The sequence below is a fragment of the Psychroserpens ponticola genome (assembly GCF_023556315.2).
Taxonomy (GTDB): domain Bacteria; phylum Bacteroidota; class Bacteroidia; order Flavobacteriales; family Flavobacteriaceae; genus Psychroserpens; species Psychroserpens ponticola.
Genome location: NZ_CP116221.1, coordinates 2795142 through 2852812, shown reverse-complemented (window position 1 = coordinate 2852812; position 57671 = coordinate 2795142). Strand labels below are relative to the sequence as shown.

At 32.1% G+C, this 57671-nt stretch carries 53 protein-coding genes (1 of these 53 only partly in view); 38 read left to right on the top strand and 15 right to left on the bottom strand.

Annotated features, from left to right (window positions below):
- The 3 genes from MUN68_RS12705 to MUN68_RS12695 form a co-directional block, all read left to right on the top strand.
- Positions 1-1115: the 3' portion of a DEAD/DEAH box helicase gene (locus MUN68_RS12705; RefSeq protein WP_249995922.1), read on the top strand. The gene continues 163 nt to the left of window position 1, outside the view; the window shows 1115 of its 1278 coding nt (coding positions 164-1278); its start codon lies off the left edge, out of view; it ends in the stop codon at positions 1113-1115.
- Positions 1116-1325: a DUF6500 family protein gene (locus tag MUN68_RS12700; protein WP_249995920.1), complete on the top strand. Its 210-nt coding sequence runs from the start codon at positions 1116-1118 to the stop codon at positions 1323-1325. It abuts the gene before it with no gap.
- An 86-nt stretch (positions 1326-1411) separates the two neighbouring features.
- Positions 1412-1633 (top strand): VF530 family protein, encoded by a 222-nt coding sequence (locus MUN68_RS12695; RefSeq protein WP_249995919.1) that lies wholly within the window; start codon positions 1412-1414, stop codon positions 1631-1633.
- On the opposite strand, the gene MUN68_RS12690 is transcribed toward MUN68_RS12695, so the two are convergent.
- The 12 genes from MUN68_RS12690 to MUN68_RS12635 all read right to left on the bottom strand — a co-directional run bounded on the left by MUN68_RS12690 (position 1634) and on the right by MUN68_RS12635 (position 11793).
- Entirely contained in the window at positions 1634-2548 is a 915-nt protein-coding gene (locus tag MUN68_RS12690; RefSeq protein WP_249995918.1) for a YitT family protein, read from the bottom strand.
- Between the two features lie 7 nt (positions 2549-2555).
- Positions 2556-3008, bottom strand: a complete 453-nt coding sequence (locus tag MUN68_RS12685) for a tRNA (cytidine(34)-2'-O)-methyltransferase (RefSeq protein WP_249995916.1) — start codon at positions 3006-3008, stop codon at positions 2556-2558.
- Between the two features lie 78 nt (positions 3009-3086).
- Complete coding sequence (locus MUN68_RS12680) at positions 3087-3497, bottom strand: DUF805 domain-containing protein (RefSeq protein ID WP_249995915.1); 411 nt, start codon at positions 3495-3497, stop codon at positions 3087-3089.
- Positions 3498-3546: 49 nt separating this feature from the next.
- On the bottom strand, positions 3547-4311 hold the full coding sequence (trpA, locus tag MUN68_RS12675) for a tryptophan synthase subunit alpha (RefSeq protein WP_249995914.1): 765 nt from the start codon (positions 4309-4311) through the stop codon (positions 3547-3549).
- Between the two features lie 145 nt (positions 4312-4456).
- Positions 4457-5638 (bottom strand): tryptophan synthase subunit beta, encoded by a 1182-nt coding sequence (gene trpB / locus MUN68_RS12670; RefSeq protein ID WP_249995913.1) that lies wholly within the window; start codon positions 5636-5638, stop codon positions 4457-4459.
- Positions 5628-6263 (bottom strand): phosphoribosylanthranilate isomerase, encoded by a 636-nt coding sequence (locus tag MUN68_RS12665; protein WP_249995912.1) that lies wholly within the window; start codon positions 6261-6263, stop codon positions 5628-5630. Before MUN68_RS12665 ends, trpB begins: the two co-directional genes overlap by 11 nt.
- Positions 6260-7045: an indole-3-glycerol phosphate synthase TrpC gene (gene trpC / locus MUN68_RS12660; protein WP_249995910.1), complete on the bottom strand. Its 786-nt coding sequence runs from the start codon at positions 7043-7045 to the stop codon at positions 6260-6262. Before trpC ends, MUN68_RS12665 begins: the two co-directional genes overlap by 4 nt.
- A gap of 155 nt (positions 7046-7200) precedes the next feature.
- Positions 7201-8193 (bottom strand): anthranilate phosphoribosyltransferase, encoded by a 993-nt coding sequence (gene trpD / locus MUN68_RS12655; protein ID WP_249995908.1) that lies wholly within the window; start codon positions 8191-8193, stop codon positions 7201-7203.
- 159 nt (positions 8194-8352) lie between these two features.
- Positions 8353-8916: an anthranilate synthase component II gene (locus tag MUN68_RS12650; protein WP_249995906.1), complete on the bottom strand. Its 564-nt coding sequence runs from the start codon at positions 8914-8916 to the stop codon at positions 8353-8355.
- Positions 8917-9096: 180 nt separating this feature from the next.
- Positions 9097-10497, bottom strand: coding sequence for an anthranilate synthase component I family protein (locus MUN68_RS12645; protein WP_249995905.1), 1401 nt, complete (start codon positions 10495-10497; stop codon positions 9097-9099).
- 262 nt (positions 10498-10759) lie between these two features.
- On the bottom strand, positions 10760-11332 hold the full coding sequence (locus MUN68_RS12640) for a YceI family protein (protein ID WP_249995904.1): 573 nt from the start codon (positions 11330-11332) through the stop codon (positions 10760-10762).
- Complete coding sequence (locus MUN68_RS12635) at positions 11329-11793, bottom strand: MarR family winged helix-turn-helix transcriptional regulator (protein ID WP_249995903.1); 465 nt, start codon at positions 11791-11793, stop codon at positions 11329-11331. The genes MUN68_RS12640 and MUN68_RS12635 overlap by 4 nt, the downstream gene beginning before the upstream one ends.
- A gap of 102 nt (positions 11794-11895) precedes the next feature.
- On the opposite strand from MUN68_RS12635, the gene MUN68_RS12630 reads away from it, so the two are divergent.
- The 5 genes from MUN68_RS12630 (at position 11896) to MUN68_RS12610 (ending at position 16435) form a co-directional block, all read left to right on the top strand.
- On the top strand, positions 11896-12414 hold the full coding sequence (locus MUN68_RS12630; RefSeq protein WP_249995902.1) for a TlpA family protein disulfide reductase: 519 nt from the start codon (positions 11896-11898) through the stop codon (positions 12412-12414).
- Positions 12415-12423: 9 nt separating this feature from the next.
- Positions 12424-13038: a thioredoxin family protein gene (locus MUN68_RS12625; protein ID WP_249995901.1), complete on the top strand. Its 615-nt coding sequence runs from the start codon at positions 12424-12426 to the stop codon at positions 13036-13038.
- A 122-nt stretch (positions 13039-13160) separates the two neighbouring features.
- A complete protein-coding gene (locus MUN68_RS12620) occupies positions 13161-13475 on the top strand; it encodes a rhodanese-like domain-containing protein (RefSeq protein WP_249995900.1) in 315 nt (104 codons plus the stop codon).
- A gap of 11 nt (positions 13476-13486) precedes the next feature.
- Entirely contained in the window at positions 13487-13885 is a 399-nt protein-coding gene (locus MUN68_RS12615) for a rhodanese-like domain-containing protein (RefSeq protein WP_249995899.1), read from the top strand.
- A 147-nt stretch (positions 13886-14032) separates the two neighbouring features.
- Positions 14033-16435 (top strand): protein-disulfide reductase DsbD family protein, encoded by a 2403-nt coding sequence (locus MUN68_RS12610; RefSeq protein WP_249995898.1) that lies wholly within the window; start codon positions 14033-14035, stop codon positions 16433-16435.
- On the opposite strand, the gene MUN68_RS12605 is transcribed toward MUN68_RS12610, so the two are convergent.
- Positions 16436-17164, bottom strand: a complete 729-nt coding sequence (locus MUN68_RS12605; RefSeq protein ID WP_249995897.1) for a nitroreductase family protein — start codon at positions 17162-17164, stop codon at positions 16436-16438. It abuts the gene before it with no gap.
- Between the two features lie 129 nt (positions 17165-17293).
- Between MUN68_RS12605 and MUN68_RS12600 the strand changes: the two genes are divergently transcribed.
- The 18 genes from MUN68_RS12600 (at position 17294) to MUN68_RS12515 (ending at position 44234) form a co-directional block, all read left to right on the top strand.
- Entirely contained in the window at positions 17294-19603 is a 2310-nt protein-coding gene (locus MUN68_RS12600) for a transglycosylase domain-containing protein (protein ID WP_249995896.1), read from the top strand.
- A gap of 230 nt (positions 19604-19833) precedes the next feature.
- Complete coding sequence (locus tag MUN68_RS12595) at positions 19834-20748, top strand: polysaccharide lyase family 7 protein (RefSeq protein WP_249995895.1); 915 nt, start codon at positions 19834-19836, stop codon at positions 20746-20748.
- Positions 20749-20773: 25 nt separating this feature from the next.
- Complete coding sequence (locus MUN68_RS12590; RefSeq protein ID WP_249995894.1) at positions 20774-21778, top strand: T9SS type A sorting domain-containing protein; 1005 nt, start codon at positions 20774-20776, stop codon at positions 21776-21778.
- Between the two features lie 93 nt (positions 21779-21871).
- Positions 21872-24199 (top strand): chondroitinase-B domain-containing protein, encoded by a 2328-nt coding sequence (locus tag MUN68_RS12585; RefSeq protein ID WP_249995892.1) that lies wholly within the window; start codon positions 21872-21874, stop codon positions 24197-24199.
- On the top strand, positions 24199-25143 hold the full coding sequence (locus tag MUN68_RS12580; RefSeq protein ID WP_249995891.1) for a hypothetical protein: 945 nt from the start codon (positions 24199-24201) through the stop codon (positions 25141-25143). Before MUN68_RS12585 ends, MUN68_RS12580 begins: the two co-directional genes overlap by 1 nt.
- 13 nt (positions 25144-25156) lie before the next feature.
- Positions 25157-26209 (top strand): polysaccharide lyase family 7 protein, encoded by a 1053-nt coding sequence (locus tag MUN68_RS12575; protein ID WP_249995890.1) that lies wholly within the window; start codon positions 25157-25159, stop codon positions 26207-26209.
- Between the two features lie 11 nt (positions 26210-26220).
- Positions 26221-28104 carry an NADP-dependent phosphogluconate dehydrogenase gene (gene gndA / locus MUN68_RS12570; RefSeq protein ID WP_249995889.1) on the top strand — a complete coding sequence of 628 codons (1884 nt, stop codon included), beginning with the start codon at positions 26221-26223 and terminating at the stop codon, positions 28102-28104.
- Positions 28105-28142: 38 nt separating this feature from the next.
- On the top strand, positions 28143-29417 hold the full coding sequence (locus MUN68_RS12565; RefSeq protein ID WP_249995888.1) for an Nramp family divalent metal transporter: 1275 nt from the start codon (positions 28143-28145) through the stop codon (positions 29415-29417).
- Positions 29418-29530: 113 nt separating this feature from the next.
- A complete protein-coding gene (locus MUN68_RS12560) occupies positions 29531-31876 on the top strand; it encodes a chondroitinase-B domain-containing protein (RefSeq protein ID WP_249995887.1) in 2346 nt (781 codons plus the stop codon).
- Positions 31877-31878: 2 nt separating this feature from the next.
- Entirely contained in the window at positions 31879-34158 is a 2280-nt protein-coding gene (locus MUN68_RS12555) for an alginate lyase family protein (RefSeq protein WP_249995886.1), read from the top strand.
- Between the two features lie 21 nt (positions 34159-34179).
- Positions 34180-34557, top strand: a complete 378-nt coding sequence (locus MUN68_RS12550; protein ID WP_249995885.1) for a cupin domain-containing protein — start codon at positions 34180-34182, stop codon at positions 34555-34557.
- A 369-nt stretch (positions 34558-34926) separates the two neighbouring features.
- Positions 34927-38004, top strand: coding sequence for a SusC/RagA family TonB-linked outer membrane protein (locus MUN68_RS12545; protein ID WP_249995884.1), 3078 nt, complete (start codon positions 34927-34929; stop codon positions 38002-38004).
- A gap of 27 nt (positions 38005-38031) precedes the next feature.
- A complete protein-coding gene (locus MUN68_RS12540) occupies positions 38032-39465 on the top strand; it encodes a RagB/SusD family nutrient uptake outer membrane protein (RefSeq protein WP_249995883.1) in 1434 nt (477 codons plus the stop codon).
- Between the two features lie 15 nt (positions 39466-39480).
- Positions 39481-40371 carry a PKD domain-containing protein gene (locus MUN68_RS12535; RefSeq protein WP_249995882.1) on the top strand — a complete coding sequence of 297 codons (891 nt, stop codon included), beginning with the start codon at positions 39481-39483 and terminating at the stop codon, positions 40369-40371.
- Between the two features lie 10 nt (positions 40372-40381).
- Positions 40382-41281, top strand: coding sequence for a polysaccharide lyase family 7 protein (locus MUN68_RS12530; RefSeq protein ID WP_394357623.1), 900 nt, complete (start codon positions 40382-40384; stop codon positions 41279-41281).
- Between the two features lie 169 nt (positions 41282-41450).
- A complete protein-coding gene (locus tag MUN68_RS12525) occupies positions 41451-42152 on the top strand; it encodes a FadR/GntR family transcriptional regulator (protein WP_249995881.1) in 702 nt (233 codons plus the stop codon).
- Positions 42153-42174: 22 nt separating this feature from the next.
- Positions 42175-43446: an MFS transporter gene (locus MUN68_RS12520; protein ID WP_249995880.1), complete on the top strand. Its 1272-nt coding sequence runs from the start codon at positions 42175-42177 to the stop codon at positions 43444-43446.
- A gap of 23 nt (positions 43447-43469) precedes the next feature.
- Positions 43470-44234: an SDR family NAD(P)-dependent oxidoreductase gene (locus tag MUN68_RS12515; protein WP_249995879.1), complete on the top strand. Its 765-nt coding sequence runs from the start codon at positions 43470-43472 to the stop codon at positions 44232-44234.
- A gap of 97 nt (positions 44235-44331) precedes the next feature.
- Here the strand turns inward: MUN68_RS12515 and MUN68_RS12510 are convergent, their stop codons facing one another.
- Positions 44332-45348, bottom strand: coding sequence for a LacI family DNA-binding transcriptional regulator (locus tag MUN68_RS12510; RefSeq protein ID WP_249995878.1), 1017 nt, complete (start codon positions 45346-45348; stop codon positions 44332-44334).
- Positions 45349-45496: 148 nt separating this feature from the next.
- On the opposite strand from MUN68_RS12510, the gene MUN68_RS12505 reads away from it, so the two are divergent.
- Genes MUN68_RS12505 through MUN68_RS12490 form a run of 4 tightly spaced genes read left to right on the top strand, consistent with a single transcriptional unit; the run spans position 45497 to position 48630 of the window.
- Entirely contained in the window at positions 45497-46543 is a 1047-nt protein-coding gene (locus MUN68_RS12505; protein ID WP_249995877.1) for a sugar kinase, read from the top strand.
- Positions 46544-46547: 4 nt separating this feature from the next.
- The gene (locus MUN68_RS12500) at positions 46548-47216 is read left to right on the top strand and encodes a bifunctional 4-hydroxy-2-oxoglutarate aldolase/2-dehydro-3-deoxy-phosphogluconate aldolase (protein ID WP_249995876.1); all 669 of its coding nucleotides are present in this window, start codon (positions 46548-46550) and stop codon (positions 47214-47216) included.
- A complete protein-coding gene (locus MUN68_RS12495; RefSeq protein WP_249995875.1) occupies positions 47213-47743 on the top strand; it encodes a LacI family DNA-binding transcriptional regulator in 531 nt (176 codons plus the stop codon). The genes MUN68_RS12500 and MUN68_RS12495 overlap by 4 nt, the downstream gene beginning before the upstream one ends.
- Before the next feature lie 17 nt (positions 47744-47760).
- Positions 47761-48630, top strand: a complete 870-nt coding sequence (locus tag MUN68_RS12490) for a DMT family transporter (protein WP_272792373.1) — start codon at positions 47761-47763, stop codon at positions 48628-48630.
- 58 nt (positions 48631-48688) lie between these two features.
- Here MUN68_RS12490 and MUN68_RS12485 read toward each other — a convergent pair whose 3' ends face one another.
- On the bottom strand, positions 48689-49033 hold the full coding sequence (locus MUN68_RS12485) for a winged helix-turn-helix transcriptional regulator (RefSeq protein WP_249995874.1): 345 nt from the start codon (positions 49031-49033) through the stop codon (positions 48689-48691).
- Positions 49034-49272: 239 nt separating this feature from the next.
- On the opposite strand from MUN68_RS12485, the gene nfsB reads away from it, so the two are divergent.
- The 8 genes from nfsB to MUN68_RS12445 all read left to right on the top strand — a co-directional run bounded on the left by nfsB (position 49273) and on the right by MUN68_RS12445 (position 57614).
- Positions 49273-49932, top strand: coding sequence for an oxygen-insensitive NAD(P)H nitroreductase (gene nfsB / locus MUN68_RS12480; RefSeq protein WP_249995873.1), 660 nt, complete (start codon positions 49273-49275; stop codon positions 49930-49932).
- A gap of 21 nt (positions 49933-49953) precedes the next feature.
- Positions 49954-50961, top strand: a complete 1008-nt coding sequence (locus tag MUN68_RS12475) for a zinc-binding alcohol dehydrogenase family protein (protein WP_249995872.1) — start codon at positions 49954-49956, stop codon at positions 50959-50961.
- A 21-nt stretch (positions 50962-50982) separates the two neighbouring features.
- The gene (locus tag MUN68_RS12470) at positions 50983-51813 is read left to right on the top strand and encodes a DUF4437 domain-containing protein (protein ID WP_249995871.1); all 831 of its coding nucleotides are present in this window, start codon (positions 50983-50985) and stop codon (positions 51811-51813) included.
- Between the two features lie 2 nt (positions 51814-51815).
- Positions 51816-52922 (top strand): major royal jelly family protein, encoded by a 1107-nt coding sequence (locus MUN68_RS12465; RefSeq protein ID WP_249995870.1) that lies wholly within the window; start codon positions 51816-51818, stop codon positions 52920-52922.
- A 155-nt stretch (positions 52923-53077) separates the two neighbouring features.
- Positions 53078-54631, top strand: a complete 1554-nt coding sequence (locus tag MUN68_RS12460; protein WP_249995869.1) for a DEAD/DEAH box helicase — start codon at positions 53078-53080, stop codon at positions 54629-54631.
- Between the two features lie 173 nt (positions 54632-54804).
- A complete protein-coding gene (locus tag MUN68_RS12455) occupies positions 54805-55668 on the top strand; it encodes a helix-turn-helix domain-containing protein (RefSeq protein WP_249995868.1) in 864 nt (287 codons plus the stop codon).
- A gap of 124 nt (positions 55669-55792) precedes the next feature.
- Positions 55793-56638 (top strand): enoyl-CoA hydratase/isomerase family protein, encoded by an 846-nt coding sequence (locus MUN68_RS12450; RefSeq protein ID WP_249995867.1) that lies wholly within the window; start codon positions 55793-55795, stop codon positions 56636-56638.
- Positions 56639-56651: 13 nt separating this feature from the next.
- The gene (locus tag MUN68_RS12445; RefSeq protein WP_249995866.1) at positions 56652-57614 is read left to right on the top strand and encodes a 2OG-Fe(II) oxygenase family protein; all 963 of its coding nucleotides are present in this window, start codon (positions 56652-56654) and stop codon (positions 57612-57614) included.
- Positions 57615-57671: the final 57 nt, after the last annotated feature.

Sequence of the window (57671 nt, the reverse complement as noted above, 5' to 3'; positions counted from 1 at the left end):
TTACACTGCCACTTCTGCATTATTTATCTGAAAACCCAAAAGCAAAATTCAGACCAATTCGTGCTTTAATTTTAACACCAACACGAGAGCTTGCTGCACAAGTTCACCAAAGTGTTAAAGACTATAGTGAGTTTTTAAATATCAGTAGTATGGTAATTTTTGGAGGCGTGAATCAAAAGCCTCAAGTTGCTAGATTACGTCAAGGTGTAGATGTTTTAATTGCAACTCCTGGCCGTTTATTAGATTTGCATAATCAAAATTTACTATCTATTAAACGTGTGGAAGTCTTTGTGCTTGATGAAGCAGATCGAATGCTAGATATGGGGTTTTTAAGAGATATAGAACGTGTCATGAAATTAATGCCTGAGAAACGTCAGAATTTGATGTTTTCGGCTACATTTTCTAAAGATATACGAAAGCTTGCTAATGGTATCTTAAATAATCCAATTCAAGTAGAAGCGACTCCAGAAAATACTACAGTAGAAGCGATTTCTCAAAAAGTTTATCGTGTCGCTAAAGGAAAGAAAACGGGTTTAATTATTAAACTTATTTCTGATGGAAATTGGAAACAAGTTTTAGTGTTTACAAGAACAAAACATGGTGCCAATAAGCTGTGTAAAAAAATGATAAGCTCTGGTATTACTGCTGCAGCAATTCATGGAAATAAAAGTCAAGGTGCAAGAACTAAAGCGTTAGCTGGATTTAAAAATGGTAGTGTAAAAGTGCTAGTTGCTACAGATATTGCCGCTCGTGGTTTAGATATTCCTCTTTTACCTCATGTTGTGAATTTTGAATTGCCTAATATTTCTGAAGATTATGTTCATCGTATTGGAAGAACAGGAAGAGCAGGAGCCAATGGTCAAGCACTTTCTTTAGTAAGTGCAGATGAAACGACATATTTACGTGATATTGAAAAGTTAATCGGACAGAAAATCGATGTAGAAATTGTAGAAGGTTTTGAACCTGATCCTAATGCATCAACAGTGCCAATTAAACCTGGACAAAATAGACAACAACGTAATTCTCGAAATTCTGGGTCTAAAAATTCTAGCGGAAATAGAAATAATAGAAACAAGAGTAATAACTCTAGACGACGTAACGATAGACGAAACTAAATGACGACTGGTTTAAAGCATAAGATTTTAGAAGTTTGCGATAAAAAAATTGCTCAAAAAGGTCACACTGTTGGTGTGTCGTTTTATGCTTTTTTCAAAAATAAAAACGATAATCCCGAATTGTTAATGGAAGCTGCGACCTGGTGGATTAAAACGCACAAATTAGACCATTTTGAAAAAGCAGTTAAGATTAAAAAACTAGTTGAATAATATATGTCACCTCGAGCGCAGTCGAGAGGTCTTTTTAATCAGAATAAATTTAATTAGGTCTTGACTACGCTCGACCAGACAGCAATATGACACAGCCGAACAACCCTTTACATGGCATAAAGTTAGAGCAAATTGTGACTGACTTACAAGCTCATTATGGTTGGGAATATATGGGTCACCAAATTAATATTCGTTGTTTTAATCAGGATCCTTCTGTGAAATCAAGTTTAAAGTTTTTAAGACGAACACCTTGGGCGAGAACTAAAGTTGAGGAGATGTACTTGAATTTTTTGAAAAACAATACATAACTACTCATTTTGTTCAGCAAGAAAATTTGCTAATTTTTTTCCTTTTTTTCTATCTAAATAGCGACGTAAAACTCCACCCTTCACATTGTTTACATCAAATTCAACGATAAAGGCATTTTCATCGATTTCGGCAACAATACGATACAGTTTTTTTATATCAATACGATTAATAATGGTATGAATAATATCAAAGTCTTCAAATTTACCTCTGCTACCAAACCCTTTTTTTCCTTTATAAATAGTCATGCCAGCTCCTAACTCTTTTAGGATAGCAGGTTTAATGATTTTATATTCATTTGACACGATGGTAACACCAATAAAATCTTCAAAACCTTCAATAATTAAATCTGTGACTTTGGCAGTTACGATGTATGTTAGAATTGAATAAAGCGCAATCTCAACAGATATTAGAAAGGCAGTAATCGAAAATAATACCACATTAAATATCAAAATTACTTTACCAATACTAATTCCGAAGCGGTCATTAAAAAAGACGCCTAAAATTTCAGAACCGTCAAGTACAGAACCATTTCTAATAGCGATTCCAATTCCTGATCCTAAAAACAAACCTCCAAAGATTGAAATGAGGAGTTTGTCGTCTGTTATAGTTTCAAAATTTTCAAAATGAATAAACAATGCTAAACCTAAAATGCTAACTATAGATTTTAAAATAATTCGTTTTGAAACCGTATAATAACCTAGAATTAAAAACGGAATACTAAAAACAATTAAGAGGTATGATAAGTTAATATCTACAAATGTTTTAATTAACAACGCAACTCCAGTCACTCCTCCATCTAGAAATCCGTTGGGTAATAAAAAAGCCTTTAAACCAATACTTGCTAATACGATGCCTAAAAATATTTGAGCATATTCTGAAAGTGATTTGTATATTTTAGTTCGTCTTGAAAGCATAAATTAATTATTGTATTTGTTTTAAACCTTCATATATAACAATACTTACAGCATTAGCAAGATTTAAACTTCTAATATAATCGCTGTACATTGGTATTTTATATAAATGTTCTTTTTGTTTTTGAATTAAATCTTTTGGTAAACCAACAGATTCTTTTCCGAATATAAGAAACAAATTATCTTCAAAAGGAATTTCCCAATGTAACTTATTAGCATGACTTGAAAAGAATGCAAATTTTTTATTCAGCTGTATTTTGAAAAATTCTTCAATAGATTCATAAATTGTGACATCTAAATGTTGCCAATAATCTAATCCAGCTCGTTTAAGTCTACTATCGCTAATTTCAAATCCAAAGGGTTTTACAAGGTGTAATTTTGAGCCTGAAGCTAAAGCCAATCGACCAATATTACCAGTGTTGTTTGGGATTTCTGGTTCAAATAAAACGATGTTAAGAGGCATTTTTTACTATTTTATTAATTTTAATATAAAAAAAACCTACTCATAACTGAATAGGTTTGTGTTATTTATTTTTGAAATTTATTCAATTTCTTTTCTCCCAATTTCGTTAATTTCTTCTGTATTAGGTTTTTTTGGGTCAGGACCGTAAGCATTTGGGCCGACGTCACCTTCAGTAGCAAGTAATATTAAAAGCCAAATACCACCTATAAAAGGAATAAGAGATACTAAGTAATACCAACCACTTTTTCCTGTATCATGTAGTCGTCTTACAGCAACAGCCAAACTAGGAATAATTACACCTAAAATATAAATAATATATAAGCCCATAAAAATTGGAGCTTCTAAAAAGCTTGATAAAAATCCTGATATCATAGCTACTGCTATAATAAAAATGAAGTTAAACAATACAAACATCCAATATTCTTGACGTCTTGCTCTTCCTGTGAAATTTGCGTAATTATCTCTTACGACTTTTAAATACCATTCCATAAATTTTGATTTGTTGGTTAGTGTTATTAATAAGTTACTAAGATAGATTTTAATATTTAATTGAATTAACGAAATCTTTAATTTTATGTATTGGGTTATTTAACAGATGCTTAATAAATGCACTACCAATAATAGCTCCTTTTGCAAATTGAGTCGCTTGTGTGAATGTTTCATTATTTGAAATACCAAAACCAACAATTTGTGGATTTTTAAGATTCATATCAGCAATTCGTTTAAAGTAGGCTGTTTGTTCGTTTCCAAAACCAGAACTGCTTCCTGTTACACTTGCACTACTAACCATATATATAAACCCTTCTGAAATAGAATCAATAAAATTAATACGTTCATTTGAGGTTTGAGGCGTTATTAAAAATACGTTTATTAAACCATATTTTTCAAAAGTAGCTTTGTATTGTTCATTGTAAACATCTACAGGTAAATCTGGAATTATGAGTCCGTCAATACCAATGTCCTGACATTTTTTACAAAATGCTTCAACACCATATTGAAGCATCGGATTAAAATAACCCATAATAATCAATGGAATAGAAACCGTGTTTCTGATGTCTTTTAATTGATTAAATAGAATTTCAGTCGTCATTCCATTTTTAAGCGCTTGTGTTGAACTTGCTTGTATGGTTGGTCCATCTGCTAAAGGATCACTAAATGGAAGTCCGATTTCTATCATATCTACACCACTTTTTTCAAGGTTTTGAATGATGGAAACTGAATCGTTTAAATTAGGATATCCTGCTGAAAAATATATGGATAGAAGTTTTTTGTCTTTTTTTAGTTTTTGGTTTATTCTGTTCATTATTTTTTTATTTCTAGTGAGATGCTGAAACAAGTTTTGCATGACGAAATTTAGTTCAGTTTTGCGTTAAGGATTGAAAGGTTTGTTTGAGCTCATCTTTGATAGCGAGCCTAGAAAGCCTGACCCTTGTGGTAACGCCATAATTTTACAATTTAAAATAATCGATATAATTCTGTAAATCTTTATCACCTCGTCCAGATAGGTTGATGACTACAATATCATCTGCATTGAATTTTTTCTGCTCCAAAATAGCTAAAGCATGTGAGCTTTCAATAGCTGGAATTATACCTTCTAACTGACTTAACTCCAATCCTGATTTCATGGCTTCATCATCTGTAATAGACAAGAATTCAGCACGACCAGATGTATACAAATGCGCATGCATTGGTCCGACACCAGGATAATCTAAACCAGCAGAAATAGAATAAGGCTCGGTAATTTGTCCGTCGTTAGTTTGCATCAACAATGTTTTGCTTCCATGAATAATCCCTTCACGACCTAAAACCGAAGTTGCAGCACTTTCACCAGAATGAATGCCTTTTCCAGCAGCTTCAACAGCAATGAGTTTTACGTCAGTATCGTCTAAATAATGATAAAAAGCACCAGCCGCATTGCTTCCACCACCAACACAAGCAACCACATAATCTGGTTTAGTTGTGCCTTCTTTCTCGTTGAGTTGCCATTGGATTTCTTCGGAAACGATGGCTTGAAAACGCGCTACCATATCTGGATAAGGATGAGGACCAACAACACTACCAATAATATAATGTGTGTTGACAGGATTATTAATCCAGTCACGAATGGCTTCATTTGTAGCATCTTTTAAAGTGCGACTACCTGAAAGCGCTGGTCTAACTTCAGCACCTAACATTTTCATGCGTGCCACATTAGGAGCTTGACGAGCAATATCAATTTCTCCCATATACACAATGCATTTTAATCCCATCAATGCGCAAACTGTTGCTGTAGCGACACCATGTTGTCCTGCTCCAGTTTCGGCAATAATTCTAGTTTTTCCTAAGCGTTGCGCCATTAGAATTTGACCGATTGTATTATTGATTTTATGTGCACCAGTATGATTTAAATCTTCCCGTTTAAGATAGATTTTTGTCTTGTATTTATTGCTTAATCGTTTGGCAAAATAGAGTGGAGAAGGACGACCAACATAATCTTTTAGTAATTGGTCAAACTCCTTTTTGAAAGAAGGCTCAGCCATTACCTTAAGATAGTTTTGTCGTAACTCTTCCACGTTAGGATAGAGCATTTCTGGAATATATGCGCCTCCAAATTCACCATAGTAGCCTTTGTCGTCAATGTTATACGTCATAGTTGTTTGCTATAAGTTGATCTTTAAATGCTTTTAATTTGTCTGTGTTTTTTAAGCCTAAGTTGGTTTCGAATTTACTATTTAAATCTAATGCGTGGCAAAAAATCGCTTCAGGCCTTTTTAGAAATGATAATAAATTATCTAATTCATGTGGTCCAATGCCACCACTTAAAAAAAATGGTTTTATTGAAGAGTATTTTTTTAAAACACTCCAATCAAAAGTGAAACCATTTCCTCCTGGTTGTTTCCCTTTTGTATCGAATAAATAGTAATCACAAACATCTTCGTAAGGTTCTAAACTATTAAAGTTGAAGGTGTTTTTTATAGAAAATACTTTTATTACTGTACAATTTGAATCTTGTAGTTGTTTACATAGTTCTGGAGATTCATTACCATGTAATTGTACACCTTGTAAATTGTGTTTGTTGACAATACCTGTGATGTAATCAAAAGTTGCATCGACGAATACTCCAATTTTTTTAATATTCTTAGGTAATTCTGGAATAACACTTTTAAAATAACGTGGCGAATTTTTGTAAAAAATGAAACCCATATAATCTGGATTTAATTTTGCAACATTTAAAATGTTGTTTTCATTTTTCATTCCGCAAATTTTCAGTTTCATGATTGTAAGTCTTTAATAAATTGAATTGCGCTTTCTCCAGGATTATCAGTTTTCATGAAATTCTCTCCAATTAAGAATCCTTTATAACCATAAGGTTGTAGTATTTTAATAGCTTCAATACTAGAAATACCACTTTCTGAAACTTTTACGAAATCGCTTGGAATCAATTCACTTAATTGCTTACTTGTGTCTAAACTAACTTCAAAAGTTTTGAGATTTCTATTGTTAACACCTAGCATATCAATACTAGGCATGATTGATTTATGAAGTTCTTTTTCGTTATGAATTTCAAGTAAAACCTCCAATTGTAATTGTTTTGCTAATTCTGAAAATTGTTTGATTTCAGCTTTTGTTAAAATTGCCGCAATTAATAATATGACATCAGCTCCATAAGCTTTGGCTTCTAGAATTTGATAGTCATCAATAATAAATTCTTTACGAAGTAAAGGTAAACTACAACTAGAACGAGCAGTTAGAAGGTCGTCTAAACTGCCTCCAAAATATTTTCCATCTGTTAGAACAGACATGCCGCAAACTTCTGCGTTTTCATAACCTCTCGCAACATCAAATACATTTAAATTGTGATTTATGACTTGTTTTGAAGGCGAACGCCGTTTGTGCTCAGCTATAATTCCTGTATGACTATGTCGCAACTTTTTAGCTAATGAAATAGTGTCACGTTCAAACAAAACAGATTGTTCCAATTGTTTAATTGGAATGAGTTGCTTTCGAAGATTAACCTCGATACGTTTGTCTGTAGTTATTTTATCTAAAATATTCATTTTTATGTTATTCGTCAGTTTGAGTGATTTCGATTTTTTATCGAAATTGTATCGAGAACTATCATTACTTATCGATATGATTTTTTAAATTTCGTTTAAGTGTTTTCAATCAAAATGTATTTTAATATCAAAAATCACTCTAAGTGACGTTAATATTATTTACTCAACTCTATTAATCGCTCTAAACTTGCTTTAGCTCTTCCGCTTCCTAGGCTATCTTGTGCTAAATGAAATCCTTCCTGATGAGAAATCCCTTTTACAGTCGCTATTGCTAATCCAGCATTGGCACAAACGACATTGTTTTGAGCATCTGTACCTTTACAATTGATAATGTTTTTAAAAATTTTGGCCGCAGCTTTTACAGTTGCTCCTCCAAAAATTTCTGATTGTTGTATTTGATTTAGGTTTAGATCAGATGGACTTAACATCGTTTCAGACCTATTAGAAATAATTTTAGTATTTCCAGTTAATGAAATTTCATCATAACCATCAAGCGCATGAACAATGCTATAATTTTTATCTGTATTTTGATATAAATACCCATATATACGTTGTAATTCTAGATTGAATACACCAACCATTTGGTTTTTTGGGAATGAAGGGTTAACCATTGGGCCAAGCATGTTGAAAAAAGTTTTAACTCCTAATTCTTTTCTAATAGGAGCTACGTTTTTCATAGCTGGATGAAATAATGGTGCATGTAAAACACAAATTCCGGCTTTATCGATTGAATATTTTAAGAAATCTGATTTGTTTGAAAAATGAATTCCTAAAGCTTCCATAACATTTGACGATCCTGAAGCAGATGACACACCGTAATTTCCATGTTTTGCTACTTTAACTCCAGCGCCTGCAGTAATAAAAGATGCTAATGTTGAAATATTGAAAGTGTCTTTTCCGTCACCACCTGTTCCGCATAAATCAATAGCATTAAAATCTGATAAATCTATAGGAATACAAAGTTCTAATAAAGCATCACGAAAGCCTTGTAATTCTTCTAATGTTATACTTCTCATCATGAAAATAGTTAAGAAAGATGCAATCTGACTTTGGTTGAATTTTCCATCAGATATATCAACCAATACTCGTTTGGCCTCTTCGCTTGAGATGGTTTCATGATTTATTAATCTGTTAAGTATTTGTTTCATATTTGTGTATTTCGTCAGTTCGAGTGATTTCTATTTTTATCGAAATTGTATCGAGAACTATTCATGACTTCTCGATACAATTTTTTTAAATTTCGTTTAGGTATTTTCAATCAAAATATATTTTAATTTAATAATCTCAAAACCACTCGAAGTGACGTTTTAACTCTTAATCCAGTTTTCTAAAATTTGTTTTCCATTTGGTGTCAAAACCGATTCTGGATGGTATTGCACACCTTTTACATCGTAAAATTTATGTCTTATTGACATTATTTGTCCGTTATTATCAACAGAAGTAGCTTCTAGTACTTCAGGTAAATTTGCATCTACAACCCATGAATGATAACGACCAACTTCGATTGATTTATCCATATTCTGGAATAATGTTTCATCATCAACAGTTATTTGAACTGGAGTTGCAACACCATGATAGACTTCATCTAGGTTTATAAGTGAGCCTCCAAAAACTTCACCAATAGCTTGTTGACCTAAACAAACACCTAAGATGCTTTTAGTAGGAGCATAGGCTTTAATGATGGCTTTTAAAAGACCAGCTTCATCTGGAATACCAGGTCCAGGAGAGAGTACGATTTTTTGAAACGCATCAACTTCCTCAAGCGTTAGTTTGTCATTTCGTTTTACAGTGACTTGACAATTTAAATCCTCTAAATAATGGACTAGATTGTAAGTAAAACTATCGTAGTTGTCTATTACTAATACTTTCATATTTCTGTCATTCCTGCTATGGCAAGAATTTTTTTTTAGTTATTTTAATTTATATTGGATTCCGTATCAAGTACGGAATGACAATTGTATCGCGATTTGCGTTAAGGATTGAGGCATTTGTTGGAGCTCCTCAAAGAGAGCGACTGCCGAAAGCCTGACCCTTGTGGTAACGCCATTCCTTTAAATGTCTTCAGCTATTTCAATCGCTTTTGTTAATGCACCTAATTTATTATAGACTTCTTGTAATTCATTTTCTGGATTGGATTTTGAAACCAAACCAGCTCCAGCTTGCCAATGCAGTTTATGATCTTTACTCATAAAAGTTCGTATCATTATAGCATGGTTATAATTGCCATCGAAATCCATAAAACCAATAGCTCCACCATAAAAAGCTCTACTTGTTTTTTCATATTTTTCGATTAATTGCATGGCTTTATGTTTTGGTGCACCACTTAGTGTTCCTGCAGGAAATGTGTCTGCAACTACTTGCATCGTAGGTGTGTTTTTATGAACTTTCCCAGTGACTTTACTAACGAGATGAATCACATGAGAGAAAAATTGAGCTTCTCTATAAGTTTCAACTTTCACTTCACTTCCATGTCGACTTAAATCGTTTCTTGCTAAATCAACAAGCATCACATGTTCTGCATTTTCTTTATCGTCTTGCGCTAGTTTTTTAGCTAAGATTTGATCTTCTTCATCATTTCCTGTTCTTTTAAACGTGCCAGCAATAGGATGAATTTCTGCTTGTTCATTATTAACTACAAGTTGTGCTTCGGGAGAACTTCCAAAGATTTTAAAATCGCCATAGTCGAAATAAAACAAATAAGGCGACGGATTAATACTTCGTAACGCGCGATACACATTAAATTCATCTCCTTTAAAACCTTGAGAAAACTTTTTTGAAAGGACCAATTGAAATACATCACCACGAGCGCAATGTTTTTTTGCTAATTCGACATGATTTTTATATTCTTTGTCTGTAAGGTTTGATGAGATATCAGAATCGGTTTTAAACGTATAAGACGCAAAGTTTTTTGAACTAATTAATTGTAAAATTTCATCAATATTGTTTTCAGTTTCGAAACAGTGCGCAAATATGTAAGCTTCATTTTTAAAATGATTGATAGCTATTATGTTTTGATATACAGCATAGTAAATGTCTGGGATTACTAGAGAGTTTGGTTTATTGCTAATTTCAATATCTTCGAAGTATTTTACAGCATCATAAGAAGTATATCCAAAAATACCGTTATTTATAAATTTGAAATCGTCTTCAGAATTTATCTTGAATCGTTTGGTGAACTTGTGAATTTCTTCAGTTACAGATACTGTTTTTGTGTAGTTTTTTTTTGAACTACCGTCAGGATATTGTTGTTCAATAGTGTCATCATTAACCTTTATAGAAGCAATTGGGTTAAAGCAGATATAAGAAAAACTATTATCGTTGGCATGATAGTCACTACTCTCTAATAAGATGCTATTAGGATATTTATCTCTTATTTTTAGATAAATACTAACAGGTGTGATGGTGTCTGCTAATATTTTTTTGTAATGCGTGTATAAACTAAATGTTTTCATTTTTATTCATTAAAAAAAGGCTTGTCGTGAATGACAAGCCTTTTTGATATATTATTTTAAATATACTATAGGTTTAGCTCACGAAGTTTGAGTTTCGAGAAATCCACCACCAAGTAATATTTAAATTTGTGTTCATTGTTATTATAAAGTTCAAATATAGAAATGAATTGTTACAATTCAAATTTATTCAATTAAAATAAAAAAAGATTCCCAAATTAATGGGAATCTAGGTTTCTAAATGTGCTATTAACCAACGTTTAATTTAAAACTTTAAAGTTACATTTAGATCAAAATCGTCATAAATTGCTTTGTCTTTTAAATTATCAAAGAAACTAGAAGACCCATATTTGATATTATATTTAGTTCTATCAATTTTAAAGCTAGCAGTTGCAGTATTGCCTTTTATCATCATTTGAAACGTTGCTGGTTTTGTAATTCCTTTAATCGTTAAGTCACCATATACTCTATATGTTCCATTTTTTCCATTAACTGAATTAATTTTGAACATCGCTTTCTTATGGTTATTTACACCAAAGAAATCATCAGATTTTAAATGACCTTCTAGTTTTTCTTTTCCGCTTCCAGCTTCTAAATCAGTAACAATAATTGATGTCATATCGATTGTGAATTGACCAGCAGTAAGATTTTCACCATCAAATATTAATGAACCTTCTAATAGATTTATTGTTCCTTCATGTGATCCAGTTACTTTGTGACCTTTCCAAGTAATACTACTATCTTTTACGTTTACGCTTTTTTCTGATGCTGTTGTGAAAGAAGCAATAGTCATTGCTAATATCACGATAAATCCTGTTTTTAAAATGTTGTTTTTCATTGTTTGTTTTGTTTGAGTTTTAATAATAATTCGTTTAATTTTTTTAATTCGGTTTGTGATAAATTTGAGGTAATGGTTTGTTCTGTTTTGTCTATTGTACTATCAAGTTTGTTTAAAATTTTTAAACCTTCAGAAGTGATATAGATTTCAATTTTTCTTCTATTTGATTTACACTGATTTCGTTTCACAAACCCTTTTAATATGAGTTTGTCAACCAGTCGTGTTGTATTGCTCATTTTGTTTATCATACGTTCTTGAATATCTTGAAGGTTGATTGGGTTCCCTTTTTGTCCTCGCAATATTCTCAACACATTAAATTGCTCTAAAGATAAATCGTAAGGTTTTAATTCATTTAATAAATCATTTTTCAACTTATTATGAGTCAAAAACATATTGATAACAATTTGTTTTTCAATAGATAAATCTGTGGTTGTTTGTAATCTGTGTTTTAATTCTTTCATATACAATTATTGTATATACAAATGTAATATTAATATTAAGTAGTTTGTCTAATATTTTGTTAAAGTTTAAGAATGAAGAAATAGGTTTAATAACTTTATCTTATGAAGTACACTTTGGTAATAGTTTTGCTAGTGTTTTTTTCTTGTAAAGAGGTTACAGAAAAAAAGGAAGTTGCAGATGTAATTGAGTCACCAGAGGTGGAATTGTCTCTTGAGGTATATGATTTTGAAGGGATTCAAAAGTATTTGAGTACTACTGATGATAAAACGTACATCATTAATTTCTGGGCTACATGGTGTGCGCCTTGCGTTAAAGAATTGCCTTATTTTGAAAAATTGAATAAGGAGTATGTCGAAGATGTTGAAGTTATATTGGTAAGCCTCGATTTTCCTAGTAAATATGAGACAAAGCTAAAGCCTTACATAAAAAGCAAGAATTTACAATCTAAAGTTATTGCACTAAATGATGTAGATTCAAACTCATGGATTCCTAAAGTAGATGAAAGTTGGACTGGAGCTATTCCTGCTACAGTTATTTTTAATAAAAATGAACGTAAATTTTACGAGAAGTCATTTAATTATGATGAATTAGAAACCGAAGTCAAACAATTCCTTAAATAAAATAAAATCATGAAAAACACACTTAAACCATTTTTTGCATTATTAACTATTGTAATTTTATCTTCATTTACATATTTAGGAGGAGGACATGGTTATCATATTGGTGATACTGCAACAGATTTTTCGCTTGAAAATATTGATGGAAAAACAGTATCATTATCTGACTATAAATCTTCAAAAGGATATATTGTTGTGTTTACATGTAATACTTGTCCTTTTTCTGTTGCTTATGAAGATCGTATAGAAGCATTAAATAAAAAATACGCAGATCAAGGTTATCCTGTGATAGCTATTATGCCAAATAATCCAGAAGTTAAACCTGGAGATAGTATGGAGGCCATGCAAGCTCGTGCAAAAGCAAAAGGCTTTACATTTCCATACTTAATGGATAAAGGTCAGAAAATTTATCCACAATATGGTGCAACAAAAACACCACATGTTTATATTCTTAAAAAGACTAAAAAAGGAAATGTTGTGAAATATATTGGAGCTATAGATGATAATCATCAAGATGCTAACGCTGTAAACAATAAGTATGTTGAAGATGCAGTTGATGCTTTACTTTCTGGAAATGAAATTAAAGAGAAGCAAACAAGAGCTATTGGTTGTAGTATCAAGGTGTAATCATAAAAAAACTTATAATTTTAACAGCCCAAAGTGTAACGCTTTGGGTTTTTTTTCGTCTTTATGATAAGGAAACGTTAAATTAGCATGGTTTTTGATATGTATTATTTTATAAAATTATTATGGCAGATTTAACACAACACGAGTGGATTTCAAAATTAGCAGCAGATAATAATGCTGTCGTTTTAGACGTTAGAACACCTGAAGAGGTAGCAGAAGGAATTATTCCTAATGCAAAACACATTGATATTTTTAAAGGTCAAGGATTTGTTGATGAAATTCAACAACTTGATAAAATCAAAACGTATTTTGTGTATTGTAAAGCTGGAGGTAGAAGTGGTCAAGCTTGTGCTGTTATGAATCAACTCGGATTTAAAAAAACATACAACCTATTAGGAGGCTTCAATGAGTGGCAAGGTGAAGTCTCTTCAATATAAATCAATCAAAAATGAAAAAAATCAGTATCGTTCTTAGCCTTATTTTTGCGCTATCACTTGCAAACTGTGAAAACGGGACACAATCAGAAATTAAGGTCATTTCTCCCGAAGAAATGCAAACCATTTTAGAATTAGATGATGTACAAATTGTTGACGTTCGCACTCCTGAAGAATATAAAGATGGGTTTATAGATAAATCACAAAATATCGACTTTCATTCACCTACTTTTGATGAAGATATTACAAAATTAGACAAGTCAAAACCTGTTATTTTGTACTGCAAATCAGGTGGTCGAAGTGCTAAATGTTCTAAAAAACTTAAAGAGGCAGGATTTATCAAAATATACGATTTAAATGGTGGAATTACCGAATGGAAATTTAATGGTCATGAATTAAAGACTTTGCAATAATTTCAACTTACATCATTAATTTTAACCGAACTTTTTGTTCGGTTTTTTTATGTCTAAAAATTGATATTTGTTAATCAAGACTTAATACTTACTATTAATCCCTTTGTTTTTTTTAATTTAGCTCTTTTCAATACCTAAATACTACTAATGAAAAATATATTAATTGCGTTTTGTAGTCTTATTTTGTTTTCTACCACTGCTAAAGGACAGGTGTTAGAGCCTGTAAAATGGAAGACTAATGTTGAGAAGATCTCAGATACTGAATATGATTTAATATCTACTGCAACTGTTGATAGTGGCTGGCATTTGTATGCTCAAAATGTGCCAGAAGATGGGCCAATTCCAACAACTTTCAATTATACATTATCGTCAGATTTTGAATTAAATGGTAAAACCTTAGAAGATGTAGGTCACACAGTTGATGATCCTATCTTTCAGATGAAAATTAAGTTTTTTGAAGATAAAGCAGAATTTAGACAACGAATAAAAGTTCTCAATCAAGAATTATCCATTGTTAAAGGAGAGGTTGAATTTATGGTTTGTGATGATTCAAAGTGTTTGCCTCCAGAATATATAGATTTAAATTTTGATTTGACTACCGCTAAAAAGGTTGAAGTTAGTGACTCAGCTCCTAGTCTTTTTCAAGGAGGAACTTCAGAAGACAAATCGCAAATATTAGAACCTGTAAAATGGACGTCATCTGTTGAGAAAATATCAGATTCAGAATTTATTTTAGTTTCGAAAGCAACGATTGATAAAGGCTGGAAGTTATACTCGCAATCAGTTCCTGAAGATGGTCCAATACCAACCGAATTTTTATATGATTTACCTGAAGGTATCGTATTAGTGGGTAAAACTTCAGAAGAAAAAGGGAAAGAAGTTAAAGATAAAGTCTTTAACATGAATATTAAATTTTTTAAATCCTCTGCAGAATTTAGACAACATATAAAATTAGATAATACTGATTATACTACAATAACTGGAGAAGTTGGCTTTATGGCTTGTGATGATGAAAAATGTTTAACACCAAGTTATGTAGACTTAAACTATGATTTGACTAACAGTGTTGAAGCAAAACAAGGAGTGACTTCATCTTCATCTGAAGATAAAGGAGAGTCTAGAGGTCTTTGGTCAATCTTCTTTGTCGCATTTTTATCTGGTTTTGTAGCTTTATTGACACCATGCGTGTTTCCTATGATACCAATGACTGTAAGTTTCTTTATTAAACAGAGTCAGTCAAAAGCGAAAGGGATTAGAAATGCCATTATTTATGGTTTGTCTATCATAATTATCTATGTATTATTAGGAACGCTAATCACTGCTATATTTGGAGCAGATGCCTTAAACGCATTGGCAACTAACGTTTGGTTTAATATTATATTCTTCTTGTTACTGGTTGTTTTTGCAATATCATTTTTAGGTGCTTTTGAAATTGTTTTACCAAATTCTTGGGCTAATAAGGCAGATCGACAGGCAGATAGAGGAGGACTTGTTGGAATCTTTTTTATGGCTTTAGCTCTAGCAATTGTGTCTTTTTCTTGTACAGGACCAATAGTAGGAACTATTTTGGTTGAAGCTGCGTCTAAAGGAGGTGTTGCACCTGTAATTGGTATGTTAGGTTTTTCAACAGCAATTGCTTTGCCATTTGCATTATTTGCTGCTTTTCCTGGTTGGTTAAATTCGTTGCCTAAATCTGGTGGTTGGCTAAATACAGTAAAAGTTGTTTTAGGATTTTTAGAATTAGCTCTTGCTTTCAAATTTTTGTCTCAAGCCGATTTAGTATTGCAACTGCATTTCCTAGAGCGTGAAGTTTTTATAGCTATTTGGATTGCTATTTTTGGTGCCTTGTCTTTATATTTACTTGGTAAGATTCAATTGCCTCATGATTCGCCATTAAAGCATATTTCTGTAGGACGTTTGCTTTTAGGGTTATTGACATTGTCATTTACAGTGTATATGATACCTGGACTTTGGGGAGCGCCTTTAAATTTAATAAGTGCGTTTCCTCCACCTTTAGATTATAGTGAATCGCCTTATGGTGTAGGTAATTCAAAAGGAGGAAGTAGTACAACAAGTCATACCGATTTGCCTGATGGTGCACATTTATTGGCACCACACGATATACTTGCTTTTAATGATTATGATAAGGGTTTAGCCTATGCTAAACAAGTTGGAAAGCCAATTATGATTGATTTTACAGGTTGGGCTTGTGTGAATTGTCGTAAGATGGAACAGAATGTTTGGGTGAAAGAAAAAGTACTTAACAAGCTAAAGAATGATGTGGTACTGATTTCATTATATGTTGATGATAAACGAAAACTATCTGAAGATGATGTTACAGATTCAAAATTAAAACCTGGGAAAAAACTAAGATATATTGGACAGAAATGGAGTGAATTACAAACAATAAGGTACAAAACAAATACACAACCTTTCTATGTTTTAATGGGTCATAACGAAGAAAACCTGATTGATCCAGTCGGTTATACTCCAAACGCAGAAGAATATCATGAATGGTTATCTGACGGCATTAGTAATTTTGAAAACTAATTATTTTTCAAAATAAACCTCTTCAAAAGGCACACGAAAGCGTGAACCATAAATGCCTTTGGCATCTCTAATGCCACAGCCAATAATCATATTGATTTCAGCACCACGAGGTAAATCTAAAATTTGTTTTACTCTTAGAGTGTCACTGCCTTCCATAGGACAAGTGTCATAGCCAATAGCAGCCATACTTATCATGAAATTTTGTGCTGCTAATCCAGCACTTTTATGAGCTACAATTCGCATATCACTTTGTCTGGTTTGCCTGTAAATTGGTCTGAACAAGCCAATAATTTGAAAAATCCAATACTTAATACACCCAAGAATGCCTAAGAAATCTAAATAGATCGTAGGAATTAGTTTCTTGTAATAATCTGTTCCTTGCTTTTTTCTTTTTGCCAATTTAGGATCTAAATTGGGTTTGTCAAACGCTTTATTTAGAAAATTGATATTCGCTTGAGCTCGTTTTTTCCATAAATCTTTTCTTGTGACAACGATTACTAATTGTTGAGCCGTTTTTGCCGCATTTTGGTTAAAACATGCTGTAGCTAATTTCTCTAAAATATCTTTAGATGTTACGTGATAAAATTCCCAAAGTTGTAAATTACTACTCGTAGGCGCTAAAGTTGCATTATATAAACATTGTTTTACTTTTTCAGAATTAATAGGTTCATCTTTGTAAATTCTAGTTGATCGTCTATATGCAATAGCTTCGGATACTGTTTTTTCCATAAATGAAAATTACGCAATTAATTGCTAAAATGAAGTACTTTTAATTGAATCATATTTCAGAAAAAAAATCTGTATTAAAACGTCGAATCTGAATTTTCTTACGTATATAATAGTATCTAATAATATTAAATGAGTTTCAAATTCAAGAAATCCTGGTTCAAATGGTTGCTTAAATTGTCATTAAGTGGAATCATTTTATTTTTACTATTCTGGTGTTCAGTGTATTTTGGGTTTTGGGGAAAGTTGCCTTCTAAAGATGATATTTCAAATATTAAACAAGCTGAAGCTAGCGTATTATTGGATGCTAATCAAGAGTTGTTAGGGAAATATTTCATTTTTGACAGACAAAGTGTACAGTTTAATGACCTTCCTAAGCATCTGGTGAATGCATTGTTAGCTACCGAAGATGTTAGGTTTTATGAACATAATGGGATTGATTATACAAGCTTATTACGTGTGTTTTTTAAAACTATTTTATTGCAAGATAATTCTTCAGGTGGTGGAAGTACCATTAGTCAGCAATTAGCAAAAAATATCTACGGAAGAGAGAATCATGGCTGGTTTACTATGCCAGTTATTAAAACTAAAGAGATGATTCTTGCAATACGTTTTGAGGATTTGTATTCAAAGGAAGATATCATTGCTATGTATTTGAACACAGTCCCATTTAGCGAAAATGTCTTCGGAATAGAAAGTGCTTCACAACGTTTTTTTAGTACGTCAACTAAAGATCTCAATCTATCACAATGCGCAACATTAATAGGAACCTTAAAAGCACCTCATAGTTATAATCCGAGATTATTTCCTGAACGAAGTCAGTTAAGACGTGATGTTGTTTTGCAACAAATGGAAAAATATGGCTACTTAGTAAATGATGTTAGGAAAGAAACAAGCGAGGCATCTTTAGTTGTAGTGTATAGGAAATTTAACCACTCTGAAGGTGCTGCAGCATATTTTAGAGAGAAAGTTAGAGTGGATGTAAAGATGATACTCGATAGTTTATCTCAACAGAATAGTGAAACGTATAATCTGTATAAAGATGGATTGAAAATTCATACCACTTTAGATCTCGATATGCAACGCTATGCTGAAAGTGCAATGCAGCAACATATGGCATCTTTGCAGTCGCAATTAGAAACTTCATATGGAAAGAAAGCGCCTTGGATTTCAAACACTGCTTTGATTGAAAAACGAATTAGGAGTTTACCATTATACAAGCGTTTGAAAAAACAAAAATGGAGCGATAAAGGCATCATAGATTCTTTAAGTACAAAAACAAAAATGAACTTGTTTTCTTGGGAAGGTGAGATCCTAAAAGACGCTTCAGTTATTGATAGTTTGCAACACATGATGAAGTTTTTAAACACGGGTTTTGTTGCTGTGAATCCTAATAATGGAGCTGTAAAAGCATATGTTGGAGGTATTGATTTTGAATGGTTTAAGTTTGATCATGTTTCAGCTTCAAAGCGTCAAATTGGCTCAACATTTAAACCTATTGTGTATACAGCTGCTATAGAAAAAGGAATGGATGCTTGTACGTATTATCCGATAAAAGAAATTACCTATACCAATCAAAAAGACTGGACACCAACTAATGGAGGTAAAGAAGAAGCAGATCGATATCTTAATTATTCATTTGAAAAAGCGTTAAGTGAATCTGTAAATACCATAGCTGTAAAAGTTCTTGAAGATGTTGGTATAGAGGCTGTTCTTGAGCAAGCCAAACGTATGGGAATACAATCAGATTTGCCTAAAGTACCATCTGTGGCTTTAGGAACTGGACAATTATCTATGTTAGAATTGGTAAGCGCATATACTAGTTTTGCTAATGAAGGTCATGTTTCAAAACCCTTTTATATTACCAAAATAGAAGATAAATCTGGGAACATTATTTACGAACAATCAAATCGTTACATAGGCACTGAAGCTTTTTCAGAAGACACAAGGCAAATCATGATTGAAATGATGAAATCTACAATTAATACAGGATCTGCAAAACGCATCAGAAGCACATATGGCTTAAATAATGATTTAGCTGGAAAAACAGGAACCACACAAAACAATAAAGACGGTTGGTTTGTAGGTTTGAGTCCAAATTTAGTCATGGCATCTTGGGTTGGTAATGACGATCATCGCATCGGTTTTAGTAATACGTCTATTGGTCAAGGTGCAAATTCAGCATTACCTATTGTAGCTTTATTTTTAAAGCAGATGAATGCTGATTCAAAATTTAATGCGATTACAAAAGCTAAGTTTGAAATTCCTTCAGAGGACGTTGCAGCAGCTCTAGATTGCGATCCTGAAAAGCGTGATGGATTTTTAAAGCGACTCTTTACTAAGGATAAGAAGGAACGTGAATTTGATTCTGAAGCAAAAGACAAAAAGAAACAAAGGAAAGGGATCTTTTCTTTTTTGAAGAAAAAGAAAAAAGATAATTAATAGAATGATTTTTTTTAATCTGTTTTAGTCATTTATGACGTTATTCTTCTTTTTTAAAAAAGACAAAAATATTAATTCAATTTGAAAGTATTTAATCCCTAATATAGCTTTTGTTGCTAACTTGATTTTGTGTCCAAATGATTTATGCGAATTCTTTAAAATTTTGCTTATAATTTGCATATTTCATAATTATTTATATATTTGGTAAACCAAACTGGTTAACCAATTTGATGAAAGCATTTTTATTCATAATTATTTCAACGTTTCTATTCGTGTTTTATTCTTGTTCTAAGAATGAGAATTCAATTACTAATGGAAAAATTATTGTTGATAAAAATGATGATGACACAGATGAAGAACCAATTGTTTATGCTGAAATTAATTTCTCAAATTGGAAAGTAACATTGCCAGTAGATGAAAATAATAATGGAGGTCCAGATGAATATCAACCTGATTTGTTAATTGATTTTGGATACCAAAACTTGGAATCTGTGAAACCTTATATGTATGATGATGTTTCAGATAGTTCGTTGGTGTTTTATACATTTCCTGATGTTTCAACTACAAATAGTTCATATTCAAGAACAGAATTAAGAGAGCTTATAAATCCTGATAATGCTCGAGAAAATTGGACACTTTTAGAAGGTGGTGAAATGGTTGGTAGGTTGAAAGTCGATTCTATTTCCGAAAATAATGGCTCTAGTGAAAACTATCATAAGGTTATTGTTATGCAAATTCACGGAATTATTTCTGAAGAAGATATGAATCTTCATGGATTTTCATCTAATAATGGACCGCCTCTAATTAAAATTTATTGGAAAGATGGTTTTGTTTGGTGTCACAAAAAATCACTAATTGATGAAAGTACTGATGGTGACGATTTATTAGAAACTTCAAATGAAACTTGGACAGATATTAAAGTGAATTTAGGTTACGTAGGCTTTGAAGCTTTTCACTTTAGAATTACTGCTAGCAATGCAAGAATTGAAGTGCAACTTAACGACGAGGACACTTTTGTTTATGAAGATGTGAGTTTAGATAAATGGCCTTACGAGAATTACTTTAAAGCTGGTAACTATTTAGGATCTACAGATGAAGATGCATTTTCTTATATAAAATATTACAATTTAAATATTACACATTAATTATTAATCTTTAAACACGCTTATTATGAAAACAAAATTACTTTTATTAGCCTTAGTATTTTCAATGGCTTTGTCTTTTGCACAACAGAGTGGAGAAGTCATTGTCACCGAAATTTACAACAGACCCTTAAAGCCAACTCAAGAAGCTCTTGATGCAGCTTTAATAGCTTACCCTGAAAATAGCAATGATAATACTACGCCAAACGAAGGACATACAGAATGGTTTGAAATTTATAATACAACAGCTTCTGCGGTAGATATGACAGGTTGGATTTTAGAAGATATTAACGGTAACCAGACAATTATGGGTGCTTTTAGTATTCCTGCGCATTCTTATGCGAGTTTATCAGGCTTTAAAGTTCCTGATGCACAAGGAGGACATGTTTTTGATTATCAATATGATTATAAAAAGCCTAGCTTCAATAATGAAAGTTCTTATTCTGATGCTGGTGATGATAATTGTCCTGATGGATTAATAATTTATAAAGCAGATGGGACTACAGTAGTAGATGAAGTGCATTATGATTACGGTTATGACAATTGGATAACTAATGGAGAAGCATGTAGTTATGCCAATGGAAACTCAATAACTGCTAGTACTGGATTTCCAGCTCAAGATCAAGGTTCAAGAAAATCGTTTCAATTAGATGCGAATTTTTTAACTGCTACCGATAATGACAATCCATTATATTGGGCATTTTCAACTAATGTTTATGATGACGTTAGTGCTAGTGATCAAATAGGAACTCCAGGTTCTGCAAATGATGCAAATCCAGCATTATCAGTAAATAGCTTTGCAGCTTCTAAATTCAAAGTTTATCCAAATCCTGCAAATGATTTTATTACTGTTGAATCAAATTCTGTAGAGATTACTTCTATTACAGTTTATGATATTTTAGGAAAGAATGTGCTTTCTCAAAATGAATTAACAAATAATCGTTTAGATATTTCTATATTGAATAATGGTGTTTATTTCTTAAAAATAAATGCTAACGGAAATAGTATTACTAAAAAAATTATTATAGAATAATTTGATTTTAGCAACTTCAAAAAGCCTTTTGTAATACTAAAAAGGCTTTTTGTATTTTTAGTAGACACTTAAATAAATCTTATATCATTTCAAATGAAAAAAATAATATATAGTCTTAGTCTTTTAATTTTGTTAATGGCTTGTGGTAATCAAGAAGTCGCAAGTGAAATTAAAGTGTCAAATATTGATGAATTAAATACAGCAATTAAAACCTGTCAAGCTGGAGATAATATTGTTTTATCAAATGGAATATGGAACGATGTTCAAATTAAATTTAGAGGTAAAGGAACTAAAGATAAACCGATCACTTTAAAAGCTGAAACTGAAGGGAAAGTTACTATTGAAGGTCAATCGTATTTGAAATTTGGTGGCGAATATTTAGTAGTTGAAGGCTTACATTTTAAAAACGGATATTCACCTTCAAGTGCTGTAATAGATTTTAAAATAAGCCATAAAGATACACTCGATGAAATCGCTAGTCATTGTAAAATTACCAATTGTGTTATCGAAGATTTCAACAAACCTAAGCGTGATAAAAGTGATTTATGGGTGCAATTTTGGGGAAGACATAATGAGTTAAGTAATTGCTATATCGCTGGGAAAACTAATAGAGGACCAACCGTAAGAGTAAGTATAGAAGGTATTGAGAGTATTAATAATTACCATCAAATTGTAAATAATCATTTTGGACCAAGGCCTGTAAAAGGTGGTCCAAGTGGAGAAACGATTCAGTTAGGAAACAGTTATACGTCTATGTCGCCAAGCCATACGATGGTTTCTAACAACTTATTTGAAGAATGCAACGGTGAAGTTGAAGTGATTTCTAGTAAAACAAACTTCAATGAGTTCAGAAATAATGTGTTTTATAAAAGTGAAGGTTCTTTAGTAACACGTCATGGTAATTATTGTACCATAGACGGAAATTACTTTATTGGTGATGGTGAAAATGAAAATTATGGTGGCATTAGAATCATTAATACAGGGCATTGGGTAACTAATAACTATTTCTATAACCTAAAAGGGAAAAGCTTCAGAAGCCCTTTAGCAGTTATGAATGGGATTCCAAAATCACCTTTAAACCGTTATAATCAAGTTACAGATGTTGTTGTGGCGTATAACACTTATGTAAATTGTAGTTCGCCTTGGCAATTTGGTGTGGGTACAAACATTGCACAAGCTGATGTGTTGCCTAAATCTGAAATCCGTTCAGCAAGAGCAATTAGGACTACAGTTGCTAATAATATTGTTTACAATGAAAAAGGGTTAGAAGCAATTGTTGTCGAAAACGACAAAGCAGATGGTGTTTTATTTAAAAATAATGTTGTGAATAATCAAGGTGTAGCGTTTGAAAATTTCAATAAAGGTATAGTGGAAGCATCTTTAGGTTTGAAGAAAATATCAGATAATATATCGCTTCCAACAGGTGTTTCAAATGAAATAGAAGCCTACAACGGTTACGGTTTTAACGACATTGAAAACGATTTATTTGGGAATTCTAGAAAAGATAATGCAAGTATTGGTGCAGCTTTTAGCGTAGATGTTTCTAATCCAAATATATTAGACAAATCTAAATATGGTACCACTTGGTTTTCTAATGAAATAAAAGACAAAAACCCAGTAACACATAATGCAGCTAATGCGGAAGAATTGCAAACTAAAATTGACGAAGCGAATAATGGAGATATAATTATTATCAATAGAGGAAAACATGTTTTATCAAAATCATTAGTCATTAATAAGAAAATCACCATTAAAACGATAGACAAATCTAAAGTCATACTCTATTTTACAGGAAAAGAAAATACTCCTGCGTTTCAATTACATCCTAAAGGTTTTCTTACACTTGACAATATCTATTTAAAAGGAAATGCTACAAATTATGCGTTTGCAAGTTTAATAGAGAACATGTCTAACCATTTTGGATTAACAGTTTTAAATTCTGAATTAAGTAACTTTAATTATGTTTTAAAAGCTTATAAAGAAACGTTTGCCGAACGGATTACTTTTGAAAATACGATTATTTCAAATTGTGAAAATGGTATAGAGTTATCTGAAGAAACGAACGATAAAGGCGATTATAATACAGAATATTTAACCATAAACAACTGTGATTTTAATAATGTAAAAGCAAATGTTATTGATTATTACAGAGGAGGATATGATGAGTCTACTATTGGAGGAAATCTTTTAGTAACCAATAGTGAGTTTACTAACTGCGGTGCAAAAGAGAAAAATAAAATTCTACTAAACCATAGAGGTATTGTAAATGTAAATATTGCTAATAACACATTTAAAAATAATGCCGTTGAATTTGTTTCCATTTTATGGGGAGCAAAAAATAATATAGAATCTGATAATAGTTTATCAAATTCAGGGCAAATAAAAACAGAAGAAAATTTAGTAATGAAACTGATGTATTAATGAAATATTTAAAGTTACTTTTATATGTTTCAGTTGGACTTGCATTTAACTTCAACCTATTTGCTCAAGACAAGACAATAAAAGTTAAAACTGAAAGAAATTCTGATAACAGCATAGATTTTTTATATGAAAAAAGCCTGCCAGGAAGTTACTATATTATTCTTGAACTCGATAATCTAGAAAATGCGAATAGACCTACTTTTAAAAAAGTGCTTAAGCAATCTTCAGGTCGTTTATTTACTTTAAGACCTTTAAATAAAGACAAAGGAATTAGATTCACTTATAAGTATAAATATACAATGGGTGAGCCAAATCCTGAAGTCGATAGCTTATTTCAATATGTGCTTCCTTTTAAAACAGGTTCAAAAGTTGGTGCAATAGTGAACAAAGACTTCTATGGCGAAAAATTTCTAGAAAGTGACAAAAACACAAGTTGGTATTCTTTAAAATTTTATAGTAAAACCTCAGACACTGTCTTATGTATGAGAAGAGGAACGATTATTAAAGTTAGAGATGAATTTGATAATAATAGTACTAAAGGTAAACGAGTCACAACAAAATCTAATTCCATCACAATAGAACATTTAGATGGCACAATAGCTAGTTATTTTGGGTTTTTAAAGGATGGTATTTTTGTTAATCTTGGCCAAGAAGTTTATCCTCATACTAAATTAGGCGCGATTAGTAATAATTATGATAACATGTATTCTTTTATATTTCGACAGTTTTATATTTCAGATAATGAGACGATATATAATGAACATAGAAAATTAAAAGATGCCGAAAAAGGTAAAAAATTTATAATGCCCTATTTTAAGACTTCAAATGGTTCCGTACAATTAGAGAATAAGAAAATATATACTTCTGAATTTAATGAAGAGATATTTTATAAAGAATTTTCTAAGAGAGAAAAGAAAAAGTATTTGAAAAGGTTAAAGAATTAATTAAGAGAGTAATATGAAAAAAATAATAGTTATTACAGTTACATTTCTAGCATTTATTGCTTGTAAGAATGATTCTAAAACGACTTCTGATATAATTTCAGAAACACCTATTAAAACGGAAGACCTTAAAAAACATCCAAGCGATGTGCTTCCATTTTTAGACGAATTCAGCATCCTTTGTGGAGATGGCACTAAAATGGAAAACTTAGTTAATTCGGAACACAAAGATTTTTTCTATGTTACAAATGATGGGAAAACAGATTGGGTTGTATATAAAACACCAAACTCTGGTATAACGTCTAGAACATCAAGTAATACAAGAACAGAAATGAGTCAAAAAAAACATTGGAAAACCATGGAAGGTGGCAAATTAACTGGAACACTTAAAGTGCAACATGTTTCTACTTCTGGTGATGCTAGAGTTGCTGCTTCATATGCTGTTGTAGTTGGACAAATTCATGGTACTGAAGGGCACGAAAACGAACCTTTAAAAATCTTTTATAAAAAATTTCCTGGACATAAGAATGGTTCGGTGTATTGGAATTACGAAATTAATACCGCTGGAGATGATAATTCTGGTAGATGGGATTATTCAACAGCAGTTTGGGGAAATGACATGTCTGTTATTGGCACCAGCCCAAATACATATCCTGAAGAACCTATAGATGGAATTGCTTTAGGTGAAGAATTCAGTTACGAAATAAACGTATATGAAGGTATAATGTATTTGACATTTACAAGAGAAGGTCATAACACTAAAACCTTTACCAAAAGTTTAATAAAATCAGAGTTTACTAAAGCACTGCCACAACAAATTAAAACGTTATATGCATCTATTGGTCGTGATGGTTTAGAGCGTGAAAGTGCTTATGCTGGTGAATTGCAAAATTTTAAACAAGGTGCATATAATCAGACGAATGGAAAAAATCCAGAAGACAATATGGTATGGAGTACTGGTTCAGAAACTTATGATGGTGATATAGCAAAACAATATGCAAATGGATGTTATGCTGAGGTATGGTTTAAAGAAGGCACCTTAGGCGAAGGAACAGCACCTATCAATTAAATTTAGAAGTATTGAAAAAAGTAATATTTGTTATAGGAGTTTCTGGTTGTGGAAAAAGCACTATCGGAAAACTATTAGCTCAAGAATTAGATATCCCTTTTTTTGATGGTGACGATTTTCATCCAGAGCATAATGTTACAAAAATGTCTAGCGGACAAGCCTTAAATGATGATGATAGACAAGGTTGGTTGGAGACTTTAAACGATTTGGCTAAAAAGCAACTAAAAGAAAATAGTTGTATTATCGTTTGTTCAGCTTTAAAGGAAACGTATCGAGATACATTAAGTCGTGATATTGAAAGTAAAGCTAAATGGGTGCATTTATCAGGATCTTTTGAGCAGATTTTTAAAAGAATGAATAGTAGATCAGATCATTTTATGCCTTCAGAATTACTGAAATCACAATTCGATATTTTAGAACATCCTAAAGACGCATTACAAATAGATATTAGCTTGACACCAGAAAACATTGTGAAAACTATAAAAAACAAATTAATGAATACCTCAGAATTTGGATTATTTGGTCTAGGAGTTATGGGAAAAAGCCTATGCAGAAATTTAGCCAATAACGGATTTAAAATTTCAATGTTTAATAGGCATGTTGATGGCGTTGAAGAGCATGTCGCTAAAAATTTTAAAGCTGAATATCCAGAATTGTCTGAAGCTTCTGATTTTGATGATATTTTTGCTTTTGTCAATTCTTTACAGCAACCAAGACGTATCATGTTAATGGTTAATGCTGGAAAAACAATTGATTATGTAATTGAAGATTTATTGCCTCATTTGTCTGAAAACGATATTATTATTGATGGCGGTAATTCAAACTATAAAAAAACGAAAGAACGTTACGATTATTTAAAGTCTAAAGGAATTCATTTTATAGGAACTGGTGTTTCTGGAGGAGAAGAAGGTGCTCTTAAAGGACCATCTATTATGCCAAGTGGAGATAAAGAAGCCTATGAGAAAGTAGCACCTTTTCTAGAAACTATTTCAGCTAAAGATAAAAATGGTTTGCCATGTTGTACATATGTTGGTACTGAAGGAAGTGGACAATTCATAAAAATGGTCCACAATGGTATCGAGTATGTAGAAATGCAATTATTGGCTGAAGTGTCTACCATTATAGAAGCTTTAGGACAAAAACCTGACGATATCGCAAATACGTTAGATGGTTGGAAAAACGCTGCAAGTAGTTATCTATTAGAAATAACTACTGCTATTTTTAGAAAGAAAGAAGGAGATGAATGGTTGGTGAAAAAGATTTTGGATAAAGCAGGAAATAAAGGTACAGGGAACTGGACAACGATCGCTTCGGCAGAACTTGGTGTACCTAGTACTTTGATTGCTTCTGCATTGTTTTCACGATATGTTTCTTTTTATAAAGATGAAAGAATTCAGCTAAATAAGAATTTTGAAAGTGTAAATTCTTCAGAATTAAATCTGACAACAAATGATGTTTTAGAAGCGTATCAATTCGCTAGAATTATAAATCATTATCAAGGTTTTAAATTAATTGCTGAGGCGTCTAATAAATATCAATGGAATTTAAATCTTAGTGAAATTGCTAGAATTTGGACAAACGGTTGTATTATAAGATCAACTTTAATGGAAGAATTGGTTGAAGTCTTTAAACACACAGATAATATACTAACCCATCCACAATTAATTGCTTACGTTAAACAATATATGCCAGCGTTAAAAAAGGTAGTGTCCCAAAGTATTCTTAATGACATTTCAACACCTGCTTTAGGAGAAGCTATACATTTTTTAATTGGAATTACAACAAAATACGCTTCAGCTAATGTTATCCAAGCGCAAAGAGATTTTTTTGGTGCGCATACATATCAAAGATTAGATGATGATTCTGGAAAGAGTTATCATACCAATTGGAATTAAAAATTAAGATTAACAACCAATAACTAACAACTAATATCATGGAAGCAGCTACGCCTAAAAAATCATTTTTTAAAAAAATCATTGCTATAATATTAGGGTTTGGTCCTGGAATTTTTGCTATTGGTTATACTATTGGTACAGGTAGTGTAACGTCAATGATTGTTGCTGGAAGTAAATTTAATATGCAATTATTATGGGTACTCTTCTTAAGTTGCCTCTTTTCTGGAATTCTAATGTTTGCTTATGGGAATTACGGATTAATAACTGGTGAAACAGCGCTCTACGGATTTAAAAAGCATTTAAAATTTGGTAAAATTTTAGCCATATTAATTATTGTAGGAATAACATTTGGGCAATGGAATTCTCTGATGGGAATTTTAGGAATTTCATCAAATATTATATTTGAGATTTTAGCAGTAAATTTTGATGGCTTAAGTGCACATAAATATGAAACCGTTTTAATAACTGCCATTGTTATTATTGTTACGTTTTACTTATTAATGCTGGTAGGTAAGTATACCTTCTTTGAAAAGATACTCGTCATATTTGTAACCTTAATGGGAATGTCATTTGTGTTGTCATTATGTTTTGTGCAGCCACTTCCTATGGATGTTGTAAAGGGGTTAATACCAACCATTCCAAATGTGCCTGGAGGAAAAATGTTAGTTGCAGCATTTGTAGGTACTACAATGGCATCTGCTACATTTTTATCAAGACCACTATTTGTAAAAGGAAAAGGATGGACTATTAAAAATTTAGATCAACAAAAGAAAGATTCTATTACTGCTGCGATCTTAATATTTGTTATTAGTGGTGTTATTATGGCAGTAGCTGCTGGAGCTTTGTATTATCAAGGTAAGGAGGTGACACAAGTTTTAGATATGGCAAATACCTTAGAGCCTGTTGCTGGTAAATGGGCAGTTACTATTTTCTTTTTTGGCGCATTAAGTGCAGGCTTGTCTTCTATTTTCCCTTGTTTATTGATAGCACCATTATTGGTAGCAGATTATCAATCAGGTGAATTAGATACTAATTCACGTCAATTCAGAATCATTACAGCTGTTGCTTGTTTAGTTGCTTTAATTGGTCCAGCGTTTGGCGCTAATCCTATTGAGATTCAAATTCTATCTCAAGTATTTAATGTGTTTGTTTTACCATTAGTGATTTTAGGAATCATCATTTTAGTGAATAGTAAAAAAGTAATGAAAGACTATAAAACGAGTCTCTTTGTTAATATTGGAATGTTTGCGTCACTTCTTTTTGCCTGTATCATTTCTTACAATGGAATATTGGCATTAATGGACTATTTTTAAAATTGATTTTTAATCAAAATAGCATAGATTAATGATAAATATGCACACATATTTTGGCAAACTACTAAAAATCATGTATATTGGTCAACCAATCTGGTCAACCAATTTTATTTATGAAAAACAAACGTTCCCTCGGCTTTGTCTCAATCATTATTTTATTAGTATTAACGGTGTCTTTTGCTGACGCTAATTCCAGAGTTTTAAAAGTTAAAAACGTAACAGAGTTTAACGATGCAGTAAAAAACGCAAACCCTGGTGATGTTATTACATTAGCTAATGGTGTTTGGAGTGACGCTGAACTCGTTTTTGAAGGTAAAGGAACTGCAGAAAATCCAATTAAACTTACTGTAGAAGATAAAGGAAAAGTAACTCTAGAAGGTAATTCTAATTTGCAATTAGCTGGAGAGCATTTAATTGTTGAAGGACTCGTTTTTAAAAATGGATTCACGCCAACTAACGCAGTAATCTCGTTCAGAAAAAATAGAGAGGAAATGGCTAATAATTGCCGTTTAACTGAATGTGTGATCGATAATTACAATAACCCAGAACGTCAAGTACAAGATTATTGGATTACCATTTACGGACAAAATAATCGTATTGATCACAATCACATTGCAGGCAAAAAGAATTTAGGGGTCACTATGATTGTTGGTTTAGATACTAAAGGAAGTAGAGCAAACAATCATAAAATAGATCACAACTATTTTGGTCCTCGTCCAACATATGGAAATAATGGAGGAGAAACTTTAAGAATTGGTACTAGCCATCACGCCTTGGAAAATTCAAATACTTTAGTAGAATCTAATTATTTTGATAGAACCAACGGAGAACACGAAATCATTTCTAATAAAGCCTGTCAAAACACATTTAAATACAATACATTTTTTGAGTGTACTGGAACATTAACCATGCGTCATGGAAATGAAACTTTAGTTGATGGTAATGTATTTATTGGGAATGGAAAACCAAGTACTGGAGGAGTTCGTATTATTAATGAAACACAAACGGTTATAAATAATTATCATGTTGGCTTAACGGGTTACCGTTTTAGAGGCGCATTTGTGATGATGAATGGTGTGCCAAATTCGCCACCAAATCGTTACGTTCCAGTAATCGATTCTAAATTAAATAGTAATACGTTTGTTAATTGCGATCATATTCAATTATGTGCTGGAAGTGATTCAGAAAGAAGCCAAGCGCCTAGAACTTCAGAAATTTCAGGAAACATTTTTTATAACGAAAACAAGAATGACACGTTTACTATTTATGATGATATAAGTGGAATCACTTTTAAAGACAATCTTCTAGGCGAACATGGAAAAACGACTATAAAAGAAGGTTTTGAAAATGCAGACATTACATTGGTGAAAAATGAACAAGGATTCTTAATTCCTACTTCAGATAAAATTAAAAATAAAGTAACTATTAGTCCAAAGATTGCAACTAAAGAAAATACTGGTATAACTTGGTATTCTAAAGCAGATACTAGTGTTGCATTAAATTCTGGTAAAACAATTAAAGTGGAAGCTGGTATTAATACCTTGTATAACATTGTGAAAACTTCGGAAGCTGGAGATATTATAGAGTTAGAAGACGATGGAACATATTTAATAACCAAAGCAGTAAAAATAAACCATCCTTTAACTTTCAAAACATCAGGAGCTAAAAAAGCAACGATTTTGTTTGAACGTATGATGGCTTTCGAGATTCAAAATGGAGGAAGCTTATCATTAGAGAATGTAAGTTTCGACGGAACAAAATCTCCAGATTATGCAGGTAATTCTGTGATTAGTACAAGTAAAAACTCAATGATTGATAACTATAAATTATTTATAGACAACTGTGAGTTTAAAGATATGGTCGTTAATCATTCGTTTGATGTGCTTCGAGTGTCAAAAGGCACATTTGCAGATACGATAAGTATTCAAAATTCAACATTCAAAAATATATCAGGACATATTACCGCATTAGATAAAGAAACGGATGATATTGGAGCTTATAATGTAGAATACTTGATAATGAAAAATAATACAGTTACCAATTTGCAAGGTGCTGCATTGCGTTTGTATAGAGGTGGAAAAGATGAAAGTACGTTCGGTCCATTTTTAGAAGTAGATCACAATGTATTTAATAATGTAGGTTTTGGCAAAAAGAACAAGTATAAAGCTGCAATGTCTTTATATGGTGTTCAGGTAAACGATATTCAAAATAACAATTTTAATAATACGAAAGGGCTAAACATGCATTTAGTTGTTGGTGAGCCAATTGTAAATGTCGTAAATAATAATTACTATAAATCTGATGAGATTATAGTAACAGGAGATCAAAAACATAACATTTCTAACCTTTATAATATTGAACCAACATTTAAAGAAGGAACATTTGAGTTGTCAGCTGATTCTTCTTTAAAAAATAAAGGAACAGATAATCAAGACATAGGAACTATTTCTAAAAACTAAATATGATAATTACTAAAAATTTCATACTTAAATTTGCTTTAGTCGCAATTGTATTCACTGCGTTTTCTTGTAAAAGAGAAAACGTAGCTGATACAAATAATAAAAGTGAAAGAGCAACTTCAGAAGCGCATCCTAAATTAATACTTACAGCTCAAGGCGTAAAAGAGATTAGAGAGCAATTAGGAAATATTCCAATTTTCGACAATACCTTAAAAGCAGTACAAGATGAGATAGATGCAGAAATTGCTTCAGGAATAGAAACACCAATTCCAGTTGATTATTCTGGTGGTTATACGCATGCAAGACACAAACGTAATTTTGTAGTTTTGCAAAAAGCAGGCGTTTTATATCAAATTTTAGAGGATGAAAAGTATGCTAAATACGTAAAAGACATGTTAATGCAATACGAGGAAATGTATAAAACATTACCACTTCATCCAAAAACAAGATCATATGCTAGAGGCAAATTATTTTGGCAATGTTTAAATGATTCAAACTGGTTAGTATATGTGAGTCAAGCATACGATTGCATCTATAATTATTTGTCTGAAGAAGAACGAAACAAACTAGAAACAAATTTATTCAGACCATTTGCAGATCATATCTCAATTGACAGTCCGCAATTTTACCAAAGAGTTCATAACCATAGTACTTGGGGAAATGCAGCTGTTGGTATGATAGGTTTGGTGATGAATGATCAGGAATTAATTGATCGTGCTTTATACGGAATTAAAGGAGTGGATTTAGACAAAACCGCTAAAGATGATGATGGTGGCTTTTTAAATAAAGATGGAAAGGCAGGTTTTTTAGCGAATATAGAAGAACCGTTTTCACCAGATGGTTATTATAATGAAGGACCTTATTATCAACGTTACGCGATGTATCCTTTTTTAATTTTTGCTGAAGGATTGCATAATGTTAGACCAGATGTAAAGATTTTTGAATACAAAGAAGGTGTGCTTCTAAAATCAATTAATGCATTATTAAACTTGTCTGATGCTGATGGCGATTTTTTTCCACTTAATGATGGTCAAAAAGGAATGTCCTATTACACAAGTGCCTTAGTCACTGCTGTAGATATTTCGTATCATTTTGGAGATCAGGATGCAGGTTTATTAAGTATAGCAAAAGAACAAGATCGTGTTTTATTAGATGATTCTGGTTTGGCTGTTGCACTAGGAATTAAAAATGGAAAAGAAATGCATTTTGAAAAAAAATCAATCAACTTATCCGATGGACCAAATGGAACACAGGGTGGAGTTGGTATTTTGAGAAATGAAAATTTAGAATTGGTCTTTAAGTATGCGGCTCAAGGATCTAGTCATGGACATTATGATAAGTTATCATATTCGTTATATGAAAAAGGTGAAGAAGTTATTCAAGATTATGGTTTAGCACGTTTTGTAAATATTGAACAAAAAGGTGGTGGAAATTATTTGAAAGAAAATAAAACGTGGGCAAAACAAACGATTGCTCATAATACAGTAACACAAAATGAAACGTCTCATTTTAACGGGAAATACGAAATAGGGAGTCAGCATCATTCAGTGCTTAATTATTTTTCTTCTGAAAATGAAGCTGTTCAAGTTGTAAGCGCAAAAGAAACAAATGCTTATCCAGGAACAGAGATGCTTCGTACTATGGCAATCATTAAAGATGAAGATTTCGAAAAGCCTTATATGTTAGATATTATGAAGATAATGTCTAACAAAGCCAATCAGTATGATTTTCCATATTACTTTTTCGGACAAGTTTTAAAAACTAATTTTGATTATCAAACTCCTAAAGTTCAAAAAGCTTTAGGAACAAAAAATGGTTACCAACATCTATTTGTTGAAGGTTCTGCAAAAGCTTCAAATGAAAACAGTAAGTTTTCTTGGTTACACAATCGTAAGTTTTATACCTTAACTTCTATAACTAATAATAAGGACGAATTATTCTTTACAAGAATTGGCGCAAACGATCCTGAATTTAATTTACGAAGAGATCCTGCATTATTATTAAGAAGAAAAAACACAAAAAACACACTTTTTGTTTCAACTATAGAATCTCATGGTAGTTATAGTCCAGTCACAGAATCTGCGTTTAATTCTAACAGTAATATACAAGGATTAAAAGTTATATTAGATACTGTAGATTATACAGCCATTTCAATTACAACTGTAAAAGGTAATACTAAACTATTTATTACAGCAAATACAAAGGCTTCAAAAGAAGTAATACATAACTTAAAAATAGACAATAAGAATTATGAATGGTCAGGTTCTTATTATTTCAAGTAGAATAATAAAAATTATAAAATTATGAAAAGATTTAGCGAAAAGTATATTGTTACAAAAGATATCGAATGGGAAGTACTTGGAGGAGGAGTATCAAGAAAATTCTTAGGTTATGATAACCAAATCATGATGGTAAGAGTAAAATTTGACAAAGGAGCATTAGGTACACCGCATCAACATTTTCATACACAAGCTACCTTTTGTGTTTCTGGTAAATTTGAATTTGAAATTGATGGAGAAAAGCAAATTGTAGAAGCAGGAGATGGTGTGTATGTCGAACCTAATTTATTGCATAGTGCAGTTTGTTTAGAAGAAGGAGAGTTAATTGATACATTTAGTCCAGTTAGAGAAGATTTCTTAACTGGTGATGGACCATCTTATTTTGGTGATAAAGAGTCGTAAAAAATCCTTTAGTTATAATCCATGAAGCTTTTGTGAAAAAAGCAAGAGATTCCTTAAACGAATATTTAGTGTTTGCTATTTTAACTTAAACGTGTTCTATTTTAACAAATAAAATTTACGAAAACGTTGGAATTAACAAAATTTTATATATATTTGGTAAACCAATCTGGTAAACCAATTATTTTTTATAACAAAAAAGGACAGGGTGGGCCTATCCTTTTAAAAAAAACTTCTATAAAAAGAAGTGAAAAAGTGTAATTACTTAGTAAGTAGATACATAAGCAAAGCTACAAAAAAACATATTAATTAGCTGTGTATTAAAACTTAAGTAATTGTTAATATTAATTAATTCAATTCAAAACAATTATTATGAATTTAAAAAACAAACTACCGCTATTAGTTGCATTACTATTTAGCGTAACAATGTTTGCCCAAGAAAGCTATCTGCTGAAAGGGACAGTTGTTTCTGAAGTAGATCAACAACCTATTCCAGGTGTTAATGTTCTAGTTCTAAATACAACAAGAGGTGCTTCTACAGATTTTGATGGAAACTTCGAAATTAATGTAGCTTCTGGTGAGGTGTTACAATTCTCTTATTTAGGTTATGTTACCTCAACAGTTATTGTTAGTGACCAACAAACGTTAAGTATTTCATTGGCTGAAGACGCAGCTCAATTAGATGAAGTTGTAGTTATCGGTTATGGTACTCAGAGAAAGAGTCATTTAACAGGAGCTATATCAAAGGTTAAAAATGAAGACCTTGATCAAATTGCTGTACCAAGAGTTGATGAAGCTTTAGTAGGTCAGGTGTCTGGTGTAACTATTGCTGCTACAGAAGGTGAAGCGGGTTCTGCTCCAACAATTCGAATTAGAGGAACTGGTTCAATTTCTGGAGATTCTTCACCAGCTATTGTTGTTGATGGTTTAGTTGTTGATAGTGACTTTTTAGGTAACTTAGATATGAATGAAGTTGAATCTTTTGAAGTGTTAAAAGATGCTGCTTCTGCTGCAATATATGGTTCTAGAGGAGCTAATGGTGTAATTTTAATAACTACAAAGCAAGGTAAAGCTGGTAAGACAAAGTTTACTTATAATGTCTTTACAGGTTTTAAAGAAGCAAGACAAAGTGATGATTACTATTTTACAGTAGCTGAAACTGCAAGAGCAGAAAAAGCAGCTACAGGAACTATATCTGATAGAACTAGAGTTAAGCAATTAATTGGTACAGATCGCGATTGGCAAGATGTTATTTTTGATGGTGGTATCATTGAGAGTCACTCTTTTGCAGCTAGAGGTGGTAATGAAAATACAAAATTTAGTTTGTCTTTAAATTATGTTCATGATGAGGGTGTTTTATTAACTGATGATTATAAGAAGTATTCACTAAGATTAAAAGTAAATTCTAAAATCAATGATAAATTCTCAATTGGAGCAAATTTAAGTCCATCTTATTCTAATAGAAGACGTTTTGATGGTTCTACTCACGATATTTTAAGACAAACACCTTGGTTGCCATTATATATTGATGCAAGTAATATTCAATATGTTAACCGTTTACGAGATGGTGGTAAATATGCAAATGTGAAAATTGGTGATTACGCTGAACAAAGAATGTTTGATGATTTTGACCTAGATACAATGTCACCAGTTGAATCTGGTGGAACAGATATTAGTAATACTTCAAATACAAATCCAGCGGCAAAAGTATTAGAGCGTGATCGTAACGATTATAAATTTAAACTAGCAGGTAGTGTTTTTGCAAAGTATAACATTACAGATAACTTTTCTTTTAGAACTACATTGTCTGGAGATTTCCAGAATACTAAAAGAGATCGCTGGCAAGGTGTTCTTTCAAGTAGAAACGGTGCCTCTGCAACACAATTAGATTTATCTACACAAAACAGAATTCACTTTGTAACAGATAATATATTTTCTTATGACAAGATTTTTGGAAAGCATGAAATTGGTGCTATAGTTGGTTTTTCTGCTGAAAAATGGGATACCAATTTTGAAAGCACATCTGGTGCTGGTTATGATTCGGATTTATTACAAACTATTACTGCTGCAGATCCAACAACTGTAACGAGTGTGTCTTATGAAATTCCAGAACGACTAATATCGTATTTAGCAAGGCTAAACTACTCTTATGATAATAAGTATTTAGCGTCTGTAAGTTTTAGACGTGATGGATTTTCTTCTTTTGGAGAAGATAGTAAGTATGGTAATTTTGCAGCGGCCTCTGTTGGTTGGATCGTTAGTAACGAAGACTTTTTAAATGAAAGCGAAGTTGTTAATATGTTAAAAATTAGAATGAGTTATGGTGTGTCTGGTAATCCATTTTTAAGATCAGGAGATCCTATTGTTGATGCTTTTCCATACTTACCTTTATTGCAATCTTCAACTGCAGTTGTTGATGGTGACGTTGAGCCTGGTTTTAACTCTATTAACTTTGCAAATCCTAATTTACAATGGGAACGATCAATAGAGATTAACCCAGGAATTGATTTTGGTTTATTCAATAATATTGTATCTGGTTCTGTAGAATACTATAAGAGAACAAGTGATCAACTTCTTATAGATAATCCAATTTCAGGTACAACTGGTTTAGACAGTCGTTTAGTTAATATTGGTGAAGTTGAAAATTCAGGATTTGAATTAGAATTAAGAACTAGAAATATTTCTAAAGAAAAATTCAAATGGTCAACTACTATGTTAGTGTCTAAAAACGAAAATAAATTAGTTAATTTCGCAGATTCTGATGGACAAATTCAAAATGTAGATAGTAAAAGAGCAGCAGAATGGATTAATCAAGTTGGAAATCCAATTTCTTCTTTCTATGGTTGGGTTGTTGATAGAGATATTCCTTTACAGTATATAAATAATCCATATCACCCAGTTGGAGGTGAAGCTCAAGATGTGTATGTGAAAGATTTAAATGGTGATGGTATAATTGATGATGATGATAAAACAATCTTAGGGGATCCTTATCCAGACATTGTTTGGAGTTTAACTAATGATTTTAAAGTTGGAGATTTCGATTTAAGCTTTATGTTTCAAGGAAGTCATGGTGCTGAAATCAGAAATATGGGAGATCAGTATATATTCAATCATTTTAATAGTGCTCAAGATTATACAGCAGATACACCAAATAAAGAATTCATTAAAGAAAAGATATTTACAGACGATATTATTCAAGATGCTTCGTATATAGCATTACGTAATGTAAACATAGGTTATACACTTCCTCAGAGTTTATTATCTAAAATATTTTTAACAAAAGCGAGAGTGTATGCAAGTGGAACAAACCTTCTTTATTTTACTGCAAGTGATTATACAGGGTTTAATCCAGAATCTATAAACGATACATCTCCAACGACGTATGGTTACCAAAGAGCTGGTTCACCTGTACAACAAACCATATCATTAGGGTTGAATTTAGAATTTTAATTAACACTTTAAAAAATGAAATATATTATGAAATCAATTAAAATTATAGTGTTACTATTAGTAATGGCTGCGACCTCAGCTTGCGGAGAAGATTATCTATCTCCAGAGTTAGAGTCATTAATTAACGCAAACACTTTTTATACTACGGAAGAGCAGTTGAATGGAGCTGTTATTAATATGTATGATGGTATTCAAGGAATTAATTCTACTGTATCTAATGATTATCATGGGATGCAACAAGAGTTTTATCTTACGGAGATGAGAAGTGATAATACCAGAACTAAAAGTTCAGAAGGTGAAGCTGCTCAATTTGAAAATTATTCAATTCAGCCTACAAATGGTATCGTTCAAGATTATTACAATAGTTTTTACAATGTTATATTTAGAGCAAATATTGTATTGCTTAACTTGAATGTAGCTTCTGATGAAAATAAAGCAAAAATTGAAGCTGAAGCAAAATTTGTTAGAGCTTATGCTTATTTTAACTTAGTAAGATTGTTTGGAGATATTCCGTTAGTAGATCAAGTATTAGATCCAAATGATTCTAGTTATTTAGATGTTGCATTTACACGAGTTAATACAGCTGATATTTATGCTTTTATTGAAGAAGATCTTGAAAATGCAGTTGCAGGTTTAGATAACACTTATAAAACGAGAGCGTCAAAAGCAGCAGCTCAAGCTTTATTAGCTAAAGTTTACTTGACACAAGGAACGAATTACTTAGAAGCACAAATTTTATGTGAAGAAATAATGAGTAGTGGTTTTATGTTACAGCCTAACTTTAAAGATGTCTTCTTTAATGAATTGAATAGTGAAATTATATTTGCTATTGGTTATTTTCCAGATAGTAATGATAGTCAAAACTTCTCTGCAGAATGGTTAAACGCTGTAGGTAGAACAAGTGGTGTGAATTATACAACTGTTGATTCTCGAAATGCACTAGATGAATTAGGTGGTGATAGAACATTATATTCTTATAGAGTAGATACAGGTCAACCAACACAATTTCAAGTCGTAAAATATCTACCAGATGGTGATGATGATTTAGGAATTGATCCAACATCAAGTGATCCAACTTCTGCAGGTAATGATTGGATTGTAATACGTTATGCTGATGTATTATTAATGCATGTAGAAGCAATTATGGCTGGAGGTTCTAGTACTAGTGTTCAAGGAGCATTAGACTCATTTGAAGAAGTGAGATTAAGAGCAGGTTTATCTGGTGATGATGATGATAACATTACTAAGCAAGAATTGTTAGATGAACGTCGAGTTGAGTTAGCATATGAAAACCAACGTTTATTTGATCTAATTCGTTTTGGAGAGGCTCAAAATGTATTGTCTGTTTTTTCAGCAGCTAATGGTTATAATTTTACTGCTACAGATCTTTTATTGCCAATACCACAAAGAGAAATTAACTTAAGTAATGGGCGTTTATCACAAAACCCAGGATATAACTAAAAAATGCATAATAAAATGAAGAAATTTTTAACAAAATCAATTTATAGAGCTAGCATGTTTATTGTGTTATTGGCTTTATCACAATCGTGCAGTGATCTGGATAAATATGAACCACTAGGTGCTAATTCTATTGCAGACGCAACACCTCCTTCAGCAGATTTTTCTTTCTCACAAGGTGTAGGGCAAAATGAAGAATGGAAAGATTATACGTTCGCAAACTTATCATCAAATGCAATTACGTATTTATGGGAGTTTGATGATAATACAACATCTAGTGATTCTGATGCTGAAAAAACCTATCCAGGTGAAGGTATGTACTCAGTAACACTAACCGCTACAGATGGTAATGGTGTTTCTAGTACTGTTACAAAAACTTTAGAGATCGTTGAGCCAGAAGTGCCAGACGTTTTAATCCCTGAAATACTTGAACCAGGTTTTGATAATGGTGATGCAGGTGATGATCCAGTTGAGATTGATAGTAGAGCTGTTTGGAGAAATTCTGATCTAGGTGGTGTGTTACAAATAACAGGATCAAGTGGTTATCATGATGGAAATTATGGAGGAAAATTACCTGAATCAGCCGATAGAATAGGGTATCAAGAAATAGGTGATTTTACACCAAATACAGATTATGTTTTATCGTTTAGATACCGTTTAAAAGATGATGTATCTGATATGTTCGGAGTACTAAATGTTTTAATGGTTAAGCCAACAACCGATCCAGCTGATGTAGCAGCTAATACAGTTGCTTCAGTTTCATTTTCAGAAGATGTTGTTGGAACAAGTGAATTAGCGACAGGTACGTTATCATTTAATTCTGGAACAAATACTACGTTAGCAATTTACTTCTTTAATGAGTTAGATGAAGCTTATATTGATACGTTTACACTTGCTGCTGACGATTAAATAAAAATTAATGAAGATTTATTATACATTCTTATTTGTGTTCTTTTTTGGATTGGCAGCTAACTGCCAATCCATGAGCACAACTTCTAACTCTGTAATTAAAAAGGAAAAAAAGAAGAAGAAGAAAAAAAGGAAAAAAAGTAAGTTGCCAGATATTGATTTGTCACATTGGAAGGTGACAACACCTTCTGGAGATGGTAAAAAACCTTACGAGGTTTCACCTCCTGAAATTATGGATTATGCTACAAATGAGAAGTTAATTCCATACATGTACAACGATTCGAGTCGAGGTGCGCTTGTATTTCATGCATATCCAAGTCAAGCTACAACTAGAAATACTAAATATTCTAGATCTGAGTTAAGAGAACAAATGATTCCAGGTGATAATAATACGAACTGGACATTCAAGCAAGGAGGCATTATGAAAGGCAAACTTGCAATTGATGAAGTTACTAGAGGTGAAGATGGAAAATATCATCGCGTTATTATTATGCAAATTCATGGCAGATTAACTAATGAACAAAGAGATTTAATAGGTCAAGATGATAACAATGCACCACCAATGTTGAAAATATATTGGGATAAAGGTAAGATTAGAATTAAAACTAAAGTTCTTAAAAACTTAAATGCTACTGAAACTGAAATGCTTCACGAAGATGCATGGGGAAATGATGAAGGGTTTAATTTTAAAGAAAAAGTAGATTTTAAAAAATTCACTCTTGAAGTTCAAGTTTCTGAAGGAAAAATGGTGATTATTTTAAATGATAACGAGTATAAAGTGTACGAAAATATCCATATGTCAAAATGGGGAATATTTGAAAATTATTTCAAAGCTGGCAATTATTTTCAATCACGAGATGAAGGTGCTTTCGCAAGAGTGAGATATTATAATTTAGAAGTAAAACATTAAGATTGATTATTTGAGTTTGTCGCTTATTGAATTCTACTAATCCTAAATGTAGATGAGTAGAATTCTTTAAGTATTGTTGAATTTTTTGTAGGAATAAACACTTGTTCCGTGTAATATTTTTATAAATTTATCAGACATTTTTAATTGAAAGTTAATGAGATTTTAAAATATGAAAATAGAAACACTTACAAAAGCAGATAATCAGAATGTTCAAAAGATTATCATTTCCAAAATAGGAGAACTTATAAATCATAAAAATCTTGAGCCTGGAGATAAATTACCTTCGGAGCGAATGTTGTCAGAAAAATTTGAAGTAACTAGAAGTGTTGTTCGAGAAGCAATTCAGAAATTAGAATTTTATGGACTCTTAAAATCAATTCCACAAAGCGGAACTTTTGTTGCCAATATTGGTGTCATTGCCATGAATGGAATGATTGAAGATATTTTGAGATTAGAAGATCCAGATTTTAAATCTTTAGTGGAAACTAGAATTTTATTAGAATTAAAAACAGTGCGTTTGGCTGCGATTAGAAGAACAGATGAGGATCTTGAAAAATTAAAAGTAGCCCTAGATGCTTATAATCAAAAAGTTTTAAAAGGTGAAGATGCAGTTCAAGAGGATTTACTTTTTCATTTGGCAATTGCTAAAGCAAGTGGAAATAGCACCATGAATGCGTTTATGCTTGTTATAACACCTGAAATCATTACAAATTTTGAAAAATATCACGTTTGTGATAAAGGACTCTCTCAAAGAGGAGTTAAAGAACACGAAGAGATATTCGATGCGATAAAAAGACAAAAACCACAATTAGCTAAGGCAAAAATGAAAGCACACTTTAGCGTGTTATACCAATATTGTTATAATGTTTAATTTAATAACAGACTAACCAAATATGAAAGTAAAAGGACTTAGATGGTGGATTATAGGCTTAGTTTGCCTCGCCACAGTTATCAATTATATTGATAGATCAGCATTAGGAATAATGTGGCCAGAAATGAGTAAAGATTTAGGCCTTACTGAAGAAGATTATGCTTGGGTTATAAATATATTTACAATCACATATGCAGCTGGTAAATTTATTTCAGGTAAAGTATATGATAAGGTTGGAACAAAAATAGGATTTGTATTGTCTATTTTCTTTTGGTCTTTAGCTAGTGTGTTACACTTCTTCGCTAGAGGAGCAGCTTCTTTAGGGATATTTAGAGGATTATTAGGTGTTGCTGAAGCTGGTAATTGGCCTGGAGCAGTAAAAAATAATGCAGAGTGGTTTCCTATTAAAGAAAGAGCTGTTGCACAAGGTATATTTAATGCTGGTGCTGCTATCGGTTCAATAATTGCTGCACCTACTGTTGCAGAATTATTTGGCGCTTATGGTTGGAAAGTAACATTTGTAATTATTGGTGTTTTAGGATTTATATGGATTATTCCTTGGTTAATAATGAACAAAAATAAACCGAAATTGCATCCATGGATTACTGATGAAGAGAAGAATCATATCGTCTCAGGTCGATTAGAATCTAGGCGAGATAATGATGATGATAAAAGTTTAAGTGTAATGGAGATCCTTTCTATGAAAGAATCTTGGGGAGTAATTGCTTCACGCTTTTTTATTGAACCAATTTGGTGGTTGTTTGTGTTTTGGATGCCAATTTACTTATATAAAGAATTTGGGTTTAATGTAAAAGAAATAGGCTATTATGCATGGTTTCCATATGTAGGAGCTGCAATTGGTAGTCTCGCTGGAGGTTGGTATGTGAAAAAATTAATGAATAACAATAGCTTAGATAAATCAAGAAAAAAAGTAATCACTATTGGAGCCGTAATAATTGTTTTTGCAATTGTCGGAGCGATATTATTTGCCGATACACCTGAGAAATTTGTGTCTTTTGTGTTTGTTGTATTATTTGGATTCCAATTTTCAATTAGTAACATTCAAACTATTCCAAGTGATCTATTGAATGGGAAATCCGTTGGAACACTAGCTGGATTAGGTGGAAGTATTGGAGCTGTTTCTGTAATTATTATGAACTGGTTGATACCGATAATAACTACTGAATCATACACACCAGCATTTATAATATTAGCTGTATTAGCTCCGTTAGCAGTATTGTCAATTAATCTATTGATAAAAGAGATTAAACCTATAGAAAACGAAATAAATTAAATAATAAAATATACTATTAAAAGATGAGTAAAAATAAAGGAAAAGTAGCTATAATAACAGGTGCTACAGGAGGTATTGGATTTGCAGTTGCTGAAAGATTAGGTCAAGATGGATATACTGTAGTTTTAAATGGTATCGATGATGAAGCGGGAGCTAAAAGAGTTAAAGAGCTTACAAATCAAGGTATTAGCGCTGAGTATTACGGCTTTGACGTTACAAAAGAAGATGACGTAACTTCTAACATCACTAAAATTGGTGAAAAATATGGTAAAATTGATGTGCTAGTTAACAATGCTGGTGGATTAGGAGGAAGATCTCGTTTTGAAGAAATGACAACTGATTTTTACAGATTTGTTATGGCGCTTAACTTAGATTCTGTGTTTTTTGCTTCAAGAGCAGCAATACCATTTCTGAAAAAAGGAGAACATCCTTCTATAATTAATTATACTTCAAATGCTGGATGGACTGCAGGTGGACCTGGAGCTGGTGTTTATGGAACATCTAAAGCTGGAGTTCATGCAATTACAAGAGCATTGGCAAAAGATTTAGCGGAATATGGTATTAGAGCAAATGCAGTTTCACCTGGAACCATTGATACACCATTTCATGCTCAAATTAAAGCAACAAAACCAGAAGTTTTTGCTTCATGGGCAAATAATATTATGTTAGGAAGATTAGGTCAACCTGAAGATGTAGCTGGTGTTATTTCTTTCTTAGCAAGTAAAGATGCTGCTTTTATAACTGCAGAAACGATCCAAATTGGTGGTGGACAAGCATTAGGTATTTAAGAATAAAGGATTAACATGTAGTTAATTCTTATATATTTGATTGGATAAGAAGTGGTTACGTTTTGTAGCCACTTTTTTTATGGAAAAAAGGGCACTTTTATTTAGAAGAATCTCTTACAATCAATTCTGCATCAAGAATAATTTTATTTAAGGTTTGTTTTTTTGTTGGGTTTTTGATTCGCTTCAAAAATGTTTCGGCAGCTAGTTTTCCAATTTGTGAACTATGTTGCTCTATACTTGAAATTGCAGGTGTCACTAATGACGTAAATGGTTCATTGCCAAATCCTACTAATCTAATGTCATCAGGCACTTTAACATTATTTTCGTTTAAAACCTGTAAGGCACCTAAGGCTGCATAATCACTAGCAATATAAATCGCATCTGGTCTGTTTTTGAGCTTTAACAATTCTGTCATTTTTAATCTGCCGTCTTTAAGTGTTAAGTCACTTTCAATAAGAAGATTTTCATCAATCGGAAGATTATTTTTTTTAATTGCATCAATGTAGCCTCTAATTCTGTTATTATAAATGCGTGTACGTCTATAACCACCTATATGTGCTATTCGTTTGCAACCTTTTGAAATGAGATGTTCAACAATCATATGACTACTATCATAATCATTTATACCAACATAATCTACATTTAAGTCGTTCTCACCACGATCAAATAGTATTAAAGGAATCCCATAGGATTTTATCTTTTCATAATAAGATAAGTCAACAGTTTTATTTGCCATTGAAGCAATTATTCCATCAACTTGGGTGAAAAGTAGAGTATCTATATTTTTGCATTCTTTCTCAAATGATTCATTAGTTTGCGTAATAATTATGTTATAGCCAGCCTTGTTTAATACCTCTTCCAAATGTTCAACTACAGAAGAGAAGAAATTGCTATTCGTTTTTGGTACAATAACACCTACTAAATTACTTTTTCCTTTTCGTAAAGCACTTGCTAAATGGTTAGGTTGGTAATTTAATTCTTTTGCAACTCGTTTTACAGCTTCTTTAGTTTTTACACTAATGCGTGAATCATCATGCATAGCTTTTGAAACTGCAGCAGGTGAAATATTTAGAACATTTGCAATGTCTTTTATGGTTGTTCTTTTTTTATTCACTTTGTTTTTATATATTTGCTTAAACGTTTAAGCAAATATATTGTTTTAACCATAGGAATCAAAACTATGTCTGTTTTGATTTATTTTTTAGGATTTGCTTAATCGTTTAACCAGGTAGAAAAATAAAATATTTTAAATATAATTTAGTATGAAAAAAGTAGTCACTTTTGGAGAAATAATGTTAAGATTAGCACCTCAAGGGTTTTTGAGATTTTCACAGGCTTCTTGCTTCGATGTTGTTTATGGCGGAGGAGAATCTAATGTCGCTGTGTCTTTAGCTAATTATGGAGTTCCTGTAGATTTTGTAACACGTTTACCCAAAAATGATATTGGTGAATGTGCCATGATGGAGATGCGCAAAAGAGGCGTTGGTGTTGATAAAATAATTCATGGTGGTGATCGATTAGGAATTTATTTTTTAGAAACTGGAGCCGTAAGTAGAGGAAGTAAAGTAGTATATGATCGTGCACATTCTGCAATTTCTGAAATTAAACCAGGAATGGTTGATTGGAAAGCCGCTTTTAAAGATGTTGCTTGGTTTCACTGGACAGGAATTACTCCTGCAATTTCACAAGGTGCTGCTGATGCTTGTCTAGAAGCTGTAAAAGCTGCAAGTGAATTAGGAATAACTATTTCTACAGATTTAAACTATCGTGCTAAACTATGGACGTTCTGCGATGATGCTCACAGAGAAAAAATAATGAGTGAATTAACGTCATATTGTGATGTTGTTTTAGGAAATGAAGAAGATGCCGAAAAGCATTTTGGTATTCATCCAGAAGGACTTGATGTTCATAAACATGGTCATGATGTTAAAGCAGAAGCATTTCTTTCTGTTTGTAAACAAATGATGGAGAAATTTCCAAAAGCTAAAAAAGTAATTACAACATTGAGAGGTTCTATTTCTGCTTCTCATAATACTTGGGCTGGCGTTTTGTACGATGGTAAAAAAATGTATGAAACACGTCAATACCAAATTACAGATATTGTTGATAGAGTTGGTGGTGGAGATTCATTTATGGGTGGATTAATCTATGGTTTATTAAAATATCCTGAAGATGACCAAAATGCATTGGATTTTGCTGTTGCAGCATCTTGTTTGAAACACACTATTAAAGGTGATGCAAACTTGGTAACAGTTTCAGAAGTAGAAAAATTAATGGGTGGTGACGCCTCAGGACGTGTAGCAAGATAATATTATGGCAAATTTTTCAAGATTAGAAGTAGCAGAAGTAATGAAACAAACAGGTTTAGTGCCTTTGTTTTATGATGGAGATTTAACAGCATGTAAAGAGGTTCTAGATGCATGCTATAAAGGAGGTGCAAGACTATTAGAATTTACTGCTAGAGGTGATTTTGCACATGAAGTTTTTGGAGAGCTCAATAAGTATGTCCTTAAAGAGTTACCTGGAATGATAATGGGAGTAGGCTCTGTTACTGATGCTGCGTCAGCTTCTAGATTTATGGCGCTTGGTGCTAACTTTATTGTTACACCTGTATTTAGAGAAGATATTGCAATTGTATGCAACAGAAGAAAAGTACTTTGGTCACCAGGTTGTGGATCGCTTACTGAAATTGCAAAAGCAGAAGAGTTTGGTTGTGAAATTGTAAAATTGTTTCCAGGCGGAATTTATGGGCCAGATTTCGTTAAAGCTATTAAAGGACCTCAACCATGGACTAGCATTATGCCAACAGGAGGTGTATCTCCAACTATGGAAAACTTAAAAGGATGGTTCAATGCTGGTGTTACTTGTGTTGGTATGGGCTCTAAACTCATTAAAAAAAATGCAAACGGAGAATTTAATTATAAAGAAATAGAAACAAATACAAAACTTGCTTTGAGTATAATAGAAGATGTAAGAAAATGAATCATCTAGAGTCAACTATAACATTAAAAGAAATTTCTCAAGTTTCAGGGTATTCTGTTTCCACAGTATCTAAGGCATTAAACAACAAGCCAGATATTAGTATAGATACTCGTAAGGTTATTCAAACTATTGCTGATGAATATAATTATGTTCCAAACAATTATGCTGTTGCACTTAGAAAGAAAAAAACAAAAACTATTTCTGTAATTGTTCCTCAAATTAATACGTCTTTTTATAGTTGTTTATTGTTTAATATTGAAAAACTAGCTTATACTTTTGGTTACAGAATTTTTATATTTCAATCTTTTGAGGAAACTTCAAAAGAAAAAGAATTTATGAGAAATAGTAACGATGGAAGTGTAGATGGACTTATCATAATTACAAAAAACAAACTTCTTAATAAATATTTTAAAGAAGAAAATAACCTTCCTGTTGAACATATCTGTGTTGACGAAAATTTATCTGAAGAGAGACTGAAAAAAGAATGTATTTCTAGTTTTAATACGTTGTTAAGACGTATAAACTAATTTTTATATATGTTAAGATGTTTAAGAAGGCTGTCATATTGATGATTATGAGTGCATTGGCTTTTGCATTGTTGAACGTTTTTGTTAAAAAACTTACTCACTTTAATGTCTATCAAATAGTTTTCTTCAGATCCATAGGATCATTGTTTTTTACGCTTCCTTTCTTAATGCATAAAAAAATCTCAATACTTGGTAATGAGAAATTTTTATTGCTTTCAAGAGGTTTTATAGGTTTTGTAGCTATGACCTTATTTTTTATGTCACTAAAACATTTGTCAATGGGAGCTTCTGTCTCAATTAGATATATATCACCAATTTTTGCAGCTTTATTTGCATTAATACTGCTCAAAGAAAGAGTAAAACATTTACAATGGTTTTGTTTTGCTATCGCTTTAAGTGGTGTTTTTATATTAAAAGGTTTTAATATTGAAGTTAATAGTTACGGAATCTTTTATGCCCTTTTATCAGCTGTCTTTACAGGATTGGTATTTATCATTATTAGAAAAATAGGAAATAAAGATCATCCAATAGTTGTTGTCAATTATTTTATGATTATTGCAGCTCTATTTGGAGGTGTTCTAGCAATTTCTAATTGGCAAAACCCTGTTGGTATAGAATGGGTTATATTATTGAGTTTAGGTGTTTTTGGATACTTCGGACAATATTATATGACAAAAGCTTTTCAGATTGGCGAAGTGAATCAAATTGCTCCTCTAAAATATATCGAAGTCATCTTTACAATGTTAATTGGCGTGATTTGGTTAGCAGAAACTTATACAATAATTGGATTGCTCGGAATTTCATTAATTCTTGGAGGACTGATTTTGAATTTTATGGTGAAGCGTCGAAGTAGTTTTGATAAGAATTCTAAAACTAAAATGAATTAATATAAAATATAGTCGAATCAATTAAGTCAAACTACAGTGCTATAATAAATGGAATTTCTTATACTAAAACTTTTCCTTTTTCTCCAACAGCATAAACACCCCAATCCGCTATAGATTGCACAACAGGTATCAATGTTTTTCCAAAATCTGTTAACGAGTATTCTACCTTTAAAGGAGGTTTAGATGTATATACTTTTCGAAAAATTAAACCATCTTCTTCCAAAGTTTTTAATTGTAAACTTAATGTACGTTCGGTAACCGATGGCATTTGTTTGCGCAGTTCGTTATATCGAAGTGTTTTTTCTCTAAGATGAAATAGAATAACTGTTTTCCATTTTCCGCCAATAAACCCCATTGTTAAACTTGCACAACAAGGATATTCTTTTCCATTTAACTTATACATAACCTCTTTTATTAAATTTCTTACAAAGATAGAGTACTATCATAAATTATACAACTATACTTTTTATAGTTTATTTAACATTGTCTTAAGTTTCATATTATGAGTGATATATGATTATTTTTTGCGTAAATTTCATACTATCCTTTTTGACCGTTCTTGTATAAAATGTATACTAAAATTACATTTGCACTATACTTTTGATAGTATGATTATTAATCAACTAAAAAAAACACATACAAATGAATTTAAATGAAATTTTAAACTGGAGATACACAACTAAGGAATATGATGCAACCAAAAAAATATCGGATACAGATATGGCTGAAATCAAAAACTTGTTAAGAATGAGTCCTTCTAGTGTAAACTTACAACCTTGGCACTTTATAGTTGCTGAAACTACAGAAGGTAAAACACGTGTAGCAAAAGGAACACAAGGTTTTTTTAGTTTTAACGAACCTAAAGTGAAAAATGCTTCAGCAGTGGTTTTATTTTGTGTTAAAACAGATGCTGATGATGCATATTATCAGCATATAGCAGATACAGAAGATAAAAGCGGAAGATTCCCTAATGAAGATATAAAAAACGGATTCTTAAGTGCTGTTAAAGTATTTGCTGGTATTCATAAATACGATTTAAAAGATCTACAACACTGGATGGAAAAGCAAGTATACCTTAATATTGGTAGCTTTTTATTAGGTGTTGCTAGTTTAGGAATCGATGCTACACCAATGGAAGGTATTGATGTAAAAGTTTTAGATGAAGAATTTGGATTAAGAGAAAAAGGATACACATCATTAGTTGCAGTGTCTTTAGGATATAGAGCAGATTCTGATTTCAATTCTACTGAAAAAACACCAAAATCTAGGTTAGCAGAAAGCGAAATTTTCACTGTAATATAATTTCAAAAACGTTTAATTCAGATGAATGCAATAGGATACAAAGAGAATTTACCAATTGACAACATAAATTCTTTACAAGACATAGAATTAGAAACGCCAAAAGCAATAGGAAGGGATATTTTGGTTGAAATTAAAGCTATTTCTGTAAATCCAGCAGATTATAAAGTGCGCTCAGGAATGCCTGTTGAAGGAGACGATTGGAAAGTAATTGGTTGGGATGCTACCGGAATTGTAAAGGAAGTTGGCGAAGACGTTACTTTATTCAATGTAGGAGATGAAGTTTGGTATGCAGGAGATTTTACACGTCAAGGGAGTTACGCACAATTTCAAATTGTAGACGAACGTATTGTTGGTAAAAAACCACAAAGTTTATCTTTTCCTGAAGCTGCTGCGTTACCATTAACAACGCTTACAGCATACGAAATGTTGTTTGATAGATTGCAAGTTTCTAAAGACGATGCCAATAAATCTATTTTAGTAATTGGAGCTGCTGGTGGTGTTGGATCTATATTGATTCAATTGGCTAAAAAGCTGACAAAATTAAACATTATTGGTACTGCTTCTCGCGAAGAAACCAAGTCTTGGTTAAAAGAATTAGGTGCAGATACAGTAATCAATCACAGAAATAAACTAAGTGAAGAGTTTGAAAAATACAATTTGCCTGCACCAGAATATGTAGTGAGTTTAAACGCTACAGAACATCATGTATATGAGATTGTAAAACTGATTAAACCTCAAGGTAAATTTGGATTTATTGACGATCCAAAATCGTTAAATGTGATGCCTTTTAAAGGAAAAGCGGTGTCGACGCATATTGAATTAATGTTCACGCGTTCGATGTTCCAAACAGAGGATATGATTGAGCAACACAATATCTTGAACAAAGCTTCAGAATTAATAGATAACGGAACCATTAAAACAACCTTAGGCGAAAATTTCGGAACTATAAATGCTGAAAACCTTAGAAAAGCACACGCGTTTTTAGAAACAGGAAAAGCAAAAGGTAAAATAGTCTTAGAAGGATTTTAATCAAAACAATAAAATTTTAAAATGAAAAATATTTTAATCGCATTAGCATTAGTAGCAGGTGTTTTTGCAAATGCACAGACGCCAACAACAGACGATATTAAGTCTGTAAACGAAGTAGTAACTCAAGACAAAGTAGAATGGGGCTGGTTAAATCCGTTACGAGGCGATAAAAGTCCAGCAGCTGGAAAACTGTGGGGAGATCGTACAAAAAACGAACCAGCAGGTTTCTTAGTGAAATTCAAAAAAGGATTTTCTTCGCCACCACACATTCATAATATTACATATCGTGGTATAGTTATTAAAGGATTATTACATAATGATGACGAAAGTGCCGAAAAACAATGGTTACCAGCAGGTTCTTACTGGCAACAACCAGCAGGAGAGGCTCATATTACAGCTGCTGATGATAATGAAAATATGGCTTTTTTAGATATTCAAGAAGGTCCATATTTAGTAAAACCAACTTCGGAAGCTTTTGATAATGGTGAGCGTCCAATTAACGTAGATAAAACCAATATGGTGTGGCTAAATGCTAACAATATCGAATGGATTTCTAAAAAGACTAATGTTGAAACTGCTTTTTTATGGGGAAGCCATGAAGACAATGAATTGCGTGCAACACTTTTAAAACTTCCAGCTGGTTTCAGTGGGGAAATCAAAAATTTGAGCCCGAATTTTAGAGCAGTAGTTATTTCTGGAGGATTAACGCATCAGTTTGCTAAAAAAGAAGGTAAAAAGGAATTAAATGCGCCATCTTATTTTGGTGCTGAGGAAAACGCAACTTCAATTATTTCAGCAGAAAAAGAAACTGTTCTTTATATTAGAAGTAACGGAGAATTTGAAGTAAAATAATCATGAAAAACTTAAGTTTCATAATTCTAGTATTCGTTTCAGTGATAACTGTAAACTCACAAAATACATTGACTGAAACGGAAACTTTTGCAACCACAGATCAAGCAGTTGGCAACATTACGTTTTCTAATACTGGCGATTTAGTGTACAGTCATCATCCCTTTTTTGCACCAAATAATCGCGTGATGATTATGAATGCAAAAACCAAAGAAAGCAAACCGTTTCCTAATAAAGCATGGAATACACCAAGAGATACTGACGATAATTATTTAAGTAATGTCTTAGGAATTCGCAACGACGAAAACGGAATTATTTGGATGATTGATATGGCACAACGTAATAACGTAACGCCAAAAATTGTTGGTTGGAATACTAAAACCGACCAATTAGAACGTATTTATTACTTACCAAAATCGTCAGTTCCAAAAATAGCACAACCTAACGATATGGTAGTCGATACCAAACATGGTTATTTTATTATAGCAGATGAAGGTATTGGTAATGGAGGCGATGGAAGTAAAGCTGCGTTCATTATTGTAGACATGAAAACCGGTAAAACACGTCGTATTTTAGAAGGTACGCGAACTACAAAACCAGAAAACGCACCAACCGTTATTAAAGGCAAACATTTAGCTGTTAACGGGAAGAATTTATTGGTTGGGAACGACGGAATTACAGCAGATAAAGATTTTGAATATATCTATTATGGACCGTTAAACGGAACAAAAATCTACAGAATTAAAACGCTTGATTTAGTTAACGAAGCATTTACAGATGAAGATTTAGATAGCAAAATTGAAACCTATTCAGATAAACCTAACAATGGCGGCATGTCTATAGATGTAGATGGAAACATTTATTTAACTGCTTTAGAAACCAATAGTGTGGCTGTAGTATTAGCAACAGATAGAAGTGTTAAAACTATGACAGCAGATAAAAACATGGCTTGGCCAGATGGTGTAAGCTATAATCATGTAGATGGTTATATGTATGTTTCAGCAGCACAGGTAAATAAAGGCGCTGTTTTTAACAACGGAAAAGATCAGTCTACAAAACCTTTTTACATTTTCAGGTTTAAACCACTTGTTGAAGGCGTTTCTTTTAGATAAAACCTAGTAAAATACTTCATGAAATCGCTACGATGAATACTTAGCAATGAATGTCATTCACTAAAATTGTAGGCAATTGTTTAGAAAAGCTTTTCAATTTATTGGTAATAACATATTGAAGGTTTTACCTTTGCAAACAACAAGAAAAAATATCCATGCAAGAACCCTTATTTGAAATACAAGAAAAGAAGACAGACAAAGAGCTTTATAACTATCAACAAGGTGCCATAAATAAAATATTTGAAAAGTTTGATAATGAAAGAGAGGATTTCCACTTGTTATATCAATTACCTACTGGTGGCGGAAAGACAGTAATTTTCTCTGAAATCGTTAGACAATACCTTAAAAACCACTCAAAGAAGGTATTGGTAATGACACACCGTGTAGAGCTCTGTAATCAGACTTCTAAAATGCTCACCAGTTTTGGAGTGGTCAATAAAGTAGTCAATAGCAAAGCTAATTTAGATGACCATGAACGTTATAGTTGTTATGTAGCAATGGTAGAAACCCTAAATAATAGACTTAACGACGGTATATTGGATATCTCGGATGTGGGATTGGTTATTGTAGATGAGGCCCATTATAATTCCTTTACAAAACTGTTTAAATTTTTTGAAAACTCTTTTATTCTTGGGGTTACTGCTACACCCTTAAGTTCTAATAAGGAGTTGCCCATGAATAGAAATTATGAAGAGCTAATTCCAGGGGAGTCTATAGAGAATTTAATTGAAAACGACTTTCTTGCTAGAGCTGAAACCTACCAGTATGATATGGGGCTGACGTCTTTGGAGGTTGGTTCTAATGGAGATTATACGGTTAAATCTTCTTCAGATCTGTATACGAGTCCGTCTATGTTAAATAAATTACTAGAAGCTTATACGACACATTCCAAAGAAAAAAAAACATTGATATTCAACAATGGTATAGAAACCTCTATCCAGGTATACTATACCTTTAAAAATGCAGGATTGCCCATTATGCATTTGGATAACACCGCGACAAAAAAACAACGACAATATATTTTAAAATGGTTTCATGAAACTCCAGACGCGATACTAACATCTGTAAGTATTTTGACGACTGGTTTTGATGAACCCACTATAGATACCATTATCCTAAACAGGGCTACAAAGTCCTTGACTTTATATTACCAAATGATTGGTAGAGGGTCTCGGGTGTTGAATAACAAATCTAAATTTACCGTTATAGATCTTGGTAATAATATCTATCGTTTTGGTCCTTGGGGTGCAGATCTAGACTGGGAGGCTATTTTTAAATCCCCTAATTTTTACATAGACCGTATTAAGGACGATGAAGCTATTGAAGGTACTTTTAAACATGAGTTGGCTGAGGACGTTCGGTCAGAATTCTCAAAATCTAAAGACACTTACTTAGACATTAAAACTTTATATAAGGAAGCTACCTTTTCCGGAAAATCCTCTAAAGTGGTATTGGAAAAATCCATTGAACAACATGCCTTTATCTGTATCGAAAACAGTGAAGATGTGTATGATGCTCTAGCGTTGGCAAAATTACTTAAAGAAGACATTGATAATAGAATCCAAGTTTATAGTAAATGTATAAGTAAAAGCACTCATAATTTTATAAGTTGGCTAAAACTGGATTATCAAAAAAAGCTTAATGCCTATCTTCGTGAACATTTTGATGCTGTTTTTGAACAAATTCATGGGCATCCTCCGGAAGATTAACCGAGTCTTATAAACTAGAAATTTAAACCTATTTTAGAAGACGTTTCATTTCGATAAAAATAGGTTGATTAATAGTTAAATCCCTTATTATTAATTAATAGCTGGAAGAAGCCACGACATATTGTGGCTTCTTCTATTTTAAATATTCAGTAACTTTATAAAAAAAGATTAGCATGCCAAGAACTATCATCGAAAATGTTGTGATTGCACAATACAAAAATCAAACATTTTTCGAGTTTTGCAAATACACAACCATTCGTTTTTTTGAAATCGTATATTTCCAAGAAGGATCAGGAACCATAAAAATCAATGGAAAAACCGTAAAATATGCTGCAAATAGCATCTTTGTATTTATTCCAGATGATATTTATATCTTAAATCCAGAAACTGCAACGTCTACAGTTGCTATAAAGTTTTTAAAGAGTTTTTTTAGAAATAATAATTCTCAAAATGTAAATCTTCCAGTAAATGATTGGTTTCGTAAAATAGAAGAAATCTTAAACAGTGAAAGTCACGAGCTTCGTGAAATGCAGTTTGAAACTGACGCAGACAGATCACATTTAGTGGCTTTAGTAAATATGACTGCTACAGAATATCTAAATAAGCAATCCTTCGATATCTTCATCATTCAAAATTCATTGTCTGTTATTTTGCATCTCATTGCTCGAAATATTCAATTTATAAATACTTCAGATTCTATAAAAGAAGTGAAATCGTCTAAAATTCAGCAAATCATCAATTATATTCATTCTAATATTTATAACTCTGAATTGTTATCTACTAAAAGTTTAGCTGAAGAATTTCATATGGCAGATAACTACATTAGTGAGTATTTTAAAAAGCATACCGAAGTATCGTTAAAAAAGTACATCATTAACTATAAATTAAAACTTGTAGAAACGCGTTTAAAATATACCGATTTTCAATATTCTGAAATTGCAGCAGAACTCGGTTTTACAGATTCTAGCCATTTAAACAAAACATTTCAAAGTTATAAAGGCACTAGTTTAAGTGCTTTTAGAGCAAGTTTAGTATAATTTTATAAAGAAACCTTTTTTTTTACTAATACCACTTTGTTTTCTACCAATTAAAACCTTGGTGTCTATTTTAAATTTGTAGTGTAATTAATACACACAAAAAAACAATTTAAAATACGACATCATGAACTACAAGAACTTTCAAACATTTACAGCAGAACAAAAAGGAGCAATATTAACCGTAGACATCAACTTTGGACCAGTAAACGTACAAGGACAAGAAATGCTAGCCGATTTAAGCAGTTTGTGCTTACGATTAGAACGCGATAGAAGTGTAAAAGTAGTGGTTTTTGAATCTTCAAATCCAGGATATTGGGTTTGCCATTATGATACCGATTTATTAAAAGACTTATCTACAGAAGCAGTACCTCGAAACGAAATTCAATTATTAGACTTACAAGCTGTTTTAGAAAGATTAAGCAACGTGCCGCAAGCAACGATAGCAAAAATTGAAGGTTTTGCAAGAGGTGGTGGACATGAAATGGCATTGGCATTAGATATGCGTTTTGCAGCAAGAGGAAAAGCAAAATTTATGCAAATGGAAGTAGCTATGGGAATTTTACCATGTGGAGGTGGCGCATCTCGTATGGCTAGACAAGCAGGATTAGGTAAAGCTCTAGAAATTATTTTAGGAGCAAAAGACTGGGATGCAGATGAAGCTGAAACATTCGGAACCATAAACAAAGCCTTAGATGCAGATGAAATAGGTACTTATGTAGATGCTTTAGCAGAACGTATTTCAAAATTTCCAGCAGATTCTATTGCTGCTTGTAAGCGTGCAGTTTATGCATCTATAGACATACCAATTAAAGAAGCTTTAAAAGAAGAAGCGTATCAATTATTCCAAGCTACAAGTAAAACACCAGCAGTAAAACGTTTCCAATATGCAGATGATAATGGTGCACAATTTGACCATGAAAACCAAAATAATTGGGAACAAATGGTGATGGATATTCAAGTAGTAAATTAAAAACAAATAAATTATGAAAACAATGACAAATACAAATGCACTCCAACAAGCTCGTGCACTCACACAACCATCTCGTGAAGCTTCGCTAAAACGTGATCTTTCTGTTTCACAATTTTGGAAAAATAACCGAAATTTAATTGAAGACGCATGGGCAGAATGGGAAATTGAAAAGAAAGAAGATTTACTAGTTCCAGATGAAACTTTACTTGATCCACGTTTGCGACAAGCGATTAACGACGCATGGGAAAAACCAGAAAAAGAAAATGCTGTAGCAGATTTATGGGAAGAAATTATTCCTGGAGTGTTCACGGCACAGTTTTTTGACCTTGAACGCTTAGCGGAATTTCGTAAGTATTTAGAAGCTACAGTACATTCTGGAATTCCTATACGTGCACCTTATGGTATACAATTGAATCGATATGGAATGATGCTTGATTCAAGATCAGAAGGACACCTTGCTGCACCTAATTTTCATGTATTTTACAATGAAATTATGGATCGTTATATGCGTCCGATTGCTCGTTTATTACTTGGTACTTATGGCTATGATAACCAAACATTTGGTTTTTCTATTCAGTACAACCCAGAAAAGGACAAAGATTTGCATGCACACACAGATGCTTCAGCAGCGACCTTAAATATAAATATTAACTTACCTGATGAAGAATTTACAGGTTCTGAAGTTGATTTCCATGACCAAACCACAGGCAAAGTTGTGCAAACTATTTTTGAACCAGGAAAAGCAATACTTCACAGAGGTAATGTGCCACACGCTACACATCCAATTACCAGTGGAGAACGCAGTAATTTAGTAGTGTGGCTATATGGAGACCGTATGCAAATACCAAGAGGTGGTACAAATAGCTATGGTAATGTTAATAATAAAGAATTTAAAGATATCTCAGCAGAAAATATTACTGCTCGTAAGCGTTGGAGTATGCCAGATGGTCCTAAAGATACCATTGCACCATTTTAAACTAATTAATAATTTTAGAATAAATTGAAATAAGAGCAAAACGTCAGTTCGAGTGAT

Bases quoted from the DNA above. Each gene is read 5' to 3' on its own strand.
- MUN68_RS12700 (WP_249995920.1), top strand. From the start codon at position 1,116: ATGACGACTGGTTTAAAGCATAAGATTTTAGAAGTTTGCGATAAAAAA.
- MUN68_RS12695 (WP_249995919.1), top strand. From the start codon at position 1,412: ATGACACAGCCGAACAACCCTTTACATGGCATAAAGTTAGAGCAAATT.
- MUN68_RS12690 (WP_249995918.1), bottom strand. From the start codon at position 2,548: ATGCTTTCAAGACGAACTAAAATATACAAATCACTTTCAGAATATGCT.
- MUN68_RS12685 (WP_249995916.1), bottom strand. From the start codon at position 3,008: ATGCCTCTTAACATCGTTTTATTTGAACCAGAAATCCCAAACAACACT.
- MUN68_RS12680 (WP_249995915.1), bottom strand. From the start codon at position 3,497: ATGGAATGGTATTTAAAAGTCGTAAGAGATAATTACGCAAATTTCACA.
- trpA (WP_249995914.1), bottom strand. From the start codon at position 4,311: ATGAACAGAATAAACCAAAAACTAAAAAAAGACAAAAAACTTCTATCC.
- trpB (WP_249995913.1), bottom strand. From the start codon at position 5,638: ATGACGTATAACATTGACGACAAAGGCTACTATGGTGAATTTGGAGGC.
- MUN68_RS12665 (WP_249995912.1), bottom strand. From the start codon at position 6,263: ATGAAACTGAAAATTTGCGGAATGAAAAATGAAAACAACATTTTAAAT.
- trpC (WP_249995910.1), bottom strand. From the start codon at position 7,045: ATGAATATTTTAGATAAAATAACTACAGACAAACGTATCGAGGTTAAT.
- trpD (WP_249995908.1), bottom strand. From the start codon at position 8,193: ATGAAACAAATACTTAACAGATTAATAAATCATGAAACCATCTCAAGC.
- MUN68_RS12650 (WP_249995906.1), bottom strand. From the start codon at position 8,916: ATGAAAGTATTAGTAATAGACAACTACGATAGTTTTACTTACAATCTA.
- MUN68_RS12645 (WP_249995905.1), bottom strand. From the start codon at position 10,497: ATGAAAACATTTAGTTTATACACGCATTACAAAAAAATATTAGCAGAC.
- MUN68_RS12640 (WP_249995904.1), bottom strand. From the start codon at position 11,332: ATGAAAAACAACATTTTAAAAACAGGATTTATCGTGATATTAGCAATG.
- MUN68_RS12635 (WP_249995903.1), bottom strand. From the start codon at position 11,793: ATGAAAGAATTAAAACACAGATTACAAACAACCACAGATTTATCTATT.
- MUN68_RS12630 (WP_249995902.1), top strand. From the start codon at position 11,896: ATGAAGTACACTTTGGTAATAGTTTTGCTAGTGTTTTTTTCTTGTAAA.
- MUN68_RS12625 (WP_249995901.1), top strand. From the start codon at position 12,424: ATGAAAAACACACTTAAACCATTTTTTGCATTATTAACTATTGTAATT.
- MUN68_RS12620 (WP_249995900.1), top strand. From the start codon at position 13,161: ATGGCAGATTTAACACAACACGAGTGGATTTCAAAATTAGCAGCAGAT.
- MUN68_RS12615 (WP_249995899.1), top strand. From the start codon at position 13,487: ATGAAAAAAATCAGTATCGTTCTTAGCCTTATTTTTGCGCTATCACTT.
- MUN68_RS12610 (WP_249995898.1), top strand. From the start codon at position 14,033: ATGAAAAATATATTAATTGCGTTTTGTAGTCTTATTTTGTTTTCTACC.
- MUN68_RS12605 (WP_249995897.1), bottom strand. From the start codon at position 17,164: ATGGAAAAAACAGTATCCGAAGCTATTGCATATAGACGATCAACTAGA.
- MUN68_RS12600 (WP_249995896.1), top strand. From the start codon at position 17,294: ATGAGTTTCAAATTCAAGAAATCCTGGTTCAAATGGTTGCTTAAATTG.
- MUN68_RS12595 (WP_249995895.1), top strand. From the start codon at position 19,834: ATGAAAGCATTTTTATTCATAATTATTTCAACGTTTCTATTCGTGTTT.
- MUN68_RS12590 (WP_249995894.1), top strand. From the start codon at position 20,774: ATGAAAACAAAATTACTTTTATTAGCCTTAGTATTTTCAATGGCTTTG.
- MUN68_RS12585 (WP_249995892.1), top strand. From the start codon at position 21,872: ATGAAAAAAATAATATATAGTCTTAGTCTTTTAATTTTGTTAATGGCT.
- MUN68_RS12580 (WP_249995891.1), top strand. From the start codon at position 24,199: ATGAAATATTTAAAGTTACTTTTATATGTTTCAGTTGGACTTGCATTT.
- MUN68_RS12575 (WP_249995890.1), top strand. From the start codon at position 25,157: ATGAAAAAAATAATAGTTATTACAGTTACATTTCTAGCATTTATTGCT.
- MUN68_RS12565 (WP_249995888.1), top strand. From the start codon at position 28,143: ATGGAAGCAGCTACGCCTAAAAAATCATTTTTTAAAAAAATCATTGCT.
- MUN68_RS12560 (WP_249995887.1), top strand. From the start codon at position 29,531: ATGAAAAACAAACGTTCCCTCGGCTTTGTCTCAATCATTATTTTATTA.
- MUN68_RS12555 (WP_249995886.1), top strand. From the start codon at position 31,879: ATGATAATTACTAAAAATTTCATACTTAAATTTGCTTTAGTCGCAATT.
- MUN68_RS12550 (WP_249995885.1), top strand. From the start codon at position 34,180: ATGAAAAGATTTAGCGAAAAGTATATTGTTACAAAAGATATCGAATGG.
- MUN68_RS12545 (WP_249995884.1), top strand. From the start codon at position 34,927: ATGAATTTAAAAAACAAACTACCGCTATTAGTTGCATTACTATTTAGC.
- MUN68_RS12540 (WP_249995883.1), top strand. From the start codon at position 38,032: ATGAAATCAATTAAAATTATAGTGTTACTATTAGTAATGGCTGCGACC.
- MUN68_RS12535 (WP_249995882.1), top strand. From the start codon at position 39,481: ATGAAGAAATTTTTAACAAAATCAATTTATAGAGCTAGCATGTTTATT.
- MUN68_RS12530 (WP_394357623.1), top strand. From the start codon at position 40,382: ATGAAGATTTATTATACATTCTTATTTGTGTTCTTTTTTGGATTGGCA.
- MUN68_RS12525 (WP_249995881.1), top strand. From the start codon at position 41,451: ATGAAAATAGAAACACTTACAAAAGCAGATAATCAGAATGTTCAAAAG.
- MUN68_RS12520 (WP_249995880.1), top strand. From the start codon at position 42,175: ATGAAAGTAAAAGGACTTAGATGGTGGATTATAGGCTTAGTTTGCCTC.
- MUN68_RS12515 (WP_249995879.1), top strand. From the start codon at position 43,470: ATGAGTAAAAATAAAGGAAAAGTAGCTATAATAACAGGTGCTACAGGA.
- MUN68_RS12505 (WP_249995877.1), top strand. From the start codon at position 45,497: ATGAAAAAAGTAGTCACTTTTGGAGAAATAATGTTAAGATTAGCACCT.
- MUN68_RS12500 (WP_249995876.1), top strand. From the start codon at position 46,548: ATGGCAAATTTTTCAAGATTAGAAGTAGCAGAAGTAATGAAACAAACA.
- MUN68_RS12495 (WP_249995875.1), top strand. From the start codon at position 47,213: ATGAATCATCTAGAGTCAACTATAACATTAAAAGAAATTTCTCAAGTT.
- MUN68_RS12490 (WP_272792373.1), top strand. From the start codon at position 47,761: ATGTTTAAGAAGGCTGTCATATTGATGATTATGAGTGCATTGGCTTTT.
- MUN68_RS12485 (WP_249995874.1), bottom strand. From the start codon at position 49,033: ATGTATAAGTTAAATGGAAAAGAATATCCTTGTTGTGCAAGTTTAACA.
- nfsB (WP_249995873.1), top strand. From the start codon at position 49,273: ATGAATTTAAATGAAATTTTAAACTGGAGATACACAACTAAGGAATAT.
- MUN68_RS12475 (WP_249995872.1), top strand. From the start codon at position 49,954: ATGAATGCAATAGGATACAAAGAGAATTTACCAATTGACAACATAAAT.
- MUN68_RS12470 (WP_249995871.1), top strand. From the start codon at position 50,983: ATGAAAAATATTTTAATCGCATTAGCATTAGTAGCAGGTGTTTTTGCA.
- MUN68_RS12465 (WP_249995870.1), top strand. From the start codon at position 51,816: ATGAAAAACTTAAGTTTCATAATTCTAGTATTCGTTTCAGTGATAACT.
- MUN68_RS12460 (WP_249995869.1), top strand. From the start codon at position 53,078: ATGCAAGAACCCTTATTTGAAATACAAGAAAAGAAGACAGACAAAGAG.
- MUN68_RS12455 (WP_249995868.1), top strand. From the start codon at position 54,805: ATGCCAAGAACTATCATCGAAAATGTTGTGATTGCACAATACAAAAAT.
- MUN68_RS12450 (WP_249995867.1), top strand. From the start codon at position 55,793: ATGAACTACAAGAACTTTCAAACATTTACAGCAGAACAAAAAGGAGCA.
- MUN68_RS12445 (WP_249995866.1), top strand. From the start codon at position 56,652: ATGAAAACAATGACAAATACAAATGCACTCCAACAAGCTCGTGCACTC.